We start from the raw sequence: 55,308 nt of genomic DNA on the forward strand, positions 1-55,308 counted from the left end.
AGCTTTCGGGCGTCGCCAAGGTGCTGGTCGCCGAGGACGCCTCGCTCGCCAACAATCTCGCCGAGCCGCTGGCCGCGCTGATCGTTTCGCTCGCCGGCAATTACGACACCGTCGTTGCCGCCGCCACGTCGGTCGGCAAGAACGTCATGCCACGGGTCGCAGCCCTTCTCGACGTCGCCCAGGTTTCGGAGATCATCGAGGTCGTCGCGCCCGATACCTTCAAACGGCCGATCTATGCCGGCAACGCCATCCAGACGGTGCAGACGAGCGAGCCGAAGAAGGTGATCACCGTGCGCACCGCCTCCTTTGCCGCTGCTCAAGACGGCGGCTCGGCCCCGGTCGAGACGGTTGCCGCCGCGGCTAATCCCGGCCTTTCCGCCCATGTTTCCGATGCGCTGTCGTCCTCCGACAGGCCGGAACTGACCTCGGCGAAGATCATCATCTCCGGCGGCCGGGCGCTCGGCTCCTCGGAGAAGTTCAAGGAAGTCATCCTCCCGGTTGCCGACAAGCTCGGGGCCGCCGTCGGCGCCTCGCGCGCCGCCGTCGATGCCGGCTATGCGCCGAACGACTGGCAGGTCGGCCAGACCGGCAAGGTGGTCGCCCCCGACCTCTACATCGCCTGCGGCATTTCCGGCGCGATCCAGCACCTCGCCGGCATGAAGGACAGCAAGGTGATCGTCGCCATCAACAAGGACGAGGAAGCGCCGATCTTCCAGGTCGCCGACTACGGCCTCGTCGCCGATCTCTTCGACGTCCTGCCGGAACTCGAAAAGGCGATGTGATGGCACTTTGTCGGCAGACCCAGGGTAGCTGACCGCCGACTGGTATCGGCACCCGGAAGTATGAAGTTGACTACTTTGCGCGGAAACACGGCATCGCTGCTGCGGATGCGCGCCGCATCATCAAGCAGCACGGTACGACCGCGACGCCGCCGGCAAAGCGGCCAACCGCCTGAGGGGCTAGAGCAGGTGTGTTGCGACCACCAAGTCAACTTAAGCTGAAAGCCCGCTTCTATCTCTTTTTGCGGGACGGCCCGTGCTCCCCTCGCAGCCTCGGTGGTCAGGCGGATGCTGGGACTGAGCGACTGCCCGAAAGCCAACTGCCGAAAAAACTCCTCAGCACATGTCTTATTTTATTTGTAGCTAAATTAGACTTTGGTAGTGTGACTCGCGTCATGGGATGGAGGATTTCTATGGAGCGCATTCAGCCGCAAGCCGCAGTAGCAGAGGCTGCAACCAAAATGTGGTCAGTGCCGGAGTTTTGCCGACGGCAAAACTTGTGCGAGGACGAAAAACGGCGCTTGACCCGCCTCTTCGGCCGGTTTGCCACGGCTCGCGAGTTGCTTCACAACGCAAAGCGCGCTCCTAAGTGGAGGTATTGAGGTTCAGGGCGAGGGTATAACGGGGCGCACACCGAACGAGAAAGACCCGGCAGCTAGGCGAAGCCCTTCTGCCGATGCCTCTCGATGGCAGGATTAGGCATCAGCTTCGTGGCAAACGACTTCGATGTTGTGCCCGTCCGGACCAATGACGAAAGCTGCATAGTAGTTCGCGTGGTAGTTCGGGCGCAGACCAGGGGCGCCATTGTCTTTGCCGCCCGCCTCGAGAGCCGCGCGATAGAAAGCTTCGACTTGCTGGCGATTCTCGGCTGTGAACGCCAGGTGGAGATGCGCCGGCTTCTCCTCGGTTTGGTACAGGCACAATGAAGCCTTGCCCTTCGGGCTAAGCTCGACACCGTACGTCGGCACACCCTCCGAGACGACAGTCACGCCGAGTGGTTCGAGTGCCTTGAGGAAGAACGCTTTGCTCGCGGCGTAGTCGCTGACGCCGAATTTGACATGGTCAAACATGAGTTCTCCTGAAGTGTGTGGCCTGTCTGACGAAGATGCGCCCGAGCGCACCTCTGCTGCGCGCCTTGCAATGCCTGCTTGCACTGAAGTCTTCGCGGCCGCTTGCGTCTCACATTGATGGCATGTCTCAGACGTTGATGGCAAGGAACAGAGGGTGGGGAGTGCCGCACGGCAACACCCTTGGAATTCCGAGGACAAGCGGCTGTTCGGGCAGGCCCGTGCATCGAAAACATCTTGTAACGGGTGCTGTCTGTGCCGGCCGAGAGCTTGGGTCGAACCGCGACAACCTTCCGGCAGGTCGTGCGTTAGTAGACGAAGTAAATTGGAGCGCGGAGAGCACGATGCCGTCAAGTTTTCGTTTCGGCCTACTTGCGAAAGCAGGCTACACGGCCCGTGGTGTCGTGTTCCTTCTCGTTGCCGGACTCGCTCTTTTCTCCGGAGTGACAGGCGGTCGGCCCGAAATGAAGTCAGCGCTCTTGACGCTGCTCGGACAGCCCTTCGGCCGGGTCTGGGTCGGATTGATCGGGATGGGCCTGCTCGGGTTCGTCGCCTGGAGATTGGCCCAGTCCCTTGCGGATAGTGACGGCCACGGATCCGATCGCAAGGGGCTCACTGTACGCAGTGCACTGTTCGGCAGCGCCGTAGTGTACCTTGGGCTCGCCGGCTACTCCCTCGGACATGCACTATTTCTTGCGGGTGGAAACCAGGAATCTGGCGAGAAAGGGCTGGCGGAATGGATCATGTCGAAGCCGTTCGGCTCGTACCTGGCGATCGCGGTCGGGATCGGTTTCATCGTCGGTGGGCTCGTCACCGCGTACAAAGGCCTCACACGAAAGTTCGAGCGATATCTCCGCATTCCCGACCGGAACCGCGTCCTTACCTCAATCTGCATTTACGGCCTCGTCGCGCGTGGCGCTGTCTTCGTGATTATCGGCATCCTGTTCGCCTATGCCGGATTCCGGGTTGACCCGGAACAGGCTGGCAGCATGAGCGATGCCCTGGAGTGGCTTCGACAACTGCCGTTCGGCTCGATCCTGTACATCGCCGTGGCTGCCGGTATTGCTGCTTTCGGCATCTATAACCTCATTGAAGCGCGGTATCGCTTCGTCCGCGGCCCTGATCTGGCAGCGGTGAAGCAGCCGATCTCGCTGCAGAAAACCTGACCCAACGCAGGTGGTTAAGTCCGAATCGGCCGCCGTCAGGTGACGAGATCCGCCATGGCGTTCACCGGGATATGTGCCGGGTAAGTTTTCGGCAACTGCCGTAAGACTTTTGTCAGGATCCATGGGACTAAGGTCCGATATATACTATTGCCTCTTCCCGTCGATATATGAGGATGACACTGGTTTCTCGGAGAGATTAATGACGCAATGCACCTTTGAAGGTGTCTTCAAGTAGATATCTCGCGACAAACCTGCGCCATCCGAATGTTGTCTCCGAGGCGAACGCGATCACCGATTTCCTTGTCGGAACTGTTGTCGCCGTGTCCTCCTTTTACCTAGCTTTAGGGAACTTAAATCTTCTGTGATGGTTTGCGTTGAAGGAAAGTACGACAAGGAGAAACAACATGGCTGATAGAGGACCAACAGTTGTGAATACCGGAGGCAGCGGTGCTGGTTGGGCCGTCGCAGTGATCGTGGTTCTGCTGATCGTCGGAGCCTTGTTCCTGTTCGGCGGCGACCTGTTCAACGGCGGCGGAGGCGGCGGGAATACCGATGTCGACGTGAACGTGCCGAACGTCGAAGCGCCTCAGGCACCGTCTGGTGGAGAAACATCGGCGCCTTCAGGCGGCACCGCGACGCCAGCTCCCTCGGGCGGCGGACAGCAATAGCTCCTGCAGAATGCAGACGAAGTTCCTGCACAGAAGTGGCGGCGTCGACGGAGGGTGCGGCGCTGCCACTCTTTTCGAGATCTCGTCTTTGAGTGCAACCGCGGAAGACGCTTCGGCCCTCGTTGGGTCTTCAACGAATGCGCAGACTCAGGCGCAAACCCGATGAAACGACAGGCCTATCGAACAGGCCTAAGCGACGGTCGGCCGACTGGGGCGCCGGTCACCGGCAACGCTTTGTCCGGGAAGCTCTCTAGCTCGCCCGCGGCCCGTTGAATGATGTCCCGTATCCACGCGATCGCCGGTTCTTGAGCAGCCGCGATCCCCCAGAGGAGCGAGAGCTCCGATCGTCGCGCTGGTTCAAGGCGAAGCAGTTTTAGATCAGCATGGCTGCGCATCAGCGCGCGAGCGGAACGGTCCGGCAGCGAAGAAACCAGGTCGGTGGCTTCCAGCAGATGGCCAAGTGCGGCATAGCTCGGTAGCGAGACGGCAATATTGCGGTGCTGCCCGCGCCGCGCCAACTCCACATCAAGGTAGTTCTGGGAAATTGGCCACGGAAGCGGATAAACGTGCCGATGGGCTAGAAAAAGCTCGGTCGAAATCCGATCGGCACAATCGTAGAGATCCGAACGCGGGCCGGCGAGGACAACGAGTTCGTCCTCCCATAAGGGGATTCCGTCTACGAGCGCTCCGACAGGCGTGGTTCCACCGATGGAAAGCACGAAGTCGACGCGACCGGTCGCGAGATCTGATTCATAGCTGCGCCGTTCAAACGGCTCCACTGTCAGTGTCCAGTTTGGAGCTTGCTCGTGCAATATGGCTATAACGGCCGGCACCAGCGTAAGCTCCAGTGCCCCGGGTGAAACGATCTTGACATCTCTCACCGACTCGGCCGGATGGAACGCCGTGGTGCATTGGCTCCCTCGCGTCTTTTCGAGCTCGGCGTTCAAAACCGTACTCAGGAGCGAAAGCGAGCGTTCCAGGCTCTGCGCACGAATTGTAGGCAACATCGCCCCGCCACTGCGTACAAAGAGAGGATCCGAGAACATCGTTCTCAGCCGAGCGAGTGCGTGGCTGACTGCAGAGGGAGAGACAAAAAGACGATCGGCGCAGCGGGCAACGCTCCGCTCTTCCAACATGACCGCCAGCACCTTCAAGAGGTTGAGGTCGACCTTGCACCAGTCCATAAAGTGAATCTCATTCAGGTTACGCTGAGATTCTATCATTTGGCTCAGTTTGTATTCTATGGCAACAACTTGCTCGAAGCACATCCTTTCATTGGTGAGAGCATGCCAAGAATCATCTGCATGACCGCTGCGGTCGCAATTCTCATAAACCTCTTTTCTTCTCGAATGTTTGCAGGCGAGATCACCCAAACGGACCGCCTCCGTCTGGAGCTCGAGACACTCGCCGACGCGCATCCCGGCCGCGTCGGCATTTGCGTGCAGGACCAGCCTAAGTCGCCTGTTTGTGTGAACGGCGCTCAACGGTTCTCTCTGCAGAGTGTCATGAAATTGGTCGTCGCTGCAGCCGTCATGCAGGCGGTCGACGAGCAGCGTATCCGGTTGGACGACCAAATCACCATCAGGCGCGAAGACCTGAGCGTGAACATCCAGCCCATCGCCGATATCGTCGCCAGGCATGGCTCCTTTGAGACGAGTGTTCGGGATCTCGTGCGCCGGGCGGTCGTCGCAAGTGACAGTGCGGCTACGGACGTGTTGATCGCCCGCCTGGGTGGGACGAAGGCGATACAGGCTTTCCTCGAAAAGGCGGGACTGACGGGCGTCCGGATCGACCGAACCGAGCGCGAGCTTCAAACTGAAACCGATGGGCTGATGTGGCAGCCAGAGTTCGTCTTTCCGCAGAGGCTGGAGCAGGCGCGCAGGGAAGTTCCCGCGGCACTCCGCCAAACCGCCTTCGAGGCTTACATCAAGGACCCGCGCGACACCGCGACACCCCGCGGCATGGCTGCTTTCCTGTACAGCCTTGCGTCAGGCAGCCTCCTGACTGCGGGCTCGACGGAATTCCTTTTGACGGTCATGAGCCAAACGACCACCTTTCCCGATCGGCTGCGAGCGGGCATCCCTCCAGAATGGGGTATCGGGCACAAGACAGGCACGAGCCAGACCCGTGGGGGCATCAATGGTGTGACCAATGATGTCGGTATTCTGACGGCGCCGGACGGGAGGCGCATTGCCGTGGCCGCGTTCGTTGCAGAGTCTCGCGCCGGTCAGGCCGAACGTGCTGCCGTCATCGCGGCCGCGGCTCGAGCCATCACCGCAGCCTACGAATAACAGTACGGGTACTCGCGAGCACGGGCATGACGCATTCCGCGTGCTGATCGGCGCAGATGAGGTCTTGTTTATGCTCCGTTCGATCCACTATCGCGCATCCTCAGGCCTCGACAATGGATGGCAGATCATGACGAACAGCGCGCAGATGCAGGAACAGCGATTGAAGGCACTCGAACTGACGAGGAATGGCGCGCCGAAGCTGCCGTCCAATCCTTTCTTCGGCGTCGGCCCGATCACTGACGCGACCACCGATGAGGTGGACAGCCGCTTGCGGCGGATCGCCTTCGACGCCTGGATCGAGAAGACCTATCGCAAGTTCGACGACAGCGGCAATGACATCGGCGGCTTCACCACGGCGGAAATCTCCCGCAGCATGCATCGCGGCTATCCGGCCGACAAGATTTTGACCGACATGATGCGGGCGATCCATCGCTATTTCGGTTTTCCGAAGACGAACCGTATGGCAGTGGGTCTCGGCGGCGGCCACAGCGGCTTCACTGTCTGCGTCCAGCACCTGATGAACGCCAACGACGCCTCCCAACGCGTCTATGTCGATACGCCGCGGCCAGAGAGCGATCCTTCGAGAGCCGCGGGCTTCTTCCGCCAGTCCTGGGCGACCCAGCTCGTCGAAATGCAGCGATTCGCCGAGAAGGGCTGCGAGAGCCGAATTCATTTCGCAGCCTCCGAAGGCGTGATTCCGACGGCAGAAGAGCTCTCCGCCCTCGGCGTGTCGATCTTCGTCGGCGTCGGGCACGAGACGACCGGCGCCAATGCCTATACCAGCGGCGAGATCCGCGAACTGTTGAAGTGGATCGACGGTGATCCGGCCAACCGGCATGCGGTTTTCGATGCTACCTCGATGCTCGGCGCCATGCCGTGGGAACCGGAACTGGTCAGCGCCGTGATGGCGAAGTGCTGCCTGTTCATGCCCTTCCAGAAGGCGATCGGCGGGGTCTCGGGTTATTTCGTCGCCTCCTTCACGCCGCAAGCCCTGACGTTGATCGAGAAGAACCAGCAAGACCCTGCCTGGGCTATCCCGCGCCAGCTGAAGATCGCGCCGCCGGTCGACCCGAGGCAGCCATTTTCGGCCAAGCGCTCTGTCGACGCCGGCCCGTTCTATGATGCCGCCGAAGACCGCATGCTCGGCGGCGTCATAAATACCTACAGCGCGCTCGCGTTCGCCGAGACCACCTTCGGTCTCTTGCAGTCCGAGGCGCGCGTCGGCTCCGTTGTCGAGCTCAACCGGCGCTCCGCCGCCAATCGCAAGGTGATCGACGAGTGGGTGGAGACGCATCCGCTCCTGAAGCTGACCGTTGCCGATCCGGAGCGCCGCGGTGCGGCAGTGACGCTCCTGAAGGTGGTCGACGAAGACATCACAGATACAGACATCCATGCCCGCATCATTGCACGTTCGAAGCAGCTGCTCGGCTATGAGGGCATCACCCATCCGAATGGCGAATACGAGCCCGGCCTCGACGCGGCCCGCTATGTCAATGCCTTCCCCGGCACACCCGGGGACTATCGCGCCTGGGTCGGCGGCATCCGCGAGCCAGACGACGTCGTCGCACTGCTGGAGAACCTGCAATACGCCTATCTGCGCGCCAAGATCGTCGTCCTCGAAGAGGAACTGGCGAAGAAGGGCGTCACGTTCGAAGCCCCTGCCAAAGCCGGCGAGGCCGTCCGCAAGGACGATCCCGACCGTGCCTACACCGTGCTGATCGCCGACCTGGTCGGACTGCGCTTCGGTGCCGATGGCCGGCCGGATCACGGCGAGGTGAAGGCATATATCGAGGAAAAGGGCGGCGTGTTCCACCTGGGGCCGATCGGCGACCGGTCTGCCCTGGAGAAGGGCCGCATCCACTTCTTCTACCAGCCGGACCTGAGCACCGAGGCGGAAATTCTGCCGCAGACCGACAAGGGCCAGTACGACGCGCTGATTGCGGCGGCGACCTTCATTCCGAAAGCTTCCGTATTCCCGCTCGGCGGCGTGCGCATCGGCGCCGGCACCGGCAACATGGGCTCGGCCTCCTGGGGCGGCGGCAATGGCGAGGGGGGCCAGGCGCCGCTGATGAACACGCCGGGCATAAACAGCCGCGCGACCGCCCAGATGGCGATGAAGGCGATACTGAAGGTCGTTCCAGACCTGCCGGTCGACAGGCTGCACCGGATGGTCGCAGAGGGCGACTTCGATACCGGCCGTCAGCTCAAGGATTTCCCGACCGCCAAGCTCGAGGGCCGCAGGATCGCCATTCTCGGCTACGGCAATATCGGCCGTGAAGTCGCCAAGCTCGCCAAGGCCTTCGGTATGCATGTCGCGATCTACGCCCGCCACCACCACAAGCACTGGATCGAGACAGAGGGCTTCGAATATGCCGAAAGTGCCGTAGCCGCGGCAACCGGCGCCGACGTGCTCTCCGTCCATATCGGTCTCGGACGCCTGGATCCGGTGACCGGTCTCTATTCCAACGCCGGAACCGTCGATCAGAAGGTGCTCTGCGCGATGAAGGATGGCGCCGTGCTGGTCAACTACGACCGGGGCGAGGTGGTCGATACCGCCGCGCTTGACGAGGCGCTGTCGACAGGCAAGATCGCGCATGCGGCGATCGATGCCGACATCTTCAAGGACGTCGCGACCGGCAAGCTCAGCGGGCCGATGCTTCCTTACCTGGCACTAGAGGAACGCCATAAGGGCCGGCTGGAACTCCTGCCTCACGCGGCAGCCGACACGGATCATCCTTCGCGCGTGACCGGCGCGAAACAGGCGGTAGACCAGATCTTCGATGTCATCCGCTTCAAGTCGGTCACCAATCTCAAGGGGGATCTGCCCGAGGGCTACGTATCGGCCGGCAGCCGCACGCCCGCCGGCATCGGCCGCGTAACGAAGCGGCTGGTCGCCGAGGTCGGTGGCAAGGCGGAACTCCTGGTGGAGCTGCGGCAGACGTCGGAAAGGGTTGCGGCAATCCTGGGCGCGCTCGCTGCCGTTGCCGACCCGGATCACCGCGGCCGGATCATCGATCGCTATACCGGCCTGCTCGTCGAAAGTGTCGATCGTCAGCGGGCGCTGCTCGACCGGCTCGGTCTCTACGGACCGGTGGAGGAGTAGACCGGTCGTCTTCCGGCCACGCCGTTCGCGCTTGACGCGCAGGGCGTGGCCGTAAAATCTGAATTCGATCAGTGCTTCAGGGCTCTTTTCTGATCGATTTTCTCGGTCAGGAAGATGGCGAACGCCGTAGCGGGCAGCGCAAGCCCGATCATGGAGGCGAGCCACCACCCGCCAGAGGCAAATGCCCAGGCGCCCAGGGCAGAGCCGATGGCGCCGCCCGTGAAGAATATGGCCATGAACAGGCCGTTGAGCCGGCTGCGCAACTCCGCGCCGAGTTCGTAGATCGAGCGCTGCCCGGTCACCAAGGTCATGGTCACGCCGAAGTCGAGCAGGATCGCCGCCAGCGTCAGAAGCGTGAGCGCGGTAGTGGACCCTTCGGTAGCGACCTGCGTCATCAGGAAAGCGGCTCCTACACCGACAAGGCCGAATGCCGTCGCCGGCCGGATCAAGCCCTTATCCGCGAGGCGCCCGGCGATGGGGGAAGCAATTGCGCCCGCGACACCGGCCAAGGCAAAAAGCGCAATGCCGTTATGACCAAGCCCGAAGCGCGGGCCGGCAAGATAGAGCGGCGTGACGGTCCAGAAGAGGCTGAACGCAGCGAACTGACAGGCCTGATAGGCGGCGCGGCGCTGCAGGACCGGCTGCGTCGCGAGGAGCTTGCCCATCGACTTGATGAGCTGGCCATAAGTCATCCGGGCCGCCGGTCGGCGGGTCGGCAGCTGCACCCACAGCAGGCTGCCCAGCCCGACCATGACGACGGCCGAAACATAGAAGACGGCATGCCAGGAGCTGAGGCCGGCGATCAGCCCGGAAATCGGCCGCGCCATCATGATCCCGACCATCAGCCCGCTCATGACATTGCCGACGACGCGGCCCCGAGCCGCATCCGGAGCAAGGTTGGCAGCGAAGGGCACGATCATCTGGACTGCAACGGAGCCTAAACCGATGGCAAGCGAAGCTGTGAGGAAAGGCCCGGGTGTGGTCGAGAGACCGGCCGCGATCAGGGCAAGAGTGACCAGTCCGATCATCGTCACGATCAGCCGACGATTTTCCAGGAGATCGCCCAGCGGCACGAGCAGCAGCAATCCGATGCCATAGCCGATCTGGGTCAGGGTAACGATCAGGCCGGTCGCCTCTGCCGGCAGGCCGATGTCGAGTGCGATCGGGCCGGCGAGTGGCTGGGTATAGTAAAGGTTGGCGGCAATCAGGCCGCAGGCGGCGGCCATGAGAAATGTCATGCCGGAAGAAAGCCCGGCCGGATGCTGCGTCTGGGCGATGGATACGGGAGCTGTCATTGAAGAGTTCCTTGGGAGGCAGGAGGCGGACGGTTCAATCAGTCGAGAATGCGCAGGACGGCTTCGGCGGAAGCGAGCATCTGGTTTTCCAGCTCTCCGGTTTTGCCGGCGATGCGGACGCCCTGAAGATAGGAAAACAGCGCAAGCGCGGTCCCCGCAGGATCGACGTTCTGGCGGATTGAACCGTCTTGGTGGCCTTCGCGGATGAAATCTTCGAGCCGGGAGACCAGATGGCGATTGTGTCCGGCCACCTTTTCGGCGATCTCGGCGTCCGACAGAACCAGTTCCACGGCAGCGCCGATGGCCAGGCATCCACGCCTGCCGGTTTCGCCGCAGGCGGAGATGGCATAGAAACCGACGACGCGGGCGATCTTTTCGCGACCGGTGGAGGCTGAGGACAGCGCCTCATCCAGAAGATCGGCGCGGATTTGCTTATAGCGGTCGTAGGCGACGACGAAGACGTCACGCTTGTCACGAAAGGCCTTGTATATGCTGCCGGCGGTCAGTCCCATTTCCGCCTTGAGCTCGGCGATCGAGGTCCCGTGATAGCCCTTCTCGGAAAATATGCGGATCGCCGCATCCAGAGCCTGGTGCATGTCGAATTCGCGCGGCCGCCCGACGGGGCGAGGAGAGATGCTTTCGAAACTCATCTGATCGACCTATTAGGAAACGTTCATTTCCTAATAGGTCGCGGAATCGATTTGGTCAAGCGCATTCTTGAGTTCTCATGACGAGCAGTTGCAGTGCAGGGTGTAGCTTTTAGAAACGTCGCCGATCTCTTCGACGCCCTGCCGGAATTCGAAAAGGCGCTTCGAGGCGAGCATGGCCGATCAGGATCTGCCGGAGAGCTCGAACTGGCAGTGGCTGAAGAAGGCCCGGACGGTCTCGTTGTCCTTCAGGAAGTGCGCTGTCCCGAAATAGATGGGAACAGGTGTGAGGCTCAGCAGCTCCACCCGGGTTATCGTGTCATCGTCCGGTCCGACGGACCAGGTCGGCAAGATGGAAAAGCCGAGGCCTTCGCTGACGTAGCGCCTGATGCTGACGCTTGACGACACCGAGATCAGCGGCTCGACAACCGCACCCTTGCTGCTGAGGAAACCGGTGGCGATGTCCCTTATTATCTGTCCCGGTTCATGCGAAACGAAAGGACGGCCGCAGGCCCATTCGGGAATGCCGCCCTCGGCGGGAGCGGGTCCCCAGGTTCGAGGATAGACGAGCGAAAGGCTGTAACGGCCGATCAACTGCTGGATCACGACGGAGTCGCCAAAATGCCGCTCCGCAATGAATATGTCGAGGCTGCCCTGGCGGACCAGATCGGACAGCGCAGTGTCACGCTCGTACACGACAAGCTCCACGTCAGGGCGGCTTTCATGGAACTTACGGACGACCCGGGGAAAGAGATCATGGAAGATTCCCTGCGGCATGCCGATCCGCAGCACCGGACGCTGGCTCTCCATCAGTCGCGTCAGACGCGTCAGCATGATGTCGAATTCCGGACGGATCAGCTCGTAAAGCGCAAGTCCTCGAGGTGTCAGTCCCACACGCCGTGCCCCGCGCTCGGCGACGACCAGCCGCTCGCCGAGGAGGTGTTCCAGCCGCCGGATATGGTTCGCCACGGATGGATGGCTGAGATTGAGTTCCCTGGCCGCGGCGGAATAGGAGCCGGTCCGTCCGAGCTGGTAGAACGTCTGGACGAGTGAGAGGCTGATGCTGGGCAAGTGGCGGTTCCTGCGGCTCGTGTGCATTCGCGCCGAGGACGTTACGGTGAGCAGGGGCAGGGCCGCAAGGCGCAGAGCCGGCGAGTTGTAAGTTTTTTCATAACTCGTACCCTTGTTCTTTTATCGACGCGGTTTTGCCGGGCGCGCTACGATCTGTCCCGAAACCTCCTTGCAAGGCGTTCGGATCAGGTGCGCGAGCAGCATTTTTCACCACCAGTCATCGTTATCGGAGCGGGCATTGTCGGCGCCTCGACCGCGTCGTTTCTCGCACTCGCGGGTACGCCCGTTCGGCTGCTCGACGCTTCGACGCCGGCCAGCGGGGCGACCGGCGCTGCGGACGGTGCCGTGTCGGTGGCGAGCAAGCGCCCGGGTCCGATGATGACCATGGCCCGGGCCGGAGCGGCGCTTTATCGCGAACTCGCGCAGGAGGGATTGTTCCAGGGCCTGTTCCACAGGCGGCCCACCTTCCTCGTTGCGACGAGCGACGCGGAAGCCGAGGTCCTTTCCGACCACTCGAAAGCTCTCGCCGAGGTCGGTGCGCCGGTGCGTTGGCTCACCAGGGATATGGTTACAGACAGATTGGCCCTGCTCTCCCGAAAAACGGTGGCAGTGCTGGAAGTCGAAGACGAGGGGCACGCGATCGGCTACAGCATAGTCTCGCGTCTGATTTCTGCCGCAGGATTGAAGGTGGAGCGCAATTCCCCCGTTGCGGCGCTGGAATACGACGGACGATCCGGCCGCGTCAGCGGCGTTCGTGTCGGGGACGCGGTGATCGAAGCCTCGGCGGTGGTCGTCGCCGCAGGTGGCGGCGCGGGCAAGCTCATAGGACTTCCCGATGTGTCGCGTCCACGCAGGGGGCAGCAACTGGTGACCGAGCGGGCACCCGCTCTCAATGCCGGCCTGCCGGGTTCGCTTCTCTCCTGCAGCTATCTCCTCAGCAAGAAGCACCAGGGCACGCAGGTGGATGCCCGGGGATACGGCGTCGTCATCGATCCGCTCGATACCGGCCAGTTCCTGATCGGCTCGACACGGGAGGAGGGCCGCACCATCCCTGAAAATGATATCGAAGCGGTGGCTCACCTGGCGGCCTCCGCCGGGGACATAGTGCCCGCGCTAGGGCGCTTGCGCATCCTTCGGTGCTTTGCCGGCATCCGCACTGCCATATGCGACGGCCTGCCAATGGTCGGCAGGATGCCGGGCGTCGACAATCTCTTCGTCGCAGCCGGGTTTGAGGGAGACGGGATCTGTCTTGGGCCGCTGACCGGCCGGATCGTTGCGGATCTTGTTCGGGGGAAGGAGCCGGAAGTCGATGTTTCGCCGTTCGATCCGGGGCGGTTCGCCGGTAGGAGCATCGCGGCATGACCACCGTCGGGATTTTCTTCTGGCGGGGCGCCGAGGTGCCGTTCCGAGCAGGCGAAAGCATTGCAGCCGCCCTTGCCGGTTCGAACATTCATGGATTCGGAAAGGATCCTGCCGGGTCACAAACCCGGTATTTCTGCGGCATCGGTGCCTGTCAGTGTTGCCTCGTCCGCGTGGATGGACGCGCAACCGAGGCCTGCCTCGAACCGGTCTATGACGGTATGGTCGTGATGGCGCTGGAGGATGACGATGCGAGAAGCTGACGTCATGGTCGTCGGCGGCGGACCGGCCGGCGTTTCGGCGGCGATCGAAGCTGCGAAATCGGGGCTCTCGGTGATGCTTTGCGAGCAGAGACCTGCACTCGGCGGCGCCATCCATCGCCAGCCGGCCGAAGGCGCGGCCCCCGTTGCCGTCTTACCGTCGCTTAGGGGCCGCTGGCAGGCCCTGTCTGCGGAGCTTTCCGCCTCGGGCGTGGATGTTCGGACCCGCCGGGCATTCGTCGGCATCGACAGCACAGGCGCCGTGCTGATCGAAGACCGGGCAGCCGGAAAGGTCGAAGTATGCCGGCCGCGCGCCTTGATTTTAGGTTGCGGGGCCGTGGAGCGGGTAAGACCGCGTCCGGGCTGGCATTTGCCTGGCGTCGCTGCAGCAGGCGGTCTCCAGGTGATGCTGAAGGAGGGCCGCGTGCCGGAGGGACGCATCCTGCTTGCGGGAAGCGGCCCGCTGCTGCTCGCTTTGGCCGCACAAATGACGGCAGCCGGCAATCCGCCGGTGGCCGTCATCGAGGAGGGAGATCCTGCTTCGCGGCCCCTGGCTGCTGTCCGTCTGCTGGCTCATCCGTCCATCCTTGCGGACATGGCTGCCTTGATGGTGCCTGTCCTGCTCCGCCGCGTCGTGTGGCGCCGCGGCACGCGTCTGACTGAGATCACCCGATCCGGCGATATGCTCACCGCATGCCTCATCGCGTCAAATGGGCGGGAGGAGCGGATCGAGGTCGACCGCATCGGTCTCCATGACGGGCTGCGCCCGAACGATTTCGGCCTGCCGACCAATGATGCGGCGGCAGGCCTCGTCATCCTTAGGGCCGGAGACGTTCGTGAAGTGCTCGGCGCGCACGCCGCCGAGGCGGATGGAGCCGAAGCGGGCCGCGAAGCTGCGGCCCGGCTGGCAGGGCGCGCGCCGCGCAGTGGCCGGAGCGGGATTCGACGGCTGCGCTCCCTGCAGACCAGCCTCTCCCGCCTTTTCGCGCCCGTCCAAGATGCGCCGATCCTGGGCGATTGTCCGGACGAAACGGTGATCTGTCGTTGCGAGAACCGGACAATCGGCCATCTGAAGGCGCAAATGTCAGGGCCGGACGCTGTTTCGGCACGAGAATTGCGGCTCAACGGACGGTTCGGCATGGGTGCCTGCCAGGGACGCTTCTGCACAGAATGGACGCTTTCACTGATGTCCGAACTGCGCCCCGCAGCCGCTCCGGCAGGCATTGCCGAAATGGGCGCTTGCCGTTGGCCGTTGCGGCCCGTACCCCTGTCGTCGCTCGCAAAGGCCGGCATGAACGGCGACACCGGGATCCGGGAAAGGAAATTGCCGGCTGAAGCCATTGAAACCTGAAACAAAAAATAGGGGAACGTGAATGAGGAAGATACAGAGACTGTCTGCGGGTGCCCTGATGTTACTCGCGTCCACACTTGCCTGTTCGCCAGCATGGGCACAATCCATCACCATCGCCATCGGGTCGGAGCCTTCGACGCTCGATCCGCAGCTTAGGGATGACGGCGGCGAGCGCCAGGTCAACGACAACATCTATGAGACGCTGATGGCAAGGACGCCGACCGGCGAACTCGTGCCGGGTCTGGCCGCGCAGCCTCCGAAGCAGATCGACGCCACGACCTGGCAGTTCAAATTGCGGGACGGCGTCAAGTTCCACAATGGCGAAGCTTTCAATGCCGATGCCGTGGTTGCATCGGTCTCGCGGGTCATCGATCCTGCCAACAATTCCGAGCAGATGGCGTATTTCGGTACGATCAAGGCGGCCGAAAAGGTCGATGACCTGACAGTCAACCTCATGACCTCAGGTCCGGATCCGATCCTCCCTTCGCGCATGTACTGGATGAAGATGATCGCTCCCGGCTATGCCAAGGACGGCGATCTTGCCGGTGCGCCGGTCGGAACCGGTCCGTACAAGTTCGAAAGCTGGAACCGCGGGACGGACCTGAAGCTCGTCGCAAACGCGGACTACTGGGGCGGGGAACCTGAGATCGACGACGTCACCTACCGCTTCGTGACGGAGCCGGGCACACGCCTTTCCGGCCTGCTTTCCGGCGAATTCGACGTGATCACAAACCTCCTGCCGGAGTTCACGACGAATGTGCCGAAGTTCGCTGCCGTTCCCGGCCTCGAGACGTCCGTCTTCGTCCTGGGTACGGACAATGAAGTTACAAAGGACCCGAAGGTGCGCGAGGCGCTCAACCTCGCCATCGACCGCAAGGCCATGGTCGAGGGCCTTTTCATGGGCTATGCGACGATCGCCAAGGGGTCGCACATCAATCCGGCCGCCTTCGGCTTCAACGAGAAGCTGGAGCATTATCCTTATGACATCGAGAAGGCGCGGGCTCTGATCAAGGAGGCAGGGGCCGAGGGCAAACCCCTCGTGGTCGTCGGCGAATCCGGCCGCTGGCTGAAGGACCGTGAGCAGATCGAGGCGGTTGCGGGTTACTGGGCCGAGACCGGGCTGAACGTCACGACCGACATCCAGGAATTCTCGCAGTATCTCGACAGCCTGATGGGCGACGGGCCGCGTCCCGACGCGATCTTCATCGCCAATTCCAACGAACTGCTCGATGCCGACCGGGAAATGTCCTTCATCTACCACAAGGACGGTGCAGCGGCATCGAACTCGGATGCCGAGATGGCCACCATGATCGAAGCGGCACGCGTCGAAACGGATACCGCAAAACGCAAGGCGCTGTATGACGATATCCAGAAAAAGGGGCACGACCTGAACTACACGGTGCCGCTGTTCAATCTCCAGGACATCTACGGAATGTCGGAACGCATGGAATGGCAGCCGCGTGTCGACGCGAAGTTGATGGTGAGCGAGATGAAGGTCACCGAATAACGTCGCCCGCAGGTGGCTTGACCCTTGCCGCGGACCAGTTCTGCGGCAAGAGTTGCCCCGACAACAGGAATGTCTCATATGCTGGAATTCATCCTCCGCCGCCTGTTCCAGGGGGTGCTCGTCGTCTTCGGGGTGACAGCGACCGTCTTCGTCGTGACCCGGCTGGTGGGCGATCCGGTTGCGCTGATGCTTCCGCTGAGCTCGACGGAGGCGCAAAGGGCTGCCTTTGCCCAGCAGATCGGCCTGGACCAGCCGATCGCTACGCAGTTCCTGCGTTTCGTCGCAGACATCGCCACTCTGGACTTCGGAAACAGCCTCTGGCAGCGGCGTCCTGCGATTGAAGTCGTGTTCGAGCGCTTGCCTAACACGCTGCTGTTGATCGCGGCGGGTCTTGGAGCCGCCGTCATGCTTTCGATACCGATGGGCGCCGTTTCGGCTCTGCGTCCGGGCGGACTGGTCGATCGGCTGACCATGTCGGTCGGTCTTCTCGGCCTCGCGATGCCGCAATTCTGGCTTGGTCTCGTCGCCATCATGATCTTTGCGGTGACGCTGAGATGGCTGCCGACCTCCGGCATGGGCACGGCCGCGCACCTTGTTCTTCCGGCCCTTACGCTCGCACTGACGCCGCTTGCGCGCTTCACGATGATGGTGCGCGCGTCAATGATCGACGAACTCAACAAGCCCTATGTCAAGACGGCGAGGGCAAAGGGCCTCGGACTAACGCGCATTCTGCGCGTCCATACCTTACGCAACATCCTGGTTCCCTTTCTCTCTATCTCCGGATGGGAACTGATCGCCACTCTTTCCGGCTATACGGTTGTAGTCGAAACGGTGTTCGCGTGGCCGGGGCTTGGCCTGACGGCCGTGCAGGCGATCCAGCGGGGCGACCTGTTTCTGATGCAGGCCATCGTCTTCGTCATCGCTTTCCTGATCGTCTTGATCGGGATCGTGCTCGACATCCTGTCGAAGGCGGTGGATCCGAGAATGGAATTGAACTGATGGCCGCTCCTGCTTCCGCCGCTTCATCCACTCCTGTCAGCACGAGCGTGCCGCGCGCGGGCATATCGGAACTCTGGCACGACAAGGCCGCTGCCATCGGGCTTGCCTTCATCCTGCTCATCGTTTTCCTGGCTCTGTTCGCTCCGCTTATCGCACCTTACGATCCGGCCGCACAGTCGATCATGGCACGGCTGAAGCCGCCGGTCTGGATGGAGCGCGGCACCTGGGAACACTTGCTCGGAACCGACAATCTCGGCCGCGACGTCCTGTCCCGCATCATCTGGGGCGCGAGGGCGACGCTGACGATCGGCGCCGTCACCTGCCTTCTGGCGGCGACACTGGGGACGGTCATCGGCCTTTGGGCAGGCTTCATGGGAGGGCGCACGGACTCGATCTTGATGCGTCTGGTCGACATTCAGGTCAGCTTCCCCGGCATCCTTCTCATCCTCCTCGTCGTCGCGGTTCTGGGGCCCGGCGTCTGGACGCTTGTTGCGGTCCTGTCGGTGACGAACTGGATGGTCTATGCCCGGCTCGTGCGTGGCATCGTCTCGTCAACCCGTCAGACCCCGTACGTCGAAGCAGCCGAAGTGATCGGCTGTCGTCCTGCACGGGTCATCTTCAGGCATATCCTGCCGAACATCGTCTCGCCGCTGCTGACGCTGGCGATCCTGGAGTTCACCAATATCGTGCTGGCGGAAGCAGCGGTGTCGTTTCTCGGCTTCGGCGTTCAGCCTCCGGCGACGTCATGGGGGCTCGACGTCGCCTCGGGACGGGACTACCTGTTCATCGCGTGGTGGCTCGTGACCTTTCCGGGCCTTGCGATCGTCGTCACGGTGCTGTCCATCAATCTCTTCGCCAACTGGTTGCGGGTAACGACCGACCCCGAGGAACGGGAGAAACGCTTTGCGCGCGCCGAGGCGGTCAGGCGGCGGCGCGGGCGACGGACGGTGGATGCATGACCATGCCTCTGCTCGAGATCGACAACCTGCATGTCTGTTTCGATACGCGCGCCGGCACCGTCCAGGCCCTGCGCGGGGTATCCCTGACCGTCGCACCGGGCGAAACGCTCGGCATCGTCGGCGAATCCGGATCCGGGAAGAGCGTGACGGCACAGGCGGTAATGGGCCTGATCGACGTGCCGGGGCGCATCTCGGACGGTGAGATCCTCTGGGAGGGAAAGCCGCTCGCCGGGTTCGATGTCGCCAAGGCTGCACGCGATATCTGGGGCAGGGAGATCACGATGATCTTTCAGAACCCGATGACATCGCTTAATCCGCTGATGACCGTGGGGGCGCAAATCGCCGAGGTGATCGAGGTTCACATGGGATTCAGCAGGCGGGCGGCGCGGCAACGGGCGGCGGAACTGCTTTCGGCGGTCGGTATCTCCGGGGCGGAGCGGAGGCTCGATCAGTATCCGCACGAGTTTTCCGGCGGCATGCGACAGCGCGTCATGATTGCCATGGGCATTGCCTGCGAGCCCAAGCTTCTAATCGCCGACGAGCCGACAACGGCCCTGGACGTGACGATCCAGGCCCAGATTCTGGAGCTTCTGGCGGAGTTGCAGGAGAAGATGCGGCTGGCGATCGTTCTGATCACCCACGATCTCGGCATCGTCGCAGGCCTCTGTCACCGCGTCGCCGTCATGTATGCGGGGCAGATCGTCGAAACCGGTCCGGTGGATGCCATTTTCGAGAATCCATCGCATCCCTATACGCAGGGTCTGATGCGCTCGACCCCAGGGCTCGATGACGACGAGGAACGGCTGACGGCGATAGACGGAGCTCCGCCGGGGCTGTTGCAGCCGCCTTCCGGCTGCGCTTTCCTGCCTCGCTGTCCGATCGGCGACGAGGGTTGCCGGGTGCCTCAAGTTCTCCGTGCGATGGGTGCGGGCACAGTGGCCTGCCGCAAGGCCGGCGAACAGGCATGGAGGGAGGCAGTATGACGGTCGCCCCAGTGCTGTCGGTTTCCGGCCTCGCCATCGATTACGAACTCTCGTCCGGCGGACTTTTCCGCAAACGCCGGAGCGTCAATGCCGTCAGTGATGTGAGCTTCGACCTGGCGCCGGGTGAAACGCTCGGTCTTGTCGGCGAGTCCGGCTCCGGCAAGACGACCGTCGGCCGCGCGGTGCTCCGCCGCATTCCCGCTGCGCAAGGCAGGATCGTCTTCGGCGGCGAGGACATTACCCATCTCGGCGGCGAGCCGCTGCGACGCCTACGGGCGCGCATGCAGATCGTCCTGCAGGACCCCTATACGTCGCTCAATCCGCGCATGAAGGTCTCGAGCATCGTCGCCGAACCGCTCATCGTCCACGGCCTCGCCGGTTCCGCAGAGGAAGCGCGTGCCGCCGTTTCAGAATTGCTGGAGCGCGTGGGGCTGCCCAGCGATGCCGCGGACCGCTATCCGCACAGCTTTTCCGGCGGACAGCGCCAGCGGATCGGCATCGCCAGAGCCCTGGCGCTGAAGCCCGCACTCATCGTGGCTGACGAGCCTGTCTCCGCCCTCGACGTCTCGGTGCGGGCTCAGGTCGTCAACCTCATGCAGGACCTGCAGCGCGATCTGGGAATATCCTATCTCTTTATTGCCCACGACCTCGCCATCGTGCGGCACATCTCTCACCGGGTGGCGATCATGTATGCGGGGAGGATCGTCGAGGTCGCGCCGCGCGACGCCATCTACGAGCGGCCGATCCATCCCTATACAGAGGCATTGCTGTCTGCGGTTCCGGTTGCCAATCCGAAGCTCCAGCGCGCGCGGCGACGCATCGTGCCTGCGGGCGAGTCCGTCGATATCGCCAATCCGCCGACCGGCTGCCGCTTCCATCCGCGCTGCTCGCTTGCGACGGACCGGTGCCGCGAAGAGGCTCCGCAGCTCCTGCGCAAGACCGACGATCATTTTGCCGCCTGCTGGAATCGGCACTCATGATGGAATTGTTGCTCAGCCCCCAGGGGATAGCCGCGGCTGTCGCGCTCATCCTTGCCGGTGCGGTTCAGGGTTCCACCGGTTTCGGATTCAACATGCTCGCAGCGCCGATGCTCGCCATCATCGATCCCGCCTTCGTGCCTGGACCGATGCTGGCTATGGCCATAGCCGTGAGTGCCGGTGGTACGGTTCGGGAATGGAGCGACGTCAACCGGCAGGATCTGGCCTTCTCCCTGACCGGGCGCCTGCTGGCGGCAGGGGCGGCCGCGTTCTGCCTCCAATTGTTAAGCCCGGATGCCTTTGCGGCCGTCTTCGGCTTCGGCGTGCTCTTCGCGGTGGCGCTCAGCCTTGCGGGGCTGAGGATCGAAACGACGCGCAGTTCGCTCTTCCTCGCCGGGGTTCTTTCCGGTTTCATGGGCACCCTGACCTCGATCGGGGCTCCGCCCATGGCCATGGTTTATCAAAATGCCGGCGGCGCACGCATGCGTGCGACCCTGAACGCCTTCTTCGTCGTCGGCGGCATCATCTCGATCGGAGCCCTTTTCGTCGTCGGCAGTTTCGGCCTCTCCGATCTCCTTCTTGCCGCGACCATGCTCCCCTTCGCTTTCCTCGGCTTTCTGCTGTCGGGCTGGGGACGACGGCTTGTCGACCGAGGGCATGTGAAGGCCATCGTCCTTATCGTGTCGGCGGCTTCAGCTCTTGTTCTGCTTTTGCGCGCATTTTCATGAGGATGCCATGACAGACGCACCAAGAATTCTCATTACCGGTGCTGGCAGCGGAATCGGCGCCGCAATCGCGCGCCGCATCGCAACGCCCGGCATGCGGCTTTTCCTGCACACGGGCGCCAATGCGGAGGGACTGAGGACGGTCGCGGAGGAGGTGAGCGCAAAAGGCGCCGAGGTTGTCACGGAACTCGGAGACCTGTCCGATCCGACCGTTCCCGGACATCTCGTGCGGGCGGCGCGTGCAGCCTTCGGCGGGCTCGACCAGATCGTTTCGAATGCCGGCCGCGCGCAGCGATCGTCGTTCGGTCAGCTAACGGACGAAGACCTGCAGACAGCGTTCGACATGATGCCGATGGCCTTTTTCCGGCTGGTCGACGCCGCTCTGCCGGAGCTGAGAACATCCACGCAGGGACGAGTGGTCGCCGTCAGTTCGTTCGTCGCCCACGGCTTCGGGACGAACGGCATGCATTTTCCCGCATCCGGTGCCGCCAAGGCTGCGCTGGAGGCTCTGGCCAAATCGCTTGCCGCCCAACTCGCGCCTGAAGGTGTGACGGTAAACTGCGTGGCACCCGGCTTCACGCGCAAGGACAGCGGCGGCCATGCCGCCACGACATCAGCAGCGATGGAAAGCGCACGTGCGGTTACACCGAACGGCCGGCTCGGGGAGCCGATCGACGTGGCCGAATTGGTCGCCTTCCTTCTGTCACCCGGAGCACGCCATATTACAGGGCAGGTCATGCATGTGGACGGCGGACTGTTGCTGGCATAAGTTGTGTGGACAGCCGAAGTTCGACCCTCGGGGGCGGTCTGCTTCGGGCGAAACCGAGCCACTCAGTCGTCGGATGGCGCTGGTCTGCAACAGGGCCGGTTGCGGAAAGTCTCCTACAGGGCAAATTGATCGAACGGCCGCCCCTGGGCAACGGAGGGTGCTGCTGTTCCGAGCGCTGCGGCTAGTACGTCGGCCAGGCCGCGTCCGGCGCTGCCGTCCTCATCAAGGCGCGGATTGTAGATGGTAATCTCGATGCCGACTGCCTTGCCGCTTGCCAAGGCAACCCGAAGCGCGGTCCCCAGCTCGTCCCACGACAACCCGCCGGGCATGCGGAAATCGACAGCCGGCATGACGACATCGTCGAGGCAATCGGCGTCGAGATGGATGAAGAAGCCATCCAGCTCCTCTCGCGTCAGGTGGTGAACCGCTTCGCGGGCGGCGGCCTCGACGCCCATCGCGCGCACGGCGGGGAGGTCGATCGCCTTGAGCTCTTTGGGGAGCGGTTGGCTTCCGTACTCCTCCTGGTCCTTGTGATCGCGATACGCGAACGCGACAGCGTTTTTGGGAGGGACCAGAGGACCGCGACCTTCAATGTCAGCCAGTTTCGACGGGCCGTAGCCGGTGACCAGGGCAAGGTCCATTGAGGCGCCCTCACCATTGGGCTCCGCCTCGGGCTGGAAAAAATCGGCGTTGCCGTCGATAAAGAACAGGCCGTAGCTGCCGCGCCGTCGAAACGCGAGCATCGAGCCCAGCACGATCGTGCAATCGCCGCCGAGTACGACCGGAAATTCGCCGGCGTCAAGCACCGCTTCCACCGCGTCGGCGAGCCTGGGCGACCACGCCGCAATTGCACTGGCATTCAGGGTGCCGGTCTCGGGATCAGGCGTAGGGTCCTTCGGAAGCACCGTCAGCCGCTCGGCGCGGCGCGCATGGATGCGCTCCGCGAGACCGAGGCTCAAGAGCTGGTCGGGCAAGTGCTCCACACCGTCGGTCGCGAGGCCCAGCGTAGAGGGGGCTTCGAGAATTGCGTAGGGAAGGGTCGGCATGGGCGCCTCCGTTGGCGGCTACTTTGCGGAGTAGGCATCGTAAAGCGCTTCGATTCGTCCCTACCGAGACATGGTGGATCACAACTACCTCCGCTCCAGCTTTGTCCCCCTAACAGCCGCTTCTGGTCATTGTTCCCTCAAAGCCGACTGTCGTTTGTGGCCAGAATGGACCGAAGCGAATCCGGAACCGCTGAGCCGGCAGCAACCGGTATCGCTTCCACGCCATCCGGGTTACGATGCGTAGCTGAGAACGGGCGTCTCGTCGGACCACCTGCGTCAGGAGGGCAGTGTGAAATCGCCAACAGTGAGAGTTATGGCCGCGGCCGAGGAAGATCTGGCGATCGAAACGGTCATGCTGGCGTTTGCAGCGGATCCCATGGCGAGATGGACCTGGCCGCATGCACACCAGTACCTTGCGGCCATGCCGCGAATGATCCGGGCGTTCGGGAGCAGCGCATTCGCTAACGGAACCGCCTTTTGCACCGACGGCTGCGCCGGGGCGGCGCTGTGGCTATCGCCCGGGGTGCATTCCGACGAGGAGGGGCTTGGTGCGGTGCTCGAGAGCACGGTTGCGCGCTCTCTTGCCCCCGAAACCACGGCCATATTCGAGCAGATGGCCACGTACCACCCGACCGAACCCCATTGGTACCTGCCCCTGATCGGCGTCGATCCGGCGCGTCAAGGCGAAGGTCACGGCGACGCCTTGATGGCGTACGCACTCGCACGGTGCGATCGCGATCACGCGCCAGCCTATTTGGAATCCTCGAACCCGCGCAACATTCCGTTCTATCGACGCTACGGCTTCGAACCGCTCGGCGCGATCCAGGCCGGTTCGTCGCCGACGCTCGTCCCGATGCTGCGGCCGCCGCGTTGAGCTTCAATCAATCGGTCGGAGAGTCGCCCGTCCCTTGCCAGAAGTGCCGTTTCCGGTGGTCTGCGGCACGATCCGCGACGACTTCGAAGCCACTGCTGCTTCGGCAAGGCGCGTCTTTCCTGCCTGCGCCGCTAGCTTCCCTACTACCAGGGCGTAGGGCGGGCGCCGGCTGACCATTTTGATGAACCGGACTAAGATGGTGGGTGTATTCTCCCGACGCGCGATAATGCCGTCGGGAGCTTTGCGACTACTTCTCGGCCGACGCTGCGGCCTTCTCGATAAGTTGGGAGACGGCTCCCGGATGGGAAACCATGAGGACGTGCGAAGCGCCCTTGACGACGACGGTCTCTTTGGACTTTGCGCGCTCAGCCATCCAAGACATCGCGGCGGGCGGAATGTTCTTGTCAGCGTCGCCGTAAACAAACCACGACGGGATTTTCTTCCAGGCAGGCGCGCCAGCCGGCTCCTTCAACGCGGCTTCGGCGACAGGGCGTTGCCCCGCTGCCATGAGCTTGGCTTCAACGAGCGGAACGTCTGCGGCGAACTGATCGGGAAACTTGTTCTGGGCGATGTACAGATCATGACCTCCATTCGGCAGGGTGACCGGCGGGGCGAGGGTAGGGCCCAGGGTACTGCCGGGGAACTTTCCGGTGAGATCGATGGCGGTTTCTCCCGCTTCCGGCGCAAACGCCGCGACGAAGACCAGAGCCTTGACGTTCTCATGACCGTTCGCGGCGCTGGAGATGACGCTGCCGCCGTAGGAATGGCCGACAAGAACAATCGGCCCCTTGATCCCGGAGAGAATGGCCGAAACATAATCAGCATCGCCCTTGACGCTTCTGAGCGGATTGGCGGCCCCTACGACAGGATAGCCGTCTTTTTCCAGCTCCCGCACGACACCGTTCCAGCTGTTCGATTCTGCGAACGCACCATGCACGAGTACGACAGTGGGCTTCTGACCGGCAAAAGCCGGCCCAGCAAGGGCCAGAGCACTCGCTGCCAGGGCCGCGAGGATATGCGTGTAGCGGGACATGTGATCTCCTTTCGCTTGAAGTGACCCGCGAATAAGAGCTTTCGGGTGTATCCGCGATATGTTCGAAACGCGCGGCGGTGTAACGAAGTTTGTCGCGAGAACGCAGCGTACATCTGCTTACAAATGTTTATATCGAGAGCGTCGCCGCAGGAGGGGCGTGGACGCTGGCAAATCGATCCCCGCGGCGACGCCGCAGCCGGCGAGAAGTGCGGGGATGAGCCATAGCATGCGCTATGGGCATCATCGCTGAAGGACAGGACGAAGCCCGCAAAGCGAAGATGCGGCCTCCGGAAGGAAGCCGCAGCGATGTGGGATTGGAGTCTAACGCATCGACTTAAAAGCGGCCCGCAATTCCTCGGCAAACAGCTGCGGCTGTTCCCAGGCAGCGAAATGGCCACCCTTTTCGACCTGGTTGTAGTAGACCAGAGATGGGTATGCCTGCTTGCTCCAGCTTTCCGGTGCCTTGTAGATTTCCTTCGGGAACACCGTGATTGCCACGGGCACCTTGATGTCTTTGGTCTTCTGGGCGTCGGAGCTGAAGTTGTTGTTGTTGTTCTCCCAGTAGAAGCGCGACGACGACGCACCGACGTTCGTCAGCCAATAGAGGGTGATGTCGTTGAGCATCTCGTCCCGGGAGAGGACATTTTCAGGCACGCCGTTGCTATCGCTCCATTGAACGAATTTCTCATAAATCCACGCCGCTAGACCGGATGGCGAGTCCACTAGCGAGTAGCCGATGGTCTGCGGGCGGGTCACCATCATTGCGCCATAGGCGGCGTTCCTGCCGAAGAACGTGCTAAGGGACCTATAGGCTTCCCTTTCGGGCTGCGATAAGCTTACCGGTGCCGGATCGCCTGCATTGATGCCCCTCATCAGCTCCCCTGGAACAGTCGCGGGCATGTTGAGGTGAATGCCGAGCAAGCCCTTCGGAGCTTGCCGCGCCAGCGCATCAGAGATCACCGAACCGTGGTCGCCACCTTGGGAAACATAGGTCGAATATCCCAGACGTTTCATGAGCACGTCCCAAGCTTTCGCGACCCGCTCCGGTCCCCATCCGAGTTCGGTAGGCTTGCCGGAGAATCCATGACCGGGAATCGACGGGATCACGACGTCGAACGCATCTTCCGCGCGACCACCGTAGGCGGTTGGATCGGTAAGTGGACCAATTGTCTTGATGAACTCGAACTGCGATCCCGGCCAGCCGTGCGTTAAAATGACGGGGAGGGCGTTTGGGTGACGCGACCGGACGTGGATGAACTGGATATCGACCCCATCAATCGTGGTAATGAATTCCGGCAGGGCATTCAGCTCCTGCTCGGCCTTACGCCAATCATACTCGCTTCCCCAGTAGCGAATCAGTTCCTGGACACGTTGGAGCTGGATGCCCTGGGAGATATCGCCGACAGTCTCCTTATCCGGCCAACGCGTGTTCGCGATCCGCTTGCGAAGATCGTCGAGCTGAGACTGCGGGACATGAATTTCAAACGGGCGAATGCTTTCATCCGCCTGCTGGTTCTTGGAACTGACTAAGGTGGTTTCAGCGGCACTCGCCTCTCGCAGGGCTGTGACCGGCAGCAGCATCATGGACCCAATAGCAAGCGCGATGGCGCGGTCAGCAATATGATTCCGGCGGGAAAATGTGTCGATAGCAGTCATGTGGCCTCTCCTTGTCTGTGTCGATTGACGACAATCAGTGCGGAGCGGGATCTACGAACCTGACGTATCTGCCCTGCTTCAGGATTTTATGCAGTTGTATCAAAGCGTTTACTGAGCGGCTTTGACACGATTCCATACGAAGAATTCCGGAGTTAAAGCGGCGCGTCGCCCGAATGGGGGCTGTCGATAACCCCGAGCAAAGGTGTTCACCATCAACTAAGACCCTTGCAGTTGAAGACGGCGCATCCGGATCGGGCGTGTCCTGCTAGATAGCTTTTCGCATAATGCCGAACAGCGTTACCATCGAGATTTCTTTCAGCACCGTCCGGGCCGGAATCGGTTGATTGGGCCATTCTTTGTTGCGTTTTCGCCGCATTATTACTAGGCAAAATCAATTACTTATTCTACAATTGTTAATGTACGAGTCTCACCAGCTGACAAGGAATATAGAGTCGCCCGCCTACTTCCTGCTCTTGGGTCCTCGCCGACACCAGCACATTCAAGAAGCTCCGGCCCGCCAACTATCGCGCTCAAATCGCTGGCCACCGTAATGAAGCAGCTTAAAGGAGACATCCGCGACAAAGCTTCGATCCCATCCTCGACTCGTGCGCAAGCTTCAAGAAGCGCTTGGCGATCAGTTCTGCGTTGCATTGGATGATCCGAGCGTCACCGAGATCATGCTGAAACCGGACGAAAACTGTTCATTGAACGCTTGGACCCGGCGTCGCACCGGCAGGCGAGATGTCGTCGGCTGCTTGACGGACATCACCTGCTACTGCACTTTATTTACAGACCCATAACGGCAACCCTCTTTTGATGGTGACCAATGGCGGCTGACTACATCATAGGACCGAACACAGAGAATCCACGGCTGACGCGATCTGTCATGGGCGTGGACCATCTTGGCGAAAAGCTCGAACTTTCGGTTATCGAGGAGCGGCCCCTCACCATCTTCCTCAACTCGCAGGAGATCGTCACGGCTATGACGATCGGCGACTACCCGGAATACCTCGCGCTCGGGTTCCTGCGAAATCAGGGGATGCTAGATCCTGCAGAAACAGTTACCGATGTTGAATATGATGAGGAACTTGACGTGGTTGTCGTCCGGACCGAGAGCCGCACGACGTACGAAGAAAAGGTCAAGAAGAAGACCCGCACGAGTGGCTGTGCTGTAGGTACGGTGTTTGGCGATATGATGGAGGGCCTGGTGGGGCTGACCTTGCCGGCCGCGCCAATGCGGACGTCGTGGCTCTACACGCTGGCCCGCACGATCAACACTACGCCGAGCCTGTATCTTGAAGCTGGCGCGATCCATGGAACGGTGCTGTGCAAGGAGGACCGACCGCTGGTCTATATGGAAGATGTCGGTCGTCACAACGCGGTCGACAAGATCGCCGGCTGGATGCTCTTCGAGAAAGTGGGAGCTGAAGACAAGATTCTCTACACCACCGGACGGCTTACGTCCGAAATGGTTATCAAGACCGCCATGATGGGGATTCCGGTGCTCGCGTCGCGCTCAGGCTTCACGGCCTGGGGCGTGGAGATTGCGCGCCAGGTAGGGCTGACACTGATTGGACGCATGCGTGGTAAACGCTTCGTCTGTCTAACGGGAGAGGAGAGGCTGATCTGGGATGCTGATCCCGAAACCGTACCTGAGGATGAGAAACATCACCGCCGCAAAGGCGCACTAATTGACTAAAATTATGGGTGTCATACTGGCCGGAGGCCGTTCCACTCGTATGGGTGGCGGCGACAAGGGCTTGCTGCGGCTCGGCGATGTAACGCTGCTCGGTCATGTACATGCACGGCTTGCGCCGCAATGCGCGGAGCTTGCGATCAACGCCAATGGGGATCCAGCGCGCTTTTCAGATTTCGGGCTTCCTGTGCTTGCCGATACGCTGCCGGATTATCTTGGGCCTCTGGCGGGTGTTCTCGCGGGCCTCGAGTGGGCGGCCGAAGAGGGCGCGGATGCGATCGTGACTGCGGCGGCCGATACGCCTTTCCTCCCCCGTGACCTGGTGGCCAGGCTCAGCGACGCGGCGGCACAGAAGAAGGTTCCAATAGCGCTGGCCGCCTCTCCGGACGAGGCGGGATCGCTGCGCCACCATCCCACCTTCGGTTTGTGGCCTGTCGGTTTGCGCGAGGACCTCCACGCCGAACTTTCAGGCGGGCTTCGCAAGATCATGCTTTGGGCCGAACGGCATGGCACCGCGACTGCGCTGTTTGCGTCGGCGCCGTTCGATCCGTTTTTCAATGTCAACACGCCGCAGGACATGGTGCGCGCCAATGCGATTCTGCACGGAGATTTGACATGACCTTCTACGACGCGGTCGACTGTGCCAGCACACGAAAGATCGGCGCCGTCGGTCTCGTTTTTCATTGGGCTTGCTGATGTCGATGACGCCTCCTCCGCTTACGCCACCACGCTTGAAGAACGATTGTTTCGCCCTGCCGCCGGGCGTCGATTGGACCCCTGTGGATACTGCGCTCGGCCTGCTACGGGCAAACCTGTCTCCTGTTGTGGATATCCAGGAACTCGACGTCTCTGATGCGCTCGGCCGCGTTTTGGCGCACCATGCAGTTGCACGTCGCTCCAATCCGCCCGCCGCCAACTCAGCCGTCGATGGATACGGTTTTGCTCATGCGGCTACCGGCGAGGGACTCCAGACGCTGCCGCTGATCGAAGGCCGTGCGGCGGCGGGTGTGCCATTTTTAGGCCCTGTGCCGGAGGGAATGGCGGTCCGCATCCTGACCGGAGCAATTCTTCCCGTAGGGGTCGACACGGTGGTTCTGGAGGAGGATACCGCCACCGATGGCCACCGCATAGCCTTCCACGGTCCGATCAAGATGCGAGCAAATACCCGTAAGGCCGGCGAGGACGTGATCGCCGGCGATGTCGCATTGCCGGCCGGGCATCGCCTGCGCCCGCCAGATCTGGCGCTGCTGTCTGCCGTTGGCGCCACAAGGGTTTCGGTTTTCCGTCCGCTGCGCTTGGGTGTGCTGTCCACCGGTGACGAGATCGCCGCGGATGCTGGCGGAGCCCTTCTGGAAGTCGGCCGCATCTATGACGCCAATCGGCCGATGCTTCTGGCAATGGCTCGGCGCTGGGACCATGTGCCTGTAGACCTTGGTCATGTCGGCGATGACCGAGCAGCACTGGCCGCCCGGCTTGACCGAGGGGCAACAGAGGCAGATGTAATCTTCACCTCCGGCGGGGCTTCGGCGGGAGACGAGGATCATGTCTCGGCGCTGTTACAGGAGGCCGGTGTGATGCAAAGCTGGCGTATCGCCGTCAAGCCGGGCCGCCCGTTGGCGCTTGGCTTGTGGAGGGGTGTTCCGGTGTTAGGCCTGCCGGGAAATCCGGTCGCGGCCTTCATCTGCGCTCTAATATTCGGCCGCCCGGCCGTCTCCGCGTTGGCCGGCGAGGGATGGGAGGAGCCAATGAGTTTCACGGTTCCGGCCGCTTTCGAAAAGAACAAGCACGCAGGCCGGCGCGAGTATCTGCGGGCGCGATTGACGCCGGAAGGTGACGCTGAGGTTTTCCGGTCGGAAGGTTCGGGGCGGGTCAGCGGGCTTTCCTGGGCCACCGGACTTGTCGAACTTGCCGATGGCGCCCGCCGGGTCGCACCGGGCGATCCCGTTCGTTTCCTTCCCTACTGCTCTTTTGGATTGTAGTCCATCAAAACGGACGAGGACAACGCTACCGCAAGGGCTCGGAGTGCCAACGATGGAACCTAAAATCGGTGCCAGCGGTTACCGTTGAACTTGCAAGTTAAGCGATGATCCCGCATGTTAAGCAAGAATTTCCATAGTCGCTGCCTGATCAACAAGACAAGGAGCTGGCGATGAGAGAAATCATTCTCGCGGGAGCGTTCGCACTCTCAACTTCGACTTGCCTCGCGCAGACTGCGACGCCACCGGCGCCCCTATCTCCCCAATCGGCCTCGCCAATAGAGGCGGCTGCCTCGCCACCAGGCGGTCCGGCCAACCTGTGTCAGGAGATTCTTAGCTTCATGAAGGCTCCCCCTCCAGACGCGCCTCAAGCTGCCGATGCGAAGAAAACTGCCGTGACGGCCGCTCAGCAGGCAAAGCCTCCGCAGCCCGCCTTGAGCCAGCAAGGCTCGGCCGGTTTGGCTGGCACGGCCACCACCGGCAAAGACCCCTCGGGGGGCGGCGGGAGTAATTCGGCGCAGGCCGTTACCGGACAGGACGGCGTCGCAACCGATGCACCTGAGCCGGGCAAGGATCAGGCGAATGCCGGATCGGTTGCAAACGCACCGCAGAAAGAGTCACGGGCAGCGCCGCTCCCGCCCGCCGATGTGATGAGCACGCCCAAGGAATCCGTGCTGAGCATGGAAGCGGCCCAGCAACTCGCCGACGCGAACGATATCGCGGAATGCCAAAAGACGGCCCGGAAGATGAGAGTTGCCGGCGTTGCCATGCCACCGCCGCTGATTGCATTGGCAGCATTGGATATCCGGTATCAGCAGAATTCAGGCGCAGCTCAAAATCCCCCTGGGACTAGCGGCCCGTAGGAGAACGATAAGATGCCGGAATTGTGCCCAGACGAATAGCCCGTTGGCACCTGGTCGCGGCTGCATCGAGTGGCAACGGAAGCGAAGGAGTCCGCAATGGGGATAATCGTGACGGGAGTAGTCGTTGTAGGAGCGATCGCGTTTGGTACCGGCTATTATTTTACGAACGTACAGCCGGCAGAGCCTGCTTGGGAGGTCTACAGGACCGAGGGCGCCCGGGTTGGGGATCCAGGTCACAATCTCGTCGGAAAGAACTGGTCGGGCGAACCCGGCAGCGTTTCTGCGGACAACGAGGAGAAACCTTCGTAGGAGGCTCCGAGCGTCTTTTGCACAGGTGACATTCAAACCCTCTGATCACCCTCTGATCGAACATCCGAGCGGTCTCAAAATTTGGCCCTTTCGTCCTCGGATGCCTCGCCTTTCAGCAATCCAGAACTGCTTTGCATTAGGTTCTGCCAGAGTATTTCGCGGCACAGGTGGCGCAACTCTGCCACGACGCGCGATACGCAGATCGCCGTTCGGGTGCGAATATGGCTGGTCTATTCCGCCGGCTCAGCGGCAGTATGCGGCGGTGTCCGGGCACCGGTCTTGCCTTGCTGCTCTTCCACCCAGGCGCTGTGATGTTCCTTGGCCCAGTTCAGGTCCACCGAACCAGAGCCCATTGCCTGCCAGGCACCTTCCATACCGAGCGTGCCGATATAGATATGCCCAATGATCACAGCGATCATGATGAGGCCCACGATGGCATGGACATATTGGGCCATCTGCATGCCGTTGACGTCAGTGAAGGAGAACGGAAACAGCATGAACACGCCTGAGACCGACAACGCAGTCCCCCCCACCACGACAGACCAGAAGATGAGTTTCTGCCCGGTGTTGAAACGTCCCGCCGGTATATGCCTTTGGTTCGACCGGTCGAAGAATCCGCCGGCGGACTTAAGCCATTTTGCGTCGTAGCGGTCCGGGAGATTGTGTCGGATCCACGTCAACAACATCAATACGACGCCGAGCATGAACGCCCAGGATACGAAATGATGCGCGTACTTGGCCCAGATCGACCAGGTCGAGAACGCCTCCGGCCCGATCAGCGGCATCAACAGGCGCTTTCCGAAGATCAAGTTCAAACCGGTGATCGCGAGGACGATGAAGGCCGTTGCGGTTGTCCAATGGAGCAGGCGTTCCAGCGCGTTGAACCGGAGAATTTTTTGACCTGATTCGCCTGCCTGTGTCCGAATACGGCCCCGGATGAGATAAAACAGCGCGATGGAGAGCAGCGTGCCGATAATGATGAACGCACCAACCCAGGGTAGAGCAGTCCGCTCGAAGGTTTGATAGTCCCGACCTTGAGGTTGTTGCAGCGTTGTGGCCTTGCGGTCGGGTATCGTGACCCGACCCTGGATCTTGCCGAGCTCATCAAGAAGCTGCTGCTCGCTCACCCCTTGCGCACCGGGGTTGTTGACCGGTGCGCGCTCCTGCGCCCCGGCGGGCGCCATCCATAGGACGAAAGCCAGTATGAATGCCGCAACCGCCGCCGAGACCAGTCGATAAAGGCTCCAGATCCGCATTTGCTCCGTCCTCCCAACTTCGCTGCGACGCCAAGCAGCACCCGCTATCTCGATTTTCCCGGACCATCGTACCGAAACGGAACCCGTTTCCGGCTATCCCGATGTTCGACCGAAGCGCCGAAGCGTCCTTCCTGAGCGTGAAAGGATGATGCATGGCGCTCCATCCTCAGGTTCCAGATCATCTTATCTGCATTCAGATCACTTTATCGGCTGCAGGATGCCCTAGGCGTCCACTGTCTCCCGATAGGCGGTATGCCAGCCCCATGCGCCCGAGCCATAGCCTCTCTGCGTCACACGCTCCTTGTAGATCGCGGCAATGATCACTCCGTCGCCAGCCAGCAGCGATTTCGTCGAGCACATCTCCGCACAGAGTGGCAGCTTGCCTTCGGCCAGCCGGTTGGCTCCATATTTCGCATACTCGACCTCCGTCGAGTCGGCCTCCGGTCCTGCCGCACAAAACGTGCATTTGTCCATCTTGCCGCGTGAGCCGAAATTGCCGACGCGTGGATATTGCGGCGCGCCGAACGGACAGGCGTAGAAACAGTAGCCGCAGCCGATGCACAGGTCCTTGGAATGCAGCACCACGGCATCCGCAGTGGTGTAAAAACAGTCAACGGGACAAACTGCCGCGCAGGGTGCGTCCGTACAGTGCATGCAGGCCATCGAGACGGAGCGTTCGCCCGGCTTGCCGTCATTGATGGTGACGACACGCCGCCGATTGATACCCCACGGAACGTCGTGCTCGTTCTTGCAGGCGGTAACGCAGGCATTGCACTCGATACAACGTTCGGCGTCACAAAGGAATTTCATCCGTGCCATCTTCGTTCCTCCGCTACACCGCAACGATCTGGCAAAGCGTAACCTTCGGTTCCTGCATACCCGTTACGGGATCGTAGCCGTAGGTGGTGATACTGTTGGCGCTTTCGCCGAGAACGTAAGGGTCGGTCCCTTCGGGATAATTGGCTCGCAAGTCCTCGCCCCGGAACCAGCCGCCGAAGTGGAAGGGCATGAATGCGACACCCTTGCCGACACGCTCGGTGACCAGAGCCTTTACCTTTGCCTTCACGTCGTTCTCCGCTCCGTTGACCCAGACCCAACCTCCGTCACTGATGCCGCGCTCGGCTGCATCGTCGACGTTGATCTCGACAAACATGTCCTGCTGCAACTCGGCAAGCCACCGGTTCGAGCGGGTTTCCTCACCGCCACCCTCGTATTCGACGAGGCGTCCGGTCGTCAGAATGATCGGGAACGATTTCGCGGTGCCATTGTCCACAGCCGCCTTCTGCACACTGAAGCCGATATTGGGCAGGCGGAACTGCTTGGCGTCTGGATAGGTCGGATACTTGGCTACAAGATCCACCCTGGGCGTATAGATCGGCTCGCGGTGGATCGGCACCGGATCCGGCAAATTCCAGGCAAGCGCCCTGGCCTTGCCATTCCCGTAGGGGTGGCAGCCATGGCTGAGCGCCACGCGTTGGATGCCGCCAGACAGGTCGGTCGACCACGACACCTTGCCGATGTCGCCCATATCATCGCCAATCGTCTGGATGATGCCTAGTTCTTCCGGGGTGAGATCCCGATCCCAGCCGAGTTTCTGGAGCACGGCCATGGTGAACTCCGGATAACCGTCGGTGAGTTCGGAACCTTCCGTGTAAGAACCCTCGGCAAGAAGCGTTTCGCCGTTGCGTTCCACGCCAAAGCGGGCGCGGAATGGGCTGCCCCCGTCCATGACATGCAGGCCGGTGCTGTAGAGGTTTGCAGTTCCCGGGTGACGGAGTTCCGGTTTTCCCCAGCATGGCCAGGGCAGACCGTAATAATCGCCGCCGACCTCCGGGTCGTCCTTCGGCGCGCGCAGGGTGAGCAGATCGAATTTGTGCTGGTTGCGCATATGCGCCTTGAGCCGCTCGGGCGACTGGCCACAATAGCCGGTCGACCAGCCGCCGCGGTTCATTTCACGCAGCACGTCCTCGGGTACCGGCCGATCACCTTCGACGGCGATGTTCTTGAACATCCATTCGGCGAGGCCAAGCTTCTGTGAAAGCAGGTACAGGACCTGATAATCGTCCTTCTGCTCGAAGCTTGGGGGGACGATCTGCTCGCCCCACTGGAGCGCTCGGTTGGAGGCGACCCGCGATCCCGAGGTTTCGAACTGCGTGCAAACCGGCAGGAGATAGGTGTTGTCCTTGCGCCCCGCCTGCACCGCGAGCGAGGCCCAGGTCGTGGGGTGAGGATCGGCCACGACAAGCAGCTCAAGTCCGGCAAGCCCCTTCATCGACTCGGGGATGCGCGTGATGCTGTTGCTGGCGTGGCCCTGTACGAACATCGACCGCATGATGTCGGGTTGCTCGACGTCTTCCTTTGGCAGTGAAACCGAATCGAACCATCGGGTCAACGGAATGCCGGGTGTTTCCATCAGTTCCTTGGAAGAGAACTGGCCCAACAGGTCGTCATAGGGGATCTCCCACACCCGCCCCCAATGCTTCCAGGCCCCTTCCGTCAGACCGTAGTAGAAGGGCAGGGTGACCACGTCGAGCCCGATGTCCGTCGCGCCTTGAACGTTGTCGTGGCCGCGGAAGATATTGGCGCCGGTGCCCGGCTTGCCGATGTTGCCGGTAGCGAGACACAGGATGCAGCTCGCCCGCGTATTCGCGGTCCCAACAGTGTGGTGCGTCTGGCCCATGCACCAGATGATCGTCGAGGGCTTCTGGGTCGCGAACGTCTCGGCGATGCGCTTCAACTGCTCGCCGGGCACGCCGGTGATCGTTTCCACCTCGTCCGGGGTGTACTTGGCGACCTCCTTTCGAACCTCATCCATTCCGTAGACGCGTTGCGCGATAAATTCCTTGTCCTCCCAGCCATTCTCGAAAATATGCCAAAGCATGCCCCAGATCAGCGCAATGTCGGTGCCGGACCTGAAGCGGACGTATTCGGTGGCGTGGGCAGCCGTGCGCGTGAAGCGCGGGTCCATGACGATGAAATTGGCGTTGTTGAGTTCCTTTCCCTCAAGCAGATGTTGCATCGCGACCGGATGCGCCTCGGCCGGATTGCCGCCAAGAACGAGCATCGTCTTGGAATTTCTGATGTCGTTGTACGAGTTGGTCATCGCGCCGTAGCCCCAGGTGTTGGCTACGCCGGCAACCGTCGTCGAATGACAGATACGGGCCTGGTGATCCTGATTGTTGGTTCCCCACAGAGCGGCGAGCTTGCGGAAGAGATAGGTGCCTTCGTTGGAGAATTTCGCCGACCCCATCCAATAGGTGGATTCCGGCCCCGACTTCTCGCGGATCTCGAGAAGCTTGTCGCCGATGCCGTTGATCGCATCCTCCCAGGTGGTACGCTCCCATTGGCCATCGACGAGCTTCATCGGGTACTTCAGACGACGGTCGCTGTGCACGAGTTCACGTACGCTGGCGCCTTTGGCGCAATGCGAGCCGCGATTGAAGGGGCTGTCCCAGGAGGGTTCCTGCCCCGTCCACACGCCGTTCTGGACCTCCGCAGTTACGGTGCACCCGACAGAACAGTGGGTACAGATGCTCTTTTTGAGTTCAATCGGCACGCCCGGTTGGGGGGGGCTGATCGCGGCGGCCTTTTTGACTGTGCCGAGTTGGAACGAACCGAGTGCCGCCAGGCCGCCGGCGACAAGGCCGGAGCGCCGGAGGAATGTCCGCCGGTCCAAGGGGGCCGCTGCCATGCCTCCGGTCAGGGTTTGCAGATGCGTGCGGCTTGCCTGCCGATCCTTGCGCTTCGTAAGCATGGCACCCTCACTTCTGCTCAGGATAGCGATTGACGCGATAGTAGGCCTTGACGTGGTCCGTTTCGCGGTAGCGGCCCCGCATCTCCTCTTCGCCCGGGTCGTAGGCCTCAGCATCGGTGGGACAGAGCGCCGCGGCCGCGACGACGGTCGTCGTTGCGCCGCCGAATGCCTTAAGGAAGTAGCGCCGGCCCAATGCCGTTTGTCGCTCGTCTTGCATCTTGGCATCCTCCTCCTCAGTGGGCTTGGCGCCCGGGCATGCGCCTATGCGTTCTGCCGTGCCGCCATGGCGAAGGCTTCGCTGTCGATCTCGATGAAAAGCCGACCGACCGTGCCGACCGACCGGTAGAATTTGGCGGCCTTAGCGTGTTCCAGGTCGCTGAAGAAACGCCCGGCCCACGGCTCGACGTGGCGTTTGAAGAAATCCTGCTCCTCGTCGTGGGAGACGGCAAAGTGATTGCCGGCAAAGCCGCTCATCATCTCGCATATGCTGGCCAGATGATCCTCGGGTTCGCAATTGCCCTCGGCGCGCTCGATACCGAAACGGGCCATGTCTGCCCGCAGGCGCGCAAGCGGGCGCTCGTTGAGGAAGCCGGTGAGATAATAGGATGCGTAGGGAAGGAGTTCGCCGCGTCCCACGCCAATGAACAGCTCGGAATATTCGCGACAGATCGCATCGTGCGAATACGATGCTGCCGCTTGAGCAAGTGCGATGTGAGCACGGCCGAGCGGTGCATCGCTGTTGTCCTGCAAGCATGAAAGCCTGGCGAGCGATTCCCTGTCCGGCGGGGTGATCAATAGTGAGGCGAGGAGTGCGTATTCGTCCGCCCGGGCCTGGTCGATGTCATCGAGAACAGCTGTTCCTGCACCGAAGATTGAAGCATCCGCTCCATCTGGCTGTTCCCAGGCCTGATCTGAAAGCAAGTCGGGGTTCATCATACCTTGACCGTGCTGCCTGAATGGGGGTTTCTCATAGTAACCCGATACCGAACGAATGCAACAGCCTGACCTTGACGGGTTACCACATAAGATCCCGGCAAATACCAGATCAGCGTGGCATCGCTCCGCCATGTCGGGGCCCAGAGTAAGCCTCGGGAAGCTGAGAAGGACTCATCTTGTCCGGCGAATGCGTGTGAGATTTGAATTCAACCGATGCGCTCACATTGGTTGACGCCTCGAGAGCTGGTGGCTCTATCGCCGGCGGCTCGTCGGTGGCTGGCTTTTCCGTCGCTAAATTCTCTGGATCCTCGACAGGAAGTGCCGCATCCGGCACGGCATCGCCGCGTTGTTCATGTGGCGGAACGGCCTCCGGTTTCGTAAGGGTGTCAACGGCGCGCGCCCCTTTTGACAGGAAGCCCACCACGGTTTCCTTTGCGTCGAGCGGACCAAACCCCCCCATCGAGCCTGGTTTGTTGAAGTCCCAGGCATATTCCGAAGGGCCGACGAAGTCGCGGATTCCGGGGTCCAGTGACCATGCCTTGCGTAACGCCGCATGCTTCAGCGCCAACGGAACGCCTTTCTTCAAGAAAGCCGCAACGTCGCTTTCGGCAGTCAGGTCTTCGAGGTGCGGGAGGGGCTCGACCACCCCAACACCCTCAAGCTCCGCTGCTTTCGCCTCTCGCTGGTTGCGCTCAGGACAGGAGGCCACCGGATCGTTATTCTCGGCGACCTCGCCCGATGCCTGGTCCAATTCAGGGGCCGCCGGCTTTTGCTCTCGCCGTGAGGCCAGCTTGCGGCGCGACCAGCGGGCAAGATGATTGTCGCTGCCGTCACTCATCCCTTGTCGTCCTGCTTTGTGAGCCACCATGAATCCGACTTGCCATGGCTTCGGGATCTGTCCGATCACGCTTGCGTTTGACGAACGCACGCTCGACATGATGAGCTTCCACGAATGCGGCAAGGCGCTCCTGTATTTCAATCGGCATCGCAACGGCTTCGATAATGTCTGTGTTGGTTTCCGTCAGAGCTTCGGCCTCAGCCGGATCCGCTGTCACCAGATGGACTACGATCCCCGGAGCTGAATCCGTGAGTCGGAGGGCGATCCAAAGGCTAGGCCGCTGTGAACGCAGGTTCTCCCGGTACATCGCCGTATCCGTTCCGAAAAATTCAATGTCGGATGTCCCTGCATAATAGCGCGTAAGCCTCGTCGTCTGTTCGAGCACCGTCCATGGTGTCGCGACCGGTGCGCCCGCGAGCGCGGCGACCGGTACCCAGGAATGATCCGCCCATGGGCTATCCAGGTCTCGCCTCTCCACGATCACACCGACTTTTTCCGTTTCCCGCACCATGACTGCGCTCCTAGGTCGCTTGCGCCGTAGCGCACAACGGCAGACCGGCAACAAGATTTTGCGGCTTCATGCGGATCATTCGATCGGGCGTCATCGCCATGATCAGCCAGATCGGTTGAGCACCCACTTGGGGCCTGACCTCGCCAATGTCGGAAAAGCGGAGGCGGAACAACGCAACGATACGCTCCGCCGTTTCGGGGTCGAGGTCCTCGCCTCGCCACAGTGCATTACCGATGCGTGTCGCCTCGGCGTCAAGGCCGACGAACCATGCCCAGTTGTCGTCTTCGATCCGCTCGACCGGTTCGATCGTTACCGTGACGGCGACCAGATGGCGGATCCAGGCTTCCATTGCGTCGGCAAGGCCGCGACGCGCGGGGCTGTGGGCGCCACCCAGACGGAGCACCATGTCAAAGGCATCGCTCCTGTCAAAATAGCTATCGGCGTTCGTCTCGTCCAGGATTTCGAGTTCGGTGACGGCTGGCCCGCCGAGCATGCTCAAGAGCGGTGAAGTGTGGCGGTTATGCTCGTGAACTTCTATTGTTTCCGCGTCGGCAAGCAGCAGCGCTCCTTCATGGAAGCTTACCCGCTGTGGGCGATAGAACAGCTCGGCGGCGCGCAACACCGCGGGCTCGGTCTCGCCGTCGAGCGCATTGCGCAGCACCACCTGCGCGAGCTGGTTCATGAACAGCGGAGGCGTGTCGGCTGCCGAACCGAGCGCCAGTTGCAGATAAGCGGACTCAAGCGAGGGCGTGGCAAGAAGACGGTCGCGGAAGGAGATCATGAACGCCCAGTTTTCGCGGGCATCCGGGTCGCCCATGACGGCGATCTCGTCCTGAGTGACCGGACGGCGCGGATGATGCATCAGAAGCTCATGGTGCAGACGCAATTCTACCTCACACGCCCCTTCCGGCGGAAGCAGTTCGGGGCGAGCGAGATAAGCCTTGAGGAACGCGTCGGTCACTATAAGCCGGTCTGCCTCGTCCCGATCGAGGAGATGGTGACCCGAAGATACCCAGAAATCCTTCACGTGTGCCTTCCCGCCAACGTCCGGATATCGAGCTCTTCCATCCGGTCGTTTTCCTCGTCAATCTCGATAGCGTTGAAGGCCGTTGCCATATCCAGTCGACCCACCTTCGGGTGAAGGGTACGGAACGCCTCCCGGATTCCAGTCTGCTCGCTGGCGCGGTGGAGGGCAAGTATGGTGTTTGGCGGGTGATCGCAAAGCGATTGCGCAAACGCGATTTCTTCTTCGGCGGCCGGCCGCGCTGTTTCAAGATCGGGGGCGCCGCAATGCGCGACCAACTGTTCGGCCAGGCGTTCAACGGCCGCAGCGCGTTCTTCCGCCTTCACCTCCGTCACGACAACGAGGGTGGACCAGCCAAAACTCTCGATGCCCAGGAAGCCGGCTCGAAAAGCCTGGCGTTTCTTGCCGGCGAGGGTTTCGGGGTCGATGCCGAAGAAAAGGAATGTACCCGGTACCGCCCATTCGCCGGGCTCGGCGGCGCGCGAATAGACGAACGTATCGGACGGATCGAGGCGAATGGTGCGCGGCAGGTTCAAAGCCATGGCATTCCCGTTGCGGGATCGAGCCAGGAACAGGATGCAAGCGCCTGCGCCAGGCTCCGCCTCGTGAGGGAAGTCTGGCCGGGTTCGGCCTGAACCAGCAGATCCCCGTTGTCGGCGATCCGTCCATTGTGGCCTCCGGGCGACACGCGGTCCAGCCATCGCCTGGCCAACCGCGCAAAGCCGGTGTCGTGCCATTCGTCCAAGCCGACCATCAGGTGACGTGAAAAGCTGGCGATGATCTCGCCGGTATTGACGGCTTCGAAACCCACTTCGTCCAGTGCGCCGAACAGCGGCTGCAGACCCGGTTCGTGGACGCGCACGATCGTGGTGCGGATCATTGTCGAGAAGATAAGCCAGGCCGGCGTCTCGGTCTCGCCCGTTCCCGCCGGCCAGCTCAGTTGTCCGCCGCCGACCAAGACCCCGTCGACACGGATCGCGTCTGGCCAGTCGAAGGTGATGGGTCGTGACGGCGGCGCATGTGTGGCAAGCGCATCGGCCAGTGCGTTCATCCCAGCATAGATGGCCAGGCGTGCATGCACGAGCGGCATTTCCGGTTCCAGCACGACGGCGAACTCTGCCAGATCGTCACGTCGTGCCCAGACCAGCGTCCCTGCTCCCCATTCGGCGGCAATGGCGCGAGCGTGTGCAAAAGCGTCGCCGGTCTCGCGCATCATGACGAGGTTGTAGGGCGGGGGCAGTTCGATGGCGTGGTCCATCACCGAAGCGTGCTGAAACATGATGCCGGTCCCATTTCTGATGACGGCGAGCCTAATGTCTTTATAATGCATCCGAAGTGGAGGCGCCACCGTTGTTGGGCGGTGCCGTGATGCGGGGGGAGAAGAGCATGATCCCAGACAGACCACGCACCGTCTTTGTTTGTTCCTGTGAACGCAGCATGCCGGACTTTGGCCAGAGTGTCGCCCGTGGATGCTCAAGCGACCAAATCCAATCTGGAAATCAACTCTGCGGCGCCGAACTCGACCGCGTCCGCAACGCATTGAATGGAGGCGACGACATCACGATAGCCTGCACACAGCAGGAACGGCTTTTCCGTGAAGTCGCGCAGGAACGTGGCTTTGCGGGCGAACTCGCTTTCGTCAACATCCGCGAGACGTCAGGCTGGTCGGCACAAGGGGCATCCGCCGGGCCGAAAGCCGCGGCGCTCGTGGCGATGGCGGCGGAAACGGTCACTTCGCCGACCAGCGTTACGCTCGCGAGCAACGGCGTGGTGCTCGTCTATGGCCGGAACGAAGCGGCGATCGAGGCTGGACGGCAGCTTGCCGACGAGATGAACGTCACGGTTCTTTTGACGCGGCCGGACGATGTCACGCCCCATCGCGTCTGGGATTTCCCCGTTGTGCAGGGCACGATCCGCAACGCGCGCGGTCATCTCGGCGCGTTTGAACTGACGATCGACGATTTCGCGATGCCATCGCCATCGTCGCGCAAGCGTCTGCGTTTTGGCGCGCCGCGGGATGGCGCACTATCGAATGCCGATATAGTTCTTGACCTTTCCGGCGGCGCTCCCCTGTTTCCTGCCTATGAATTGCGGGCAGGTTATCTGAGAGCGGATCCGGCCGACCGCGCGGGCCTTGCTGCCGCGATCGCCAAGGCAGCCGGCCTTGTGGGGGAATTCGAAAAACCTCGCTACATCAATTTTTCCGCCGATCTTTGCGCCCATTCGCGTTCGCGCATCACCGGATGCACGCGCTGCATCAACCTTTGTCCTACGGGTGCGATTGCACCCGCTGGCGACCATGTCGCGATCGACGCTGATGTCTGCGCCGGCTGCGGCAGTTGCGCGGCCGCCTGTCCGACCGGTGCCGCCGCCTATGCTTTCCCGGATGCGGCGGCCCTGCTTCGACGCCTGCGCACGCTCCTGCTCACCTATCACAGGGTAGGCGGCAGCGATCCGATCGTGCTGTTTCACGATGAAGGTCATGGAGAGCCGCTTATCGATGCGCTGGCGCGTTTCGGGCAGGGACTGCCCGCGAATGTGCTGCCGGTCGGTGTGAATGAGATAACGCAGCTGGGGGTCGAGGCGTGGACTGCACCGGCCGCCTGGGGAGCGGTGGCGATCAGGGCCCTTTCTTCGGCGAGGGGGAAACATGACCTGACCGGCCTAGCCAGAAACGTCACCATCGCCAATCTTCTTGGACAATCGCTGGGTTATGGAGCCGATCTCTGCGGCGTGATCGAAGCGGACGACCCCGATGATCTGCAAACGGTTCTCGGGCGGATGGTGCCGCAAGCGGATGCGCGAAAGCCGGTGACATTCCTGCCGGTCGGAGGCAAGCGCAGCTTGCTGAAAAGCTCGGTGATCGGCTTGTATGAGGCCGCTCCGACGCCGGTAGAGCGCACGGCATTGCCAGCGGCCGCGCCATTTGGCGGGCTCGACGTCAATGTCGATGCCTGTACGCTGTGCCTGTCATGCGTATCGGCCTGTCCGACGGGCGCGCTCTCCGACAGTGAAGAGCGGCCAGCTTTGTATTTTGCCGAGAGCGCCTGCGTGCAGTGCGGGCTCTGTGCCGCGACTTGTCCAGAAAAGGCAATCGCGTTGGTACCGCAACTGGATTTCCAGGCCTGGAATAGGCCCCGCCGGGTGATCAAACAGGAAGAACCGTTCCATTGCATTCGATGCGACACGCCATTCGGAACGAAAAGTACCGTCGAACGCATCGTTGACAAGCTGGGGGGCAAGCACTGGATGTTTTCCGGCGAGAATGCCCGACGCCTCGATGTCGTGCGGATGTGCGACAACTGTCGTGTCGAATCCGTCATGAATGAAGGGTTCGATCCTTACGAAGCGTCGGGCCGTCCCGCTCCACGGACGACGGAGGATTACTTGCGGGAGCGCGACGCAACGACAGACAAATCGGTTGAGTTTAGTCGCGGCGGGTCTCAGCCTGCAAAAAGCGGATCAGCGCTGCACGATCCTCGGGATCGTTGATCGTCTGCTCCGGCATCTTGGTCCCTGGCGTATATATGCTTGGCCCCAGTTCGAAGAGCTTCGACACCGTTTCCGGCGTCCAGACGATATCCATCCGCCGGAAAGCGGGGGAGTAGGGATAGCCGGCAAGCGACGCGATCCTGCGGCCGAAGATGCCGTGCAGCGTCGGTCCGGCGCGATTGCCGTCCTCCGGGCCGAGCGTATGGCAGGCGATGCAGGCACGGAAGACTTCGGCGTCCGGATTGCCGGCATATTCGCTCATGAGATCGGCCTGGATCGCGGCTGAGGTTCCAAGCCGCCTGCCGGTTTCAACATCCCATTCGCTTATTATGTTGTCCGCACCGCCGGCCAGCAGCGTCCGGGCACGGCGTGGAAAGGCAAGGGCCCACACCGGCGCAACGCCGGCACTGCCGAGGGTGTGAACCGGCTTCAGGGTGCGGGAGTCGAGCAACACGATGCCCTCCCTGATGGCCGAGGCGGCGATGTATTTCTCATCAGCCGTAGCCGCTAGTGCGATCAGGGGGCCGGAGGACACCCTGACCTCGGCCACAATCGCGCCGCTTCGGTCGAGCTGGCGCAATGTCCCGTCTGCGCCTGCTGCAAGCAGGCGGTCGCCCGGCATCGTCACGAGGGCGTTGAGTGGCCCCGGCATGGATATTCGCATCGGCGCAGCGTCATGTCCCGGCGGCCATATTATGATGGCTGCGTCATAGCCCGCACTTGCAAGCGTTCCGTCGGACAGAAAGGTGACCGCGTTAACATTGCCATGGTGGCCTTTGAGGATGCGCGGCGCAGCGCCGGAAAGCGGCCACAGACGCACGCTCGTATCCCAGGAGGCAGAAGCGAGCGTAGAGCCGTCGGGCGCGACTGCCAGTGCGACAACCGGCCCCTCATGGCCATGCAACACGGATACCGGCGTGCTGCGTCCGGCCTCCCAGATTGCGATACGGCCGTCGGCCCCGGCGCTGGCGTAACGCCCCCGCGGCAAAGCAGCGACGGCATCGACCTGACTTTCGTGAAACAGCAGCACCTGCTGCGCCTCGCCCGTTTCAAGCGACCAGATAATCGCCTTGGTATCGAAACTGCCGGTGATCGCTGTCTGTCCGTCAGGGGCTATGTCGATTGAACGCACCGGGCCTCCATGGCCGCGCAGTTCCGCCCCATGCGCAGTCGCGCCGAAGAGGAAGGAAGCGGCTGCCACCAGGCAGCGTATAGCGAGCATCGCCTTCATTGCACCTCAATCGGATTCATGCTCGATTGGCGATGGTCTCCGTTCCAGGAACGGAAAGTGCCGGATCGACCTTACTGTTCACTCTGTTCGAGGCAATCATATGATCACGAATATGGAAACCGACCCCTTCAACGTCTCCATGCGCAAGTTCCTCAAGCAGGTCGGGGTGACCTCGCAACAGGCGATAGAGAAGGCAGTGGAGCAAAAAGGTCTGAAAGGACAAGGGAAGCTGATCGTCAAGGCCGTCATCACGTCGGAGGCCGCCGGCCTGAATCATGTCGTGGAAGGCGAGATCGATCTGGGATGAGCCAGCGGATGCCGCATTGCCCTTTCGACCGAAAGTTGCACGCATTTTAACGGTTCCGATGCTCAGTCAAGGTGTTCGAGCATCCTTTGTCCATCTCAAGAACGCGTAAGCGCTCTACCTGAAGAACCGGATCCGGCCAGCCGGGCTTGTATCATACCCGGTAAGCTCGACGGCGCGGTCGGTAAAAGCCTTTTGTGGCAAGAAACCTAACAGCGCCTGGAAGGAGGGCTGAAAATAGGTTCGCTGACGCATGAGCAGGTCGAAATTTTCCCACAGCAGCGGCAGGAATTCCAGGCCAGCGGTGCGAGCGGCGGCGCGTGTGGCAATGCCGCAATCCGCCTGGCCGCTCCGCACGGCGGATGCAAGATCGGGACCGGTCAGGCAGGGCGGCTCCAGTCGATTGAGGTCGCTGTGCTTCGCGCCGAAATCTGCCAGCAACCGAGCAAGCAGCATATCCGCTCCGGCACCGCGTTGACGAACGGCCATCCTCGCACCACTCGTCAGGACGTCATTGAGACCGTTCAGCGATTTGGGATTGCCCGGCTCCAGCAATAGGCCTTGCTCGCGGCGGACGAAGCCGACCAGCACCGCATCGCTAAGCCGTGGCATGGCGGCTACCGCATCGACATTTGCATCGGCTACCGTGCCATGGAAATGGATCGCAGCGGCCGCGACCTCTCCGCGCAGCAGCCGCGCGACACCGGCTTCAGTGCCTTCCGCCAATGTGGCAAGCCCCGAGCCTGACTGACGCAGGCTCCATTCCAGCAGGTCATCCTGGCTCCCCCCCAAGATAGGTGGCAGTTCGAGCGATATCATTCCCGCCGGCTGCACGAGCCCCGAAAGGACCCAGCGGTCGAGTTCGTGCTGTGGGAATAGCCATTTGCCTGCCACCTTGCTGCACGGGATTCGCTCCTTCGATATCAACTCGTAAATCTTACGCTCTCCCAAGCGAAGATAGTCAGCAGCCTCGGATGTGGTCAGCAGGATCATCCTGCATTTTTATGCATATTTGCGCGATTGTTCAATAATTTGACATCCAGGAAAAAAAAGCCGGAAATTGCGATAAGGGAAGATGCCTCATGTCGGAAACACTCACTGCATGGCAGCTTATCGCATCCGGAGATGCCACCCTATTTGCGATCGTCGGCCTGTCGCTGGCCGTCAGCCTGACGGCTGTCGTAGCTGCGGGGATTATCGGTTTGCCGCTTGGTGCCATTCTCGCGCTGACCCGCTTCCCCGGCCGCACGGCAATGGTCGTGGTGTTGAACGGTTTCATGGGCTTGCCGCCGGTTGTCGTCGGTTTGAGCGTCTACCTGCTGCTATCGCGGTCAGGGCCGCTGGGAGAACTCGGTCTCCTCTTTACGCCGACCGCCATGGTTATCGCGCAGGCATTTCTGGTGCTGCCCATCATTGCCGCGCTGACGCGCCAGACAGTTGAGGATCTTTGGCTCGAATATCGCGAGGAGTTGGGCGCCATGGGGGTCGGCTGGGCCAGCAGGGTTGCGACACTTTTGTGGGACAGCCGCTTCAGCCTCGTTACCGTCTTGCTTGCAGGCTTCGGCAGGGCCGCGGCCGAAGTCGGCACGGTGATGATCGTCGGCGGCAATATCGATGGCTTCACCCGGACTATGACCACCACGATTGCTCTGGAAACCTCAAAGGGAAATATTGCCCTCGCGATCGGGCTTGGCATCATCCTTATTCTCCTCATTCTGCTGGTAAATGCCACTGCCTGGGGCGTGCGGGTATGGGCCGTGGAAAGGGCCGGTTAGAAATGCGCGCTGCTGCAAGCAATCTTCCCCTTATCTTCGATGACGTGTCGCTGAGCGCCGGTGCGACGACCATACTCGACCGAATAAGCCTGACGATCGGGCTGGGAGCGCCGACGTTTGTTCTTGGCCCCAATGGGGCGGGCAAGACCTCGCTTTTGCGGCTGTGCATGGGCTTGCTTGGCCCGTCGCGGGGGGTCGTGAGCTGGGGTGGCCGGATCGATGCCGGCCCCGAACGCCGAGCGATCCTGTTTCAGAAGCCCGTGATGTTGCGGCGCTCGGTTGCCGCGAATGTTGCGTATGGACTTGCTCACGCCGGTTGCCCGCGCGGCCTGCGCGCCCAGCGCACCGAGGAATTGCTCGACAGTGTTGACCTGAGTGCGCTGGCTTCGAGGCCTGCGCGCCGTTTGTCGGGCGGTGAACAGCAAAGACTGGCGCTCGCGCGTGCTCTGGCGCGCCAGCCGGAAATTCTCCTGCTCGATGAACCGACCGCGAGCCTTGATCCGGCGGCAACGCGCTTCGTGGAGGAAATCATCCTTGCGACGGCCCATTCGGGCACCAAGATCATCATGGCTTCACACGATCTGGGCCAGGTGCGCAGACTTGCCGGAGATGTCGTGTTCCTGGCCCATGGCCGTCTCTTGGAGCATGCCAATGCCGGGGATTTTTTCGATCGTCCAGCCACGCCGCAGGCTGCGGCCTTTATACGCGGCGATCTCGTCCTTTGATCGACAGAACGGAGATTGAAAATGCCGACCCGCCGATTGTTCTCTGTGGGAATGCTTATGATCCTGGCCGGCGTGACGCCGGCCCAGGCCCAAACCCGGTCGATCGTCGTTGCATCGACGACTTCTACCCAGGACACGGGCCTGTTCGATTATATTCTTCCGCTGTTCGAGAGAGAGACTGGGATCGATGTCAAGGTCGTGGCGCAGGGCACCGGCCAGGCACTCGACACCGGACGCCGTGGCGATGCCGACGTGGTCTTCGTTCATGCCGAGGCACAGGAAGAGAAGTTCATTCAGGAGGGCTTCGGAGTGAAGCGTTCCGACGTTATGTACAATGATTTTGTGTTGATTGGCCCGAAAAGTGATCCCGCCAGCGTCAGTGGAATGACGGATATCGCGGCCGCCCTGGTTTCGATCGAAGCAAACAAAGCGCCATTTGTCTCACGCGGTGACCGGTCAGGCACCCATTTTATGGAACTCAGGCTATGGAAGGACGCTGGCTTCGATATCGAGGTTGCAAAGGGCCGGTGGTACAAGGACATCGGACAGGGGATGGGAGCGGCGCTCAACACCGCATCTGCCATGAATGCCTACGTCCTTTCCGATCGCGGCACTTGGCTGTCGTTCAGGAACCGCGGTGATCTTGCTATTTCCGTCGAGGGCGACAAGCGGCTGTTCAACCAGTATGGCGTCATGCTGGTGAACCCGGAAAAACACCCCGATGTCAAGGCGGAGCTGGGCCAGATATTCATCGACTGGTTGATTGCGCCTGAGGGCCAGAAGGCGATCGGTGAGTACAAGATCGATGGCCAGCAACTCTTCTTTCCAAATGCGAGCGGACAGCGCATCTGAGGTCTGTTGCCAAGGTGCCCGCATCTGTCCCATTATCGGGCGATGATGACAGTGCATCCTCCGACGAGCGCCCTGACAAGCCTGGAAGTGGCGCTTGCGGCGCTTCTCAGTGGTTTGATGCCTATCGCTCCCCGGTCGGAGCCGCTTGACCGGGCGCTTGGTCGTGTCGCCGCGGCGATGCCGGCTGCCTTGCCGGCACTGCCGTTGCGAGACGTTGCGACAATCGATGGCTGGGCGTGTCGTTCACTCGACCTCGTGGGAGCGTCCGCCTACTCACCTCTGGCGCTTTCGACGGCCCCGGTCCGGGTGGAAGTGGGCGACGTCATGCCGACTGGATCGGACTGTGTGTTGCAAGCCGATCTGATCGATTGCAGCAGCCCAATCGTTTTTGCCGTCGGCGAGGCTGCTCCCGGTCAGGGCGTGCGCCGGGTGGGGGAGGACATGACCGCACATCGACCCCCGGTTCTCGAAGGCGGGATAGTCGGCGCCGCGGACCTGCTGATCGCTCGCAAAGCAGGGTTGAGCCAGATTCCCGTACGCAGCCCGCGCGTGCGTGTGATCGATGTCGCTTCCGTAAACCATGAGACGTTCTCGACGCGCCTCGTTGCCGAATGTGTGATGACCTCGAATGCGACGATCGCCGCGATAGAGACCGCGCACCGTGATGCAGCTTCGATCGCAGCCGCTCTTGCCGGCGAGGTTTGCGATTTGCTTCTCCTGGTCGGAGGCACTGGTGCTGGCCGCCTTGATGCGACTGCCGAGGCCCTGACGCTTTCCAACGCGTTGATTGCGCATCGTATCGCCATGCGGCCTGGCGATACTACGGCAATCGGACGGCTTGGCAGTACACCGCTGGTCGCTTTGGCCGGGGCGCCTGACCATGTCTTTGCCGGCTTTCTTGCATTGGTCCAGCCGATCCTGGACCGTTTATCAGGCCGCTCGAAGCGGATTGGTACAACCTTGCCGCTCTCGCGAAAGATTGCGTCGAAGGTCGGGCTCAGTGAGATTGTCCTGCTCGGCAGAGAGCAGGCCATGTGGACGCCGCTTGCCGTTGGCAATTTTTCACTGGAGGCCATGCGGCTTGCCGATGCCTGGCTGGCAGTGCCGGGCGATAGTGAGGGATATGACGTCGGCACGTCCGTCACAGCGATGCCTCTTCGCAATGTGAACTGAGCAGCCTCATGATGAAGTCTCCTTCTTCGATCCCGCAAAACACCGACCAGAAGCAATTTCTGACGATACTGTCACGTGAGGAGGCCCTGGCCCGTTTCGAAGCAGCGCTGTTTCCCTGGTCGGTGCCGACTGAAAAACGGAGTTTAGCCGAGGCGCTCGGGCTGGCTCTTGCAGAAGACGTCGCGGCGCAGGTCGACATTCCACCTTTCGACCGTTCCAATGTCGATGGGTTTGCGGTACGGGCAGCAGATCTGGTTGCCGCCTCTGACCTACAGCCTGTTCGATTGATGCTGAACAGGGAAACGATTGCCTGCGGCAGCGTCCCGCAATTTGCGGTATTGCCCGGGACCGCCACAGCCATCGCCACGGGGGGGCCTTTGCCACGCGGTGCGGACGCGATCGTCATGGTGGAATATACTCAGCCAGCCGAGGGTGGGGCCATCGAAGTGCGGCGTGCTGTCTCGCCGGGGCAGTTCGTCTCCACCGCCGGATCGGACATGGCGCGAGGAGAGGTCGTGTTGCGGGCTGGGTCGGTGATCGGCGCGCGTGAGATCGGGATACTCGCAGCCTGCGGAACCCCGCAGGTAACGGTGGCCCGCAAACTCCGCGTTGCTGTTCTGTCCACGGGTGATGAGCTCGTGCAACCGGGCGAACCGCTGCAGCCGGCCGGCATTTACGACGCCAATGGGCCGATCGTTAGTGCGGCGGTCACCGAAAACGGGGGCGAGGCCCATTTTTTGGGCGCGTTTCCAGACGACGAAGCCAGGCTCGAGACCGCAATGCGTGAGGCGCTCGCCTCCCATGACGTTCTGATTTTATCTGGAGGTACTTCCAAGGGTGCGGGAGATGTCAGCTACCGTATTATTGGCCGCCTCGGAAAACCGGGCATCATTGCTCATGGTGTTGCGCTTAAGCCTGGAAAGCCGCTCTGTTTGGCGGTATGCGGCGGCAAGCCGGTTATCATCTTGCCAGGATTCCCGACCTCGGCCATGTTCACCTTCCACGATATGGTGGTGCCCATCCTGCGGCGCATGGCGGGGCTGCCGCCGCGCGTTGATGCGCAGACGAGTGCGCAGCTTCCCTTCCGCGTTCCGTCCGAACTGGGGCGCACCGAGTTTGTCATGGTCTCGCTGGTGCAGGGGCGGGACGGACTGATGGCCTATGCGACCGGCAAGGGCTCGGGAGCGATTACCGCCTTCGCCCAGGCTGATGGCTTTATCCGCATTGACGCCTTCGCCGACCATCTGCCAGCGGGCGCACAAGTGCCGGTGACGCTGTTCACGCCGCAGGTCAGGGTGCCCGACCTCGTTGTGATCGGCAGTCACTGCACAGGCCTTGATCTTGTCGTGGGCAAGATCGCGCGCCAAGGGATTTCGGTGCGATCGTTGGCCGTCGGAAGCCTGGGCGGTCTTGCAGCCGCTAAACGCTGTGAGTGCGACCTTGCGCCGATCCATCTTTTCGACCCTCAGACACAAGTCTACAACACGCCGTTCCTTAGCGAGGGTATCGAGCTCGTGCCGGGCTGGCGGCGCATACAAGGCATCGTGTTCCGACGCGGTGACGCGCGCTTCGAAGGTCGCAATGCGCCGGAGGCGGTGGAAGCTGCTCTGGCTGATCCCGAATGCATGATGGTCAATCGAAACCAGGGTGCCGGTACGCGCATCCTGATCGACCAATTGCTAGGCCAGACGCGCCCTGATGGCTACTGGAACCAGCCTCGCTCACACAATGCAGTCGCCGCCGCTGTCGTACAGAAACGCGCCGACTGGGGCGTCACGATCGGGCCGGTCGCGCGCGCCGCTGGCTTGGGTTTCATACCGCTGACGCAAGAGCACTTTGATTTCGCGCTAGTTACGGACCGGAAGGAGCGGGTGGCAGTTCAGGCATTCCTTGCCGCCCTGCTGTCGCCTGATATGCAGGACGCGCTGGAGCGGGCGGGATTCAGTCGAGCTCGCTGATGGACCAGTGGCCAAGGAACGAACGTGACGGCGATGGATTCGTGTTCCTGATCGAGAAGAGGTAACACTGTTTCGCATGGCTGCGCGAAGGCTGGCCCGGCTCGGGTGAAGGCTATAACGTGCCTCGTAATCCTTGATCGTCCGAAACATCATTGATGGACATTGGTGTTTCGCTTGCCCTCCGCGTACTGAGAGCCTTCGACGGAGCGCGCGCCAATCTCAGCCTGTCGCAGATCGCCGAGGAGACGGGGCTCGACATGAGCGCCTCCCGCGCTTCACCCACACCCTGCAAAAGCTCGGCTATCTAAGCAAGAACGGTGAAACCAAGCTCCGTCAAGGCGCTCGATTTCGGCTATCACTACAGCCGGGCCAGCAGCAGCCTGGTCGAACGCGGCCCTACCTCATGCATCTCAGTAAGACGACTGAGGAGACCGTCAATCTAGCGGTTCGTGACGACACAGATATCGTCTTCGTGTCACGCTTCATGAGCCGCCACGTCCTCGACAATGACGTGATTATCGGGACGCGCCTGCTGGCTTATTGTACGGCGCCGAAAATCGCGATCCTGTCGTGCCTGCCATCGGCGGAGGCGCATACGATCCTCTCCAAATCCAACCTGCACCCGTTCACGCTGCACACCACTGGCATCTCGACGCGCTCAGCGCCAAGCTCACAAAGTCGAAGGCGCAAGGCTACGCCACCGCCTTCGAGGAGTATTGCCACGGCGATCTTTCAGTGGTGGCCCCCATCCTCGATGCAAGCGGCGCAGCCTTTGGCGCGATCAATATCGGCGTCCCGCGCAACCGGTACACGTCAGAGGAAGCGGAAGAGCGGTTTGCCCCCGCTCGTAATTGCTGCCGTCCATTCCATTTCGCTGGTCAGCGGTGCTCGTCGATAAGTAGATTCGATATAATCCTCTTACCCGCACTTCCATACGTATAGGCTCCAGAAGCGGCAGGTTTTGGTTTTGCCGCGTCCGGGCACATCCGTTATGACCTCGACACCTCCGTAGAAGGGCGGAGAAAGGCGTTTACCCGAGCGGGGGTTGGAAGTCTGGGGAACTGGTGGCCCGTCACTGCGTTTGAGACCTACGGCCGCATGGCGCGACGGGGGCACCATGGAAGCGGTCGCGATTTACTGGTAGAGGGCGAGGGGCTGCTTCTGCTCGATTTCGAACAGACGCTTGTCGAGGCGGATTTGCTGTCTTGCTGTAGAGAGTGGCAAGAAGGCATTGAAAATCTTGAGCAATGCATCGACCACCACACAAGGGGTCATCACCGACATGCAGTGTCAGCAGGCTCCCGATGGCTGGGATGTCGCGCGTTTCAGCCGAGAGGTCGATCCCGAAATGCCGGTCGTCTACGTGAGTGGAGACAGCGCTCCCGATTGGGCGTCGAAAGGCGTTCCTAATAGCATCATCTCGGGAACCCGTTCGCTATGGCAAAGTTGGTGGTGGCAATCTCTAAGTTGCTCAACGACAGGCATCTAGGGACGGCCGTGGCGAAACCTCCGTCTGGCAGCTAGGTGCCTCCCGCGCTGCTCTTGTAGCTCTCCAGGTCTCGTGTCTTTGCGCCCCCGGACGCGTGCCTCGCGCAATTTCGGCTGCGCCATCAGCGGCTCGTCGATGTGTGAGACGGCCGGCCGCATACCCAGCATCAAATGCTTCGCGTGTCCGTGCCATGTCGCGGTTGCATCGGGCAACATGTCCAAGCCCTCGCCACCACTCTTCCCAAGCATCCGTCACTTGCATCTGAACCTCCCTGGCGCAGCTCAAAGGACGCCTTCTGTTGGCAGTTGAGCCGACGGGTTCGTCAGCCGAATAGCTGGCGAAATTCCCTATTCGTCGAGTTGTCCGTAAAACGAGTGTAGGTCGTCTCTGGTTGCCGTACGCTACCGGACGAAGTTCAGCTTAGTGGGGCCCATCATGCGTCGGTGTTCTATCTCTGATTGTCTTTAGGCGGCTCCGGTGAAATCTTAAATCGAACACGGCTTCCTCATGGACGGGGCCACCGCCAAGCTGATCGCCGAAAGGGACTTCGCCTTTTTCTTGACACCCTGCGGCCCGCGACGGCAGCATTGTTTGTACCAGGGCGGGCTGGATGCGTATTTTCGCGGGTTCAGAAGAGCGCAGTCATAAGTCGATGGTATTCCGCCTCCGGCTTGCCATAGGCGTCCCGGGCGAACTCTTCGAGGGCCTGCCTGTTCCGGATAATGATGTTGCCCCTGTTCGAGCGAATAAAACCGTAGCCTTCAAGGACGTGGAGCGACGTTGTGACGCTTGGACGGCGAACCGCAAGCATCAGCGAAATGAACTCGTGCGTCAGCGGAATCTCGTCGCCTGGTACACGGTCGTGACACATCAGAAGCCATCTGGCCAATCTCTCGTCCACCCCGTGCAACGCGTTCGAAACCGCAGTGTAGGTAAGCTGAATCGAGAAGGCCTCAATGCAACGGATCATCACCCGGGCGAAATTCCGGTTAAGATCCATCCACTTCCGGAATGCGCTGAACTCCATCCGGTAGCCGTCTCCTTCGATCTGCATGATGATGTCGTGGACGCTGAGCTCTACACCCATCGCAGCAGAAGTCGGAATGTAACCTTCACTCCCGAAGATACCCGCCTCCGCTTTGTTACCCTCAGGCGTCGAGGCGACCAGGGAGCCAATCCCGGACGTGAGATAATAAACATGGTCTATGGGGGCGCCGGCTGTAGCGATCAGAGCGCCTCTAGCCACTTTGACATAGTCGAGGTCAGGCGCAACCTGGTTATAGTCAACCTCCGGAAGCAGGTCCAGCAACTGGTTGTTAACCGAAGCTTGGGGTGGAATCGCCATTGCCTTCCCCTCATTGGGAGCCGGAGCACCGCGGCTCTGTCGGCCGCTTTCTGCCAAGGATTGCGGATCGGTGTTACATGACTCTAGCATGCCGGCTGCCCATCGACTATGTGCAAGCCAGCATGGTTCGGAAGGACAGTCTTCTCCAATTCCGCGGTGATTGTACGGTTCCAGACCCTTTGTCCTTGAGGCGCAGTATTGACTCGCCATGTACACCAAGACGCGTAGACTTTCCCCCGGCACCGAGGCGATCGCGAGGCCCGGGAGGAAGAGCTAATGAGACACCAACGAGTATGCACCCTTGATCCACTAGGGCCTGACGAGCTCAAGTTGATCGAGGGCATTTTCCGTCGCGAACTGCAATTGCGGGCATTGCCACTGAATTCCGAGGAGGCTGCAATACTCGCAGCGAGGCTGATCGGTGCCTATCAGTCCGGAATACGCGACGCTGCAGGCCTGGCCGCGGCGGCGGAACGTATGTGATGGGCAGCACCTCCCGATCACCTTGGAGCGCACCTGCGCGCCTGCGTATTCACAAGCCTTGCAGGTTACCTGTCCTTCGTTCAATCTGTGCAAGTGCTTTTTACGTCCGTTTTCAACGCCCACGGGACATTCCGGTCACTGATGGCCGGATGTCTGCAAGGACTCAAGGGAGCTGTTCTTCACGAGCCAGCGCCTCGACTGCGACGGCAGGGACGGACGCCAGGGCACCCCGACCTCAACGGCTTCGGCGCGGACGGCTGGGATGTTCTTGTGGCTTCAAGACGGCGCCGCGTCGCCCGCGCCGTGCAGGTAGGATTCGTTGCCAATTTCGAGGCGACGGTGGCGCTATAAAGCGATAATCTGGATGAGATCACGTCTCACCCTGTTTGTCGCGCTGCAGGGCGCCGCCCATTCTGCTGCGATGGCAGCGGGAGTGCATGAGCTTACATGGACCGGTTCTTCGTCGGGTCCCGCACCGCCACTAAGCTTCTTTCGCTTGAAGAATTGAAGGCGGCCGGGATCCGTGCACCCGTCCGAGATCGGTCGGCTCAATGTCCCACCGGCCCCGACGGCCTCATCGCATGCATCGACGCTGATACCGAGTAATCGGTGGATCCTCAAGACACGGGAACAACATTACGACGAAACTGATGATCTATGCGCCGCGGACTACACGGGCGAGGCGGGGAGGGACGCCGTTCCTCCGCAGCCTCATCACCTTCTCAGGCTGGGT

Annotated in this window: 55 protein-coding genes and 2 pseudogenes (1 of these 57 only partly in view); 34 read left to right on the plus strand and 23 right to left on the minus strand. The window is 61.6% G+C overall.

The annotated features are described in order from the left end of the window. Positions 1-782, plus strand: a 782-nt coding sequence (locus CN933_RS30120) for an electron transfer flavoprotein subunit alpha/FixB family protein (RefSeq protein WP_102763310.1), incomplete at its 5' end; no start/stop codon positions are given. A gap of 410 nt (positions 783-1,192) precedes the next feature. Further along, on the plus strand, positions 1,193-1,381 hold the full coding sequence (locus CN933_RS32175; protein ID WP_102763311.1) for a hypothetical protein: 189 nt from the start codon (positions 1,193-1,195) through the stop codon (positions 1,379-1,381). A 93-nt stretch (positions 1,382-1,474) separates the two neighbouring features. On the opposite strand, the gene CN933_RS30135 is transcribed toward CN933_RS32175, so the two are convergent. After that, positions 1,475-1,849, minus strand: coding sequence for a VOC family protein (locus tag CN933_RS30135; protein ID WP_102763312.1), 375 nt, complete (start codon positions 1,847-1,849; stop codon positions 1,475-1,477). 341 nt (positions 1,850-2,190) lie between these two features. On the opposite strand from CN933_RS30135, the gene CN933_RS30140 reads away from it, so the two are divergent. Next, positions 2,191-3,012 carry a DUF1206 domain-containing protein gene (locus CN933_RS30140; RefSeq protein WP_102763313.1) on the plus strand — a complete coding sequence of 274 codons (822 nt, stop codon included), beginning with the start codon at positions 2,191-2,193 and terminating at the stop codon, positions 3,010-3,012. Between the two features lie 404 nt (positions 3,013-3,416). Beyond that, the gene (locus tag CN933_RS30145) at positions 3,417-3,680 is read left to right on the plus strand and encodes a hypothetical protein (RefSeq protein ID WP_102763314.1); all 264 of its coding nucleotides are present in this window, start codon (positions 3,417-3,419) and stop codon (positions 3,678-3,680) included. A gap of 176 nt (positions 3,681-3,856) precedes the next feature. Here the strand turns inward: CN933_RS30145 and CN933_RS30150 are convergent, their stop codons facing one another. After that, entirely contained in the window at positions 3,857-5,053 is a 1,197-nt protein-coding gene (locus tag CN933_RS30150; RefSeq protein ID WP_245425225.1) for a LysR family transcriptional regulator, read from the minus strand. Between CN933_RS30150 and bla the strand changes: the two genes are divergently transcribed. Together bla and CN933_RS30160 are read left to right on the plus strand one after the other, a co-directional pair. Next, positions 5,030-5,971, plus strand: coding sequence for a class A beta-lactamase (gene bla / locus CN933_RS30155; RefSeq protein ID WP_245425235.1), 942 nt, complete (start codon positions 5,030-5,032; stop codon positions 5,969-5,971). The genes CN933_RS30150 and bla overlap by 24 nt on opposite strands. A 127-nt stretch (positions 5,972-6,098) precedes the next feature. Then, complete coding sequence (locus CN933_RS30160; protein WP_102763377.1) at positions 6,099-9,074, plus strand: NAD(P)-dependent oxidoreductase; 2,976 nt, start codon at positions 6,099-6,101, stop codon at positions 9,072-9,074. Positions 9,075-9,142: 68 nt separating this feature from the next. Here the strand turns inward: CN933_RS30160 and CN933_RS30165 are convergent, their stop codons facing one another. The 3 genes from CN933_RS30165 to CN933_RS30175 form a co-directional block, all read right to left on the minus strand. Next, positions 9,143-10,369 (minus strand): MFS transporter, encoded by a 1,227-nt coding sequence (locus CN933_RS30165; protein WP_102763316.1) that lies wholly within the window; start codon positions 10,367-10,369, stop codon positions 9,143-9,145. A gap of 38 nt (positions 10,370-10,407) precedes the next feature. Beyond that, a complete protein-coding gene (locus CN933_RS30170) occupies positions 10,408-11,019 on the minus strand; it encodes a TetR/AcrR family transcriptional regulator (protein WP_102763317.1) in 612 nt (203 codons plus the stop codon). A 180-nt stretch (positions 11,020-11,199) separates the two neighbouring features. Beyond that, positions 11,200-12,087: a LysR family transcriptional regulator gene (locus tag CN933_RS30175; protein WP_026168736.1), complete on the minus strand. Its 888-nt coding sequence runs from the start codon at positions 12,085-12,087 to the stop codon at positions 11,200-11,202. Positions 12,088-12,276: 189 nt separating this feature from the next. On the opposite strand from CN933_RS30175, the gene CN933_RS30180 reads away from it, so the two are divergent. The 10 genes from CN933_RS30180 to CN933_RS30225 all read left to right on the plus strand — a co-directional run bounded on the left by CN933_RS30180 (position 12,277) and on the right by CN933_RS30225 (position 21,976). Further along, positions 12,277-13,449: an NAD(P)/FAD-dependent oxidoreductase gene (locus CN933_RS30180; RefSeq protein WP_180980857.1), complete on the plus strand. Its 1,173-nt coding sequence runs from the start codon at positions 12,277-12,279 to the stop codon at positions 13,447-13,449. Then, positions 13,446-13,709, plus strand: a complete 264-nt coding sequence (locus tag CN933_RS30185) for a 2Fe-2S iron-sulfur cluster-binding protein (RefSeq protein ID WP_100673325.1) — start codon at positions 13,446-13,448, stop codon at positions 13,707-13,709. Before CN933_RS30180 ends, CN933_RS30185 begins: the two co-directional genes overlap by 4 nt. Beyond that, positions 13,696-15,057, plus strand: coding sequence for an FAD-dependent oxidoreductase (locus tag CN933_RS30190; RefSeq protein WP_180980858.1), 1,362 nt, complete (start codon positions 13,696-13,698; stop codon positions 15,055-15,057). Before CN933_RS30185 ends, CN933_RS30190 begins: the two co-directional genes overlap by 14 nt. Before the next feature lie 22 nt (positions 15,058-15,079). Further along, a complete protein-coding gene (locus CN933_RS30195; RefSeq protein WP_102763320.1) occupies positions 15,080-16,564 on the plus strand; it encodes an ABC transporter substrate-binding protein in 1,485 nt (494 codons plus the stop codon). Positions 16,565-16,642: 78 nt separating this feature from the next. Then, positions 16,643-17,563: an ABC transporter permease gene (locus tag CN933_RS30200; protein WP_102763321.1), complete on the plus strand. Its 921-nt coding sequence runs from the start codon at positions 16,643-16,645 to the stop codon at positions 17,561-17,563. Continuing rightward, positions 17,563-18,522 carry an ABC transporter permease gene (locus CN933_RS30205; protein WP_102763322.1) on the plus strand — a complete coding sequence of 320 codons (960 nt, stop codon included), beginning with the start codon at positions 17,563-17,565 and terminating at the stop codon, positions 18,520-18,522. Before CN933_RS30200 ends, CN933_RS30205 begins: the two co-directional genes overlap by 1 nt. Further along, entirely contained in the window at positions 18,519-19,505 is a 987-nt protein-coding gene (locus CN933_RS30210) for an ABC transporter ATP-binding protein (protein ID WP_102763323.1), read from the plus strand. Before CN933_RS30205 ends, CN933_RS30210 begins: the two co-directional genes overlap by 4 nt. Continuing rightward, on the plus strand, positions 19,502-20,485 hold the full coding sequence (locus tag CN933_RS30215) for an ABC transporter ATP-binding protein (protein ID WP_102763324.1): 984 nt from the start codon (positions 19,502-19,504) through the stop codon (positions 20,483-20,485). The genes CN933_RS30210 and CN933_RS30215 overlap by 4 nt, the downstream gene beginning before the upstream one ends. Further along, positions 20,482-21,210 carry a sulfite exporter TauE/SafE family protein gene (locus tag CN933_RS30220; protein WP_018096281.1) on the plus strand — a complete coding sequence of 243 codons (729 nt, stop codon included), beginning with the start codon at positions 20,482-20,484 and terminating at the stop codon, positions 21,208-21,210. Before CN933_RS30215 ends, CN933_RS30220 begins: the two co-directional genes overlap by 4 nt. A gap of 7 nt (positions 21,211-21,217) precedes the next feature. Further along, complete coding sequence (locus CN933_RS30225; RefSeq protein ID WP_102763325.1) at positions 21,218-21,976, plus strand: SDR family NAD(P)-dependent oxidoreductase; 759 nt, start codon at positions 21,218-21,220, stop codon at positions 21,974-21,976. A gap of 113 nt (positions 21,977-22,089) precedes the next feature. On the opposite strand, the gene CN933_RS30230 is transcribed toward CN933_RS30225, so the two are convergent. After that, positions 22,090-23,022, minus strand: a complete 933-nt coding sequence (locus tag CN933_RS30230; RefSeq protein ID WP_102763326.1) for an arginase family protein — start codon at positions 23,020-23,022, stop codon at positions 22,090-22,092. A 313-nt stretch (positions 23,023-23,335) separates the two neighbouring features. Here CN933_RS30230 and CN933_RS30235 point away from each other — a divergent pair, with 313 nt between their 5' ends. Beyond that, positions 23,336-23,896, plus strand: a complete 561-nt coding sequence (locus tag CN933_RS30235; RefSeq protein WP_102763327.1) for a GNAT family N-acetyltransferase — start codon at positions 23,336-23,338, stop codon at positions 23,894-23,896. Positions 23,897-24,143: 247 nt separating this feature from the next. Here CN933_RS30235 and CN933_RS30240 read toward each other — a convergent pair whose 3' ends face one another. Together CN933_RS30240 and CN933_RS30245 are read right to left on the minus strand one after the other, a co-directional pair. Further along, positions 24,144-24,929: an alpha/beta fold hydrolase gene (locus tag CN933_RS30240; protein WP_102763328.1), complete on the minus strand. Its 786-nt coding sequence runs from the start codon at positions 24,927-24,929 to the stop codon at positions 24,144-24,146. Between the two features lie 321 nt (positions 24,930-25,250). Next, a complete protein-coding gene (locus CN933_RS30245) occupies positions 25,251-26,513 on the minus strand; it encodes an epoxide hydrolase family protein (RefSeq protein WP_411921507.1) in 1,263 nt (420 codons plus the stop codon). A gap of 677 nt (positions 26,514-27,190) precedes the next feature. On the opposite strand from CN933_RS30245, the pseudogene CN933_RS32180 reads away from it, so the two are divergent. The 6 genes and pseudogenes from CN933_RS32180 to CN933_RS30275 all read left to right on the plus strand — a co-directional run. Then, positions 27,191-27,341: pseudogene (locus CN933_RS32180) on the plus strand (P-type conjugative transfer ATPase TrbB); the annotation flags it as partial. Positions 27,342-27,411: 70 nt separating this feature from the next. Next, complete coding sequence (locus tag CN933_RS30255; protein WP_026169086.1) at positions 27,412-28,284, plus strand: formate dehydrogenase accessory sulfurtransferase FdhD; 873 nt, start codon at positions 27,412-27,414, stop codon at positions 28,282-28,284. A gap of 4 nt (positions 28,285-28,288) precedes the next feature. Next, on the plus strand, positions 28,289-28,900 hold the full coding sequence (gene mobA / locus CN933_RS30260; RefSeq protein WP_180980862.1) for a molybdenum cofactor guanylyltransferase MobA: 612 nt from the start codon (positions 28,289-28,291) through the stop codon (positions 28,898-28,900). Between the two features lie 76 nt (positions 28,901-28,976). Next, the gene (locus CN933_RS30265; RefSeq protein WP_102763378.1) at positions 28,977-30,260 is read left to right on the plus strand and encodes a molybdopterin-binding protein; all 1,284 of its coding nucleotides are present in this window, start codon (positions 28,977-28,979) and stop codon (positions 30,258-30,260) included. A gap of 170 nt (positions 30,261-30,430) precedes the next feature. After that, positions 30,431-31,120 (plus strand): hypothetical protein, encoded by a 690-nt coding sequence (locus CN933_RS30270; RefSeq protein ID WP_102763331.1) that lies wholly within the window; start codon positions 30,431-30,433, stop codon positions 31,118-31,120. A 96-nt stretch (positions 31,121-31,216) separates the two neighbouring features. After that, a complete protein-coding gene (locus tag CN933_RS30275; RefSeq protein ID WP_018099287.1) occupies positions 31,217-31,429 on the plus strand; it encodes a hypothetical protein in 213 nt (70 codons plus the stop codon). Between the two features lie 230 nt (positions 31,430-31,659). Here the strand turns inward: CN933_RS30275 and CN933_RS30280 are convergent, their stop codons facing one another. The 10 genes from CN933_RS30280 to CN933_RS30325 form a co-directional block, all read right to left on the minus strand. Then, a complete protein-coding gene (locus CN933_RS30280) occupies positions 31,660-32,685 on the minus strand; it encodes a formate dehydrogenase subunit gamma (RefSeq protein WP_102763332.1) in 1,026 nt (341 codons plus the stop codon). Positions 32,686-32,907: 222 nt separating this feature from the next. Next, positions 32,908-33,504 (minus strand): formate dehydrogenase FDH3 subunit beta, encoded by a 597-nt coding sequence (gene fdh3B / locus CN933_RS30285; RefSeq protein WP_102763333.1) that lies wholly within the window; start codon positions 33,502-33,504, stop codon positions 32,908-32,910. 13 nt (positions 33,505-33,517) lie between these two features. Further along, a complete protein-coding gene (locus CN933_RS30290; RefSeq protein ID WP_102763334.1) occupies positions 33,518-36,439 on the minus strand; it encodes a formate dehydrogenase subunit alpha in 2,922 nt (973 codons plus the stop codon). A gap of 7 nt (positions 36,440-36,446) precedes the next feature. Further along, a complete protein-coding gene (locus CN933_RS30295) occupies positions 36,447-36,656 on the minus strand; it encodes a formate dehydrogenase (RefSeq protein ID WP_018099292.1) in 210 nt (69 codons plus the stop codon). Positions 36,657-36,700: 44 nt separating this feature from the next. Next, the gene (locus CN933_RS30300; protein WP_245425227.1) at positions 36,701-37,507 is read right to left on the minus strand and encodes a TorD/DmsD family molecular chaperone; all 807 of its coding nucleotides are present in this window, start codon (positions 37,505-37,507) and stop codon (positions 36,701-36,703) included. Then, positions 37,485-38,213 carry a DUF3306 domain-containing protein gene (locus CN933_RS30305; protein ID WP_102763335.1) on the minus strand — a complete coding sequence of 243 codons (729 nt, stop codon included), beginning with the start codon at positions 38,211-38,213 and terminating at the stop codon, positions 37,485-37,487. Before CN933_RS30305 ends, CN933_RS30300 begins: the two co-directional genes overlap by 23 nt. After that, entirely contained in the window at positions 38,206-38,724 is a 519-nt protein-coding gene (locus CN933_RS30310) for a DUF3305 domain-containing protein (protein ID WP_102763336.1), read from the minus strand. The genes CN933_RS30305 and CN933_RS30310 overlap by 8 nt, the downstream gene beginning before the upstream one ends. A gap of 10 nt (positions 38,725-38,734) precedes the next feature. Then, a complete protein-coding gene (locus CN933_RS30315; protein ID WP_102763337.1) occupies positions 38,735-39,751 on the minus strand; it encodes a DUF6352 family protein in 1,017 nt (338 codons plus the stop codon). Next, a complete protein-coding gene (locus tag CN933_RS30320) occupies positions 39,748-40,290 on the minus strand; it encodes a DUF6505 family protein (RefSeq protein WP_102763338.1) in 543 nt (180 codons plus the stop codon). The genes CN933_RS30315 and CN933_RS30320 overlap by 4 nt, the downstream gene beginning before the upstream one ends. Next, a complete protein-coding gene (locus CN933_RS30325; protein WP_102763379.1) occupies positions 40,281-41,027 on the minus strand; it encodes a biotin/lipoate--protein ligase family protein in 747 nt (248 codons plus the stop codon). Before CN933_RS30325 ends, CN933_RS30320 begins: the two co-directional genes overlap by 10 nt. Positions 41,028-41,185: 158 nt before the next feature. Between CN933_RS30325 and CN933_RS30330 the strand changes: the two genes are divergently transcribed. Further along, positions 41,186-43,240, plus strand: a complete 2,055-nt coding sequence (locus CN933_RS30330; RefSeq protein ID WP_102763339.1) for a 4Fe-4S binding protein — start codon at positions 41,186-41,188, stop codon at positions 43,238-43,240. On the opposite strand, the gene CN933_RS30335 is transcribed toward CN933_RS30330, so the two are convergent. Then, complete coding sequence (locus CN933_RS30335) at positions 43,176-44,471, minus strand: hypothetical protein (RefSeq protein WP_102763340.1); 1,296 nt, start codon at positions 44,469-44,471, stop codon at positions 43,176-43,178. The two genes, CN933_RS30330 and CN933_RS30335, sit on opposite strands and share 65 nt — an antisense overlap. A 100-nt stretch (positions 44,472-44,571) precedes the next feature. On the opposite strand from CN933_RS30335, the gene CN933_RS30340 reads away from it, so the two are divergent. Beyond that, positions 44,572-44,778, plus strand: a complete 207-nt coding sequence (locus CN933_RS30340) for a DUF6494 family protein (RefSeq protein WP_018099301.1) — start codon at positions 44,572-44,574, stop codon at positions 44,776-44,778. A 114-nt stretch (positions 44,779-44,892) separates the two neighbouring features. Here CN933_RS30340 and CN933_RS30345 read toward each other — a convergent pair whose 3' ends face one another. Beyond that, positions 44,893-45,768, minus strand: a complete 876-nt coding sequence (locus CN933_RS30345) for a substrate-binding domain-containing protein (RefSeq protein ID WP_102763341.1) — start codon at positions 45,766-45,768, stop codon at positions 44,893-44,895. An 89-nt stretch (positions 45,769-45,857) separates the two neighbouring features. On the opposite strand from CN933_RS30345, the gene CN933_RS30350 reads away from it, so the two are divergent. From CN933_RS30350 to CN933_RS32190, 8 genes and pseudogenes are all read left to right on the plus strand, one after another. Beyond that, positions 45,858-46,550, plus strand: coding sequence for an ABC transporter permease (locus tag CN933_RS30350; protein WP_102763342.1), 693 nt, complete (start codon positions 45,858-45,860; stop codon positions 46,548-46,550). A 2-nt stretch (positions 46,551-46,552) separates the two neighbouring features. Continuing rightward, on the plus strand, positions 46,553-47,275 hold the full coding sequence (locus CN933_RS30355; protein WP_102763343.1) for an ATP-binding cassette domain-containing protein: 723 nt from the start codon (positions 46,553-46,555) through the stop codon (positions 47,273-47,275). A gap of 21 nt (positions 47,276-47,296) precedes the next feature. Further along, positions 47,297-48,127: an ABC transporter substrate-binding protein gene (locus CN933_RS30360; protein ID WP_102763344.1), complete on the plus strand. Its 831-nt coding sequence runs from the start codon at positions 47,297-47,299 to the stop codon at positions 48,125-48,127. 45 nt (positions 48,128-48,172) lie between these two features. Further along, positions 48,173-49,300, plus strand: coding sequence for a molybdopterin-binding protein (locus CN933_RS30365; protein ID WP_102763380.1), 1,128 nt, complete (start codon positions 48,173-48,175; stop codon positions 49,298-49,300). 8 nt (positions 49,301-49,308) lie between these two features. Next, positions 49,309-51,258 carry a molybdopterin biosynthesis protein gene (locus CN933_RS30370; protein ID WP_102763345.1) on the plus strand — a complete coding sequence of 650 codons (1,950 nt, stop codon included), beginning with the start codon at positions 49,309-49,311 and terminating at the stop codon, positions 51,256-51,258. Between the two features lie 155 nt (positions 51,259-51,413). Further along, positions 51,414-51,566 (plus strand): helix-turn-helix domain-containing protein, encoded by a 153-nt coding sequence (locus tag CN933_RS32185; protein WP_245425229.1) that lies wholly within the window; start codon positions 51,414-51,416, stop codon positions 51,564-51,566. Positions 51,567-51,661: 95 nt separating this feature from the next. Further along, positions 51,662-51,838, plus strand: a pseudogene (locus tag CN933_RS32640) (IclR family transcriptional regulator domain-containing protein); the annotation flags it as partial. Then, positions 51,829-52,200, plus strand: coding sequence for an IclR family transcriptional regulator domain-containing protein (locus CN933_RS32190; RefSeq protein WP_245425237.1), 372 nt, complete (start codon positions 51,829-51,831; stop codon positions 52,198-52,200). The pseudogene CN933_RS32640 and the gene CN933_RS32190, both read left to right, overlap by 10 nt. A gap of 192 nt (positions 52,201-52,392) precedes the next feature. Here the strand turns inward: CN933_RS32190 and CN933_RS32495 are convergent, their stop codons facing one another. Continuing rightward, positions 52,393-52,542, minus strand: a complete 150-nt coding sequence (locus CN933_RS32495) for a hypothetical protein (protein WP_180980860.1) — start codon at positions 52,540-52,542, stop codon at positions 52,393-52,395. 833 nt (positions 52,543-53,375) lie between these two features. Beyond that, on the minus strand, positions 53,376-54,092 hold the full coding sequence (locus CN933_RS30380; protein WP_102763346.1) for a Crp/Fnr family transcriptional regulator: 717 nt from the start codon (positions 54,090-54,092) through the stop codon (positions 53,376-53,378). Between the two features lie 276 nt (positions 54,093-54,368). Between CN933_RS30380 and CN933_RS30385 the strand changes: the two genes are divergently transcribed. Continuing rightward, a complete protein-coding gene (locus CN933_RS30385) occupies positions 54,369-54,575 on the plus strand; it encodes a hypothetical protein (RefSeq protein WP_102763347.1) in 207 nt (68 codons plus the stop codon). Positions 54,576-55,297: 722 nt separating this feature from the next. Here CN933_RS30385 and CN933_RS30390 read toward each other — a convergent pair. Then, a protein-coding gene (locus CN933_RS30390) for a DUF308 domain-containing protein (protein ID WP_102763348.1) crosses the window boundary here: on the minus strand, positions 55,298-55,308 show its 3' portion. Its footprint extends 553 nt past the window's final position; the window shows 11 of its 564 coding nt (coding positions 554-564); its start codon lies beyond the right edge, outside the window; its stop codon occupies positions 55,298-55,300.

The sequence above is a fragment of the Sinorhizobium sp. M4_45 genome (genome assembly GCF_002885915.1).
GTDB classification, from domain to species: domain Bacteria; phylum Pseudomonadota; class Alphaproteobacteria; order Rhizobiales; family Rhizobiaceae; genus Sinorhizobium; species Sinorhizobium meliloti_A.

What these genes read in the sequence shown, in the direction of transcription:
- CN933_RS30190 (WP_180980858.1), top strand. Translation starts at nt 13,696, where the DNA reads ATGCGAGAAGCTGACGTCATGGTCGTCGGCGGCGGACCGGCCGGCGTT.
- CN933_RS30300 (WP_245425227.1), bottom strand. Translation starts at nt 37,507, where the DNA reads ATGGCGGAGCGATGCCACGCTGATCTGGTATTTGCCGGGATCTTATGT.
- mobA (WP_180980862.1), top strand. Translation starts at nt 28,289, where the DNA reads ATGGGTGTCATACTGGCCGGAGGCCGTTCCACTCGTATGGGTGGCGGC.
- CN933_RS30210 (WP_102763323.1), top strand. Translation starts at nt 18,519, where the DNA reads ATGACCATGCCTCTGCTCGAGATCGACAACCTGCATGTCTGTTTCGAT.
- CN933_RS30290 (WP_102763334.1), bottom strand. Translation starts at nt 36,439, where the DNA reads ATGCTTACGAAGCGCAAGGATCGGCAGGCAAGCCGCACGCATCTGCAA.
- CN933_RS30145 (WP_102763314.1), top strand. Translation starts at nt 3,417, where the DNA reads ATGGCTGATAGAGGACCAACAGTTGTGAATACCGGAGGCAGCGGTGCT.
- CN933_RS30350 (WP_102763342.1), top strand. Translation starts at nt 45,858, where the DNA reads ATGTCGGAAACACTCACTGCATGGCAGCTTATCGCATCCGGAGATGCC.
- CN933_RS30140 (WP_102763313.1), top strand. Translation starts at nt 2,191, where the DNA reads ATGCCGTCAAGTTTTCGTTTCGGCCTACTTGCGAAAGCAGGCTACACG.
- CN933_RS30230 (WP_102763326.1), bottom strand. Translation starts at nt 23,022, where the DNA reads ATGCCGACCCTTCCCTACGCAATTCTCGAAGCCCCCTCTACGCTGGGC.
- CN933_RS30370 (WP_102763345.1), top strand. Translation starts at nt 49,309, where the DNA reads ATGATGAAGTCTCCTTCTTCGATCCCGCAAAACACCGACCAGAAGCAA.
- CN933_RS30280 (WP_102763332.1), bottom strand. Translation starts at nt 32,685, where the DNA reads ATGCGGATCTGGAGCCTTTATCGACTGGTCTCGGCGGCGGTTGCGGCA.
- CN933_RS30135 (WP_102763312.1), bottom strand. Translation starts at nt 1,849, where the DNA reads ATGTTTGACCATGTCAAATTCGGCGTCAGCGACTACGCCGCGAGCAAA.
- CN933_RS30360 (WP_102763344.1), top strand. Translation starts at nt 47,297, where the DNA reads ATGCCGACCCGCCGATTGTTCTCTGTGGGAATGCTTATGATCCTGGCC.
- bla (WP_245425235.1), top strand. Translation starts at nt 5,030, where the DNA reads ATGTTTGCAGGCGAGATCACCCAAACGGACCGCCTCCGTCTGGAGCTC.
- CN933_RS30325 (WP_102763379.1), bottom strand. Translation starts at nt 41,027, where the DNA reads ATGTTTCAGCACGCTTCGGTGATGGACCACGCCATCGAACTGCCCCCG.
- fdh3B (WP_102763333.1), bottom strand. Translation starts at nt 33,504, where the DNA reads ATGGCACGGATGAAATTCCTTTGTGACGCCGAACGTTGTATCGAGTGC.
- CN933_RS30255 (WP_026169086.1), top strand. Translation starts at nt 27,412, where the DNA reads ATGGCGGCTGACTACATCATAGGACCGAACACAGAGAATCCACGGCTG.
- CN933_RS30215 (WP_102763324.1), top strand. Translation starts at nt 19,502, where the DNA reads ATGACGGTCGCCCCAGTGCTGTCGGTTTCCGGCCTCGCCATCGATTAC.
- CN933_RS30310 (WP_102763336.1), bottom strand. Translation starts at nt 38,724, where the DNA reads ATGGTGCGGGAAACGGAAAAAGTCGGTGTGATCGTGGAGAGGCGAGAC.
- CN933_RS30355 (WP_102763343.1), top strand. Translation starts at nt 46,553, where the DNA reads ATGCGCGCTGCTGCAAGCAATCTTCCCCTTATCTTCGATGACGTGTCG.
- CN933_RS30225 (WP_102763325.1), top strand. Translation starts at nt 21,218, where the DNA reads ATGACAGACGCACCAAGAATTCTCATTACCGGTGCTGGCAGCGGAATC.
- CN933_RS30305 (WP_102763335.1), bottom strand. Translation starts at nt 38,213, where the DNA reads ATGAGTGACGGCAGCGACAATCATCTTGCCCGCTGGTCGCGCCGCAAG.
- CN933_RS32175 (WP_102763311.1), top strand. Translation starts at nt 1,193, where the DNA reads ATGGAGCGCATTCAGCCGCAAGCCGCAGTAGCAGAGGCTGCAACCAAA.
- CN933_RS30200 (WP_102763321.1), top strand. Translation starts at nt 16,643, where the DNA reads ATGCTGGAATTCATCCTCCGCCGCCTGTTCCAGGGGGTGCTCGTCGTC.
- CN933_RS30185 (WP_100673325.1), top strand. Translation starts at nt 13,446, where the DNA reads ATGACCACCGTCGGGATTTTCTTCTGGCGGGGCGCCGAGGTGCCGTTC.
- CN933_RS30365 (WP_102763380.1), top strand. Translation starts at nt 48,173, where the DNA reads ATGACAGTGCATCCTCCGACGAGCGCCCTGACAAGCCTGGAAGTGGCG.
- CN933_RS30160 (WP_102763377.1), top strand. Translation starts at nt 6,099, where the DNA reads ATGACGAACAGCGCGCAGATGCAGGAACAGCGATTGAAGGCACTCGAA.
- CN933_RS30240 (WP_102763328.1), bottom strand. Translation starts at nt 24,929, where the DNA reads ATGTCCCGCTACACGCATATCCTCGCGGCCCTGGCAGCGAGTGCTCTG.
- CN933_RS30385 (WP_102763347.1), top strand. Translation starts at nt 54,369, where the DNA reads ATGAGACACCAACGAGTATGCACCCTTGATCCACTAGGGCCTGACGAG.
- CN933_RS30235 (WP_102763327.1), top strand. Translation starts at nt 23,336, where the DNA reads ATGGCCGCGGCCGAGGAAGATCTGGCGATCGAAACGGTCATGCTGGCG.
- CN933_RS32185 (WP_245425229.1), top strand. Translation starts at nt 51,414, where the DNA reads ATGGACATTGGTGTTTCGCTTGCCCTCCGCGTACTGAGAGCCTTCGAC.
- CN933_RS32495 (WP_180980860.1), bottom strand. Translation starts at nt 52,542, where the DNA reads ATGTCGGTGATGACCCCTTGTGTGGTGGTCGATGCATTGCTCAAGATT.
- CN933_RS30275 (WP_018099287.1), top strand. Translation starts at nt 31,217, where the DNA reads ATGGGGATAATCGTGACGGGAGTAGTCGTTGTAGGAGCGATCGCGTTT.
- CN933_RS30330 (WP_102763339.1), top strand. Translation starts at nt 41,186, where the DNA reads ATGCCGGACTTTGGCCAGAGTGTCGCCCGTGGATGCTCAAGCGACCAA.
- CN933_RS30345 (WP_102763341.1), bottom strand. Translation starts at nt 45,768, where the DNA reads ATGATCCTGCTGACCACATCCGAGGCTGCTGACTATCTTCGCTTGGGA.
- CN933_RS30220 (WP_018096281.1), top strand. Translation starts at nt 20,482, where the DNA reads ATGATGGAATTGTTGCTCAGCCCCCAGGGGATAGCCGCGGCTGTCGCG.
- CN933_RS30270 (WP_102763331.1), top strand. Translation starts at nt 30,431, where the DNA reads ATGAGAGAAATCATTCTCGCGGGAGCGTTCGCACTCTCAACTTCGACT.
- CN933_RS30295 (WP_018099292.1), bottom strand. Translation starts at nt 36,656, where the DNA reads ATGCAAGACGAGCGACAAACGGCATTGGGCCGGCGCTACTTCCTTAAG.
- CN933_RS30165 (WP_102763316.1), bottom strand. Translation starts at nt 10,369, where the DNA reads ATGACAGCTCCCGTATCCATCGCCCAGACGCAGCATCCGGCCGGGCTT.
- CN933_RS30205 (WP_102763322.1), top strand. Translation starts at nt 17,563, where the DNA reads ATGGCCGCTCCTGCTTCCGCCGCTTCATCCACTCCTGTCAGCACGAGC.
- CN933_RS30195 (WP_102763320.1), top strand. Translation starts at nt 15,080, where the DNA reads ATGAGGAAGATACAGAGACTGTCTGCGGGTGCCCTGATGTTACTCGCG.
- CN933_RS30340 (WP_018099301.1), top strand. Translation starts at nt 44,572, where the DNA reads ATGATCACGAATATGGAAACCGACCCCTTCAACGTCTCCATGCGCAAG.
- CN933_RS30320 (WP_102763338.1), bottom strand. Translation starts at nt 40,290, where the DNA reads ATGGCTTTGAACCTGCCGCGCACCATTCGCCTCGATCCGTCCGATACG.
- CN933_RS30245 (WP_411921507.1), bottom strand. Translation starts at nt 26,513, where the DNA reads ATGATGCTGCTGCCGGTCACAGCCCTGCGAGAGGCGAGTGCCGCTGAA.
- CN933_RS30170 (WP_102763317.1), bottom strand. Translation starts at nt 11,019, where the DNA reads ATGAGTTTCGAAAGCATCTCTCCTCGCCCCGTCGGGCGGCCGCGCGAA.
- CN933_RS30380 (WP_102763346.1), bottom strand. Translation starts at nt 54,092, where the DNA reads ATGGCGATTCCACCCCAAGCTTCGGTTAACAACCAGTTGCTGGACCTG.
- CN933_RS30265 (WP_102763378.1), top strand. Translation starts at nt 28,977, where the DNA reads ATGTCGATGACGCCTCCTCCGCTTACGCCACCACGCTTGAAGAACGAT.
- CN933_RS30335 (WP_102763340.1), bottom strand. Translation starts at nt 44,471, where the DNA reads ATGAAGGCGATGCTCGCTATACGCTGCCTGGTGGCAGCCGCTTCCTTC.